We start from the raw sequence: 55,360 nt of genomic DNA on the forward strand, positions 1-55,360 counted from the left end.
GATTTTTGGCACGCTGTTGAGTTCTCAAGGAACGGACGCTTCCTTTGTACTCACCCTCTCGGGCTTTCCTCCGGGCTTTCGTTCTGTTCTTGCGTCTCCGACTCTATCAGACTCTTTCGTGTCCGACTTCCTCGGCGCTTTCCAGGTTTTCGCTTTCGCGCTTTCCTTTCCGGCAGCCCCGACCCTATCAGCGCTTTTCCCTCTCCCTGACCACTCGCCGTATTACCGAAAAGGCATACGAAAAGAAGCATGGGATCAAGATCGATGCTGAAGAGGAGGGTTCCCGTCCTTCGGCCGTTCGCGAGAAGTTCACACGAGGCGTCCTGGCGGGAGTCACGACAGTACAGCTCTGGGGGTGCCCAAGCAAATCGATTCAGGCGTATGGTCTAGTCCACCGGTCTAGTCCACTAGTCTCCGTGCCGGAGGGTCAGCCCGGACCAGCACCAACATCGGGCGAACCCGAACATCTTGTGCCATATCCTTCTGAAGAGTACGCCGTTCGCGACAGGTAGTGACGGCGACACGAAGAGCCCCACCCCTGGGAGGCCCCCATGACCAGCGTGACGTCCCCACTTGCCGGGCGCGCCATCGGACTCGCGGCAGTGCCCGATCCGGTGTTCTCCGGCGCGATGGTGGGACCGGGCACCGCGATTGATCCCGTGCGCGAGCCCTCGGAGGCGGTTTCCCCCGTCGACGGTGTGATCGTCTCCCTGCACCCGCACGCGTATGTAGTCGTCGACAGCGAGGGCCACGGTGTGCTCACGCACCTCGGGATCGACACGGTTCAGCTCAACGGCGAGGGCTTCGAGCTCCTCGTGAACAAGGGCGACACCGTGACCCGCGGCCAGGCCGTCATCCGCTGGAACCCCGCTGCGGTCGAGAAGGCCGGCAAGTCGCCGATCTGTCCCGTCGTGGCGCTCGAGGCGACGGCCGACTCCCTCTCCGACGTCGTCGAGTCCGGCGATGTGAAGGCTGACGAGGCTCTCTTCAGCTGGCAGTGACGCCTCCCCCTGTACGTAACGGGCGAGTCGGACATCCACCGCGGCGGCTCGGCCCGCCGCTCAATCGGAGACGGGTGAAATGGAGACAACGCTGCGAGGCGTCGGCGTGAGCCACGGGGTGGCGATCGGCGAGGTGCGGCACATGGGCACGGCGGTTCTGGAACCGCCGGCCAAGCGGATCACCGCGGATGAGGCGGCGCGCGAACAGGGGCGCGCCCGTCAGGCCGTGAGTGCCGTGGCGGCCGATCTCGTCGCACGTGGCCAGCTGGCCGGTGGCGAGGCCCAGCACGTGCTCGAGGCCCAGGCGATGATCGCCGAGGACCCCGAGCTGATGGCGGACGTCGACCGGCGGATCGCCGTCGGCAGCACCGCCGAGCGGGGTGTGTACGACGCGTTCGCCTCGTACCGCGACCTGCTCGCGGGGGCCGGCGAGTACATGGCCGGCCGCGTGGCCGACCTGGATGACGTACGCAACCGCATCGTCGCGCGGCTGCTGGGCGTGCCGATGCCGGGTGTGCCCGACAGCGACGAGCCGTACGTGCTGATCGCGCGGGACCTGGCTCCCGCCGACACCGCCCTGCTCGACCCCGCGCTCGTCCTCGGTTTCGTGACCGAGGAAGGCGGGCCGACCAGCCACAGCGCGATCCTCGCGCGGGCGCTGGGCGTGCCGGCGATCGTGGCGCTGCCGGGTGCCGGTGAGATCGCCGAGGGCACGATGATCGCGGTGGACGGCAGCACGGGCGACCTGTTCGTCGAGCCGTCGCCGCAGAAGCGGGCCGAGCTGGAGGCCGCGGCCGCCGAGCGCAGGGCGGCTCTGTCCGCCTCGTCCGGTCCGGGCGCGACGTCCGACGGTCACAAGGTGCCGCTGCTGGCCAACGTCGGCGGTCCCGCGGACGTGCCGGCGGCCGTCGAGGCCGGTGCGGAGGGTGTGGGCCTGTTCCGCACCGAGTTCCTCTTCCTGGACGACAGCAAGAAGGCACCGTCGGAGGAGAAGCAGGTCGACTCCTATCGCAAGGTGCTCGAAGCCTTCCCCGAGGGCCGCGTGGTCGTACGGGTGCTCGATGCGGGCGCCGACAAGCCTCTGGACTTCCTGACCCCGGGCGACGAGCCCAACCCGGCGCTGGGTGTGCGCGGGCTGCGCTCGCTGCTGGACCACCCGGACGTGCTGCGTACTCAGCTCACCGCGCTGGCCAAGGCCGCCGAGGGGCTGCCGGTCTACCTCGAGGTCATGGCCCCGATGGTCGCCGACCGCATCGACGCCAAGGCGTTCGCGGACGCGTGCCGCCAGGCGGGTCTGAAGGCGAAGTTCGGAGCGATGGTGGAGATCCCTTCCGCCGCGCTGCGGGCACGTTCGATCCTTCAGGAGGTCGAGTTCCTGTCGCTGGGCACGAATGACCTGGCCCAGTACGCCTTCGCCGCCGACCGCCAGGTCGGCGCCGTGTCGCGGCTCCAGGACCCGTGGCAGCCGGCGCTGCTCGACCTGATCGCCATGTCGGCGGATGCCGCCAAGGCGGAGGGCAAGAGCTGTGGTGTCTGTGGCGAGGCGGCCTCCGACCCGCTGCTGGCCTGTGTGCTGACCGGTCTGGGTGTCACCTCCCTCTCCATGGGTGCCGCTTCGATTCCTTTTGTGCGGGCGACGCTCGCCAAGTACACGCTGGCCCAGTGCGAGCGTGCTGCGGCGGCCGCGCGCGCGGCGGACACCGCCGAGGAGGCCCGTGTGGCCGCGCAGGCGGTGCTGTCCGGCGAGTAGCCGGTAGCCGGTAGCCGCTGGATGGTGCGGTGTTCGTTCCGAGGGGTCCTCGCCGGTGGCGGGGGCCCCTCGGTGCGTCCCGGTCCCGGTCAGTGGTGCGGTCCGGGTAGGTCGACCTCGTAGCCCGGGCAGTATTCGACGCCAGATTCGGGGGCGACGGGGTCTCCGGTGTCGGCGTCGGTGCAGTAGGCGTTGAAGACGGCCGCGGCCGTCAGGACGGTGAGCCGGCCACGGTCCAGGCGCCAGCCGTGCACCCGGTCCCCCCGGCCCTCGGCGGAGCTGCGCACCACCAGTCCCCCGGGCCCGCCGAGGGCGAGCCCCGCGGCGAGGACGGTCACGAAGTCGAGGCCCTCCCGGCTCTCGACGCGCGGCGGGGTGTCCGGGGCGCCGGTGGTGTCGGCGTGCAGCACGGCGACGAGCTGCTGTGCCTCGGTCGGGACGCTGCACACGAAGTGGTGGTGGCCGACTCCGGCGCCGGCCACGAGCCTTTTGAGCGCGTCGGTGGCGCGCTGGAAGGAGGCATGTCCGATGTCCTCGCCGCAGTCCGCGCAGCGGCCTACTTCCGCGAGGAGCCCGGTGGCGTACTCCCAGGTGGCCTGGCGCACGGCCTCGTCGACCAGGAGCGGGACGAGCTCGTCGATGGGCTGGCCGCTGTACGGGAGGACCGCGCCGCTGCCGGCCAGCTCGGCGGTGAAGCGGGCGCGGGTCTCGGCGCTGTCCGGGTCGAGGTCGTGTTCCCCGCAGTACTCGGCGTACTCCTCGGGATCGAAGAGGGCGACGGTGGTGTGGATGCCCTGGGCCGCGAGGGAGCGGAGCAGGCCGTCCATGTGGTGGAGGTAGTCCCGGTGGTCGTCGAAGGTGAAGCTGCGGTAGCCGCGCATGGCCGCGAAGTCCCCGGCGTCGGTCAGTAGGCCGACGGTGCCGGGGACCTCGCGGCGCAGCGTGCGGCGCCGGTCGGTGGTACGGGTCCGGTGCGTACCGGTGTGGTTCGTCCTGCGTGGCATGGCTCCCCCTGAGTGCCGCAATCACTTGCTCACCCAGAGTAATCAATGCCACTGACAGTGACCTCAGCCGCGGGCGCGGGCCAGCTCCTCGTAGAAGCGGAGGAGGTCGATGTTGTCGACGGAACCCGGGTTGACCGCCTTGGCCAGGGGGGCGCCCTGCAGCATGCGCTTGATCGGGACCTCGATGCGCTTGCCGGTGAGGGTGTGCGGGATGGCCGGGACCTCGATGACCTCGTCGGGGACGTGGCGCGGGGAGAGTTCCTCGCGAATCGTCGCCTTGATGCGGGCGCGCAGGTCGTCGTCGAGGACCGCGCCGGGGCTGAGGTGGACGAAGAGCGGCATCCAGTAGCCGCCGTTCGGTTCCTCCAGGCCGATGACCAGGGATTCCTTGATCTCGGGGAGCCGTTCGACGGCCTCGTAGATGTCGGCGGAGCCCATCCGGACGCCCTGCCGGTTGAGGGTGGAGTCGGAGCGGCCGTGGATGATCACCGAGCCGTGGTCGGTGATCGTGATCCAGTCCCCGTGGCGCCAGACGCCCGGGAACATCTCGAAGTAGCTGTCGCGGTAGCGGCTGCCGTCGGAGTCGTTCCAGAAGTGGATCGGCATGGACGGCATCGGATGGGTGACGACGAGCTCGCCGACCTCACCGATGACCGGCTTGCCGGAGGGGTCCCAGGCCTGGAGGTCCGTACCGAGGCAGGCGGCCTGGAGTTCACCGATGTGCACGGGGAGGGTGGGGACGGCGCCCGCAAAGCAGCTGCACACGTCGGTGCCGCCGCTGACGGAGGCGATCCAGAGGTCCTCGGCGACCTCGTCGTGCAGCCAGCGGAAGCCGTCGGGCGGGAGCGGGGAGCCGGTGGTGGCCACGCACTTCACGGCGGAGAGGTCGAAGTCGCGGGACGGGTGGACCTCGGCCTTGCGGCAGGCCATGACGTAGGCGGCGGACGTGCCGTAGAGAGTGGCGCGGGTGCGCTCGGCGATGCGCCACTGGGCGCCGGTGTCGGGGTAGCCGGGGCTGCCGTCGTAGAGGACGACGGTCGTGCCGGTGAGCAGGCCGGAGACGAGGAAGTTCCACATCATCCAGCCGGTGGAGGTGTACCAGAAGAACCGGTCCTCCGGGCCGAGGTCGCAGTGCAGGCCGAGCTGCTTGAGGTGTTCGAGGAGGATGCCGCCCTGGGACTGGACGATGGCCTTGGGGAGGCCGGTCGTACCGGAGGAGTACAGCACCCAGAGCGGGTGGTCGAAGGGGACCGCCTCGAAGACCGGCTCGGTGTCGCCCGCGGTCAGGGCGGACCAGTCGAGGGCGCCGGCGGGGGCGGGCGTGCCGAGGAGCGGGATGTGGACGACGGCGCGCAGGGAGGGCAGGTCGGCGCGGAGCTCGGCGACGGTGTCGCGGCGGTCGTGCTCCTTGCCGCCGTACCGGTAGCCGTCGACGGTGAAGAGGACGACGGGTTCGACCTGCTGGAAGCGGTCCAGGACGCTGCGGGCGCCGAAATCGGGGGCGCAGGAGGTCCAGACGCCGCCGACGGCGGCGGTGGCGAGGAGGGCGACGGCGGCCTCGGGGATATTGGGGAGGTAGCCGCTGATCCGGTCGCCTGGGCGTACGCCCAGGGCGCGCAGTTCGGCCGCGAGCGACCCGACCTGGCGGCGGAGCTCGGCCCATGCGACGGGGACGACCTCATGGGTCTCGTCCACGTACAGCAGGGCGGGGTCGCCGGCGCGCGCCGGGTCCTCGGCGGCGCGCAGCGCGTGCTCGGCGTAGTTGAGGGTGGCTCCCTCGAACCAGCGTGCGCCGGGCATCGAACGGTCGGCGAGGACGGACCGGTACGGGGTGGTGAAGCGGACGTCGAACCACTCGGCGACGGCCTGCCAGAAGGTGTCCAGCTCGTCGACGGACCAGCGGTGCAGCGCGGGGTAGCCACCGTCGGCGGGGGCTCCGTGGTGCTCGGCGGCCCAGGCCTGGAAGGCGGTGATCCGGGCCGCGGCGATCCGGTCGGGGCCCGGCGCCCAGAGGGGTTCCGGCTGCGTGGCTGAGGTCATGGGTCGGCTCCCGGTCAAGTCTGCGGCTCGCGCTTCGTGTGCGTACGGTGCCATCGCGCGAGGGTGTGGGCGCGGCGGCTCACAGGGACCATGCCATGTGATCGTCCCCTGCACCAGGGTCGCTCTGGCGGGTCGGGTGATCGCCGCGAGGGTGCCGCTGCCGGGTGAACGGCAGTTGAACGCCGTCCTCTCGCCCAGGGGCCGGTGGCAGGGTGAGCGGCATGAACGGTCGTGATCTGGTGCGTGCGGTGAAGGACTTGGGTACGGAGCGCGGCCGGCGCGCCTGGCGCTCGGCATGGCGCCACCGGCGCGCGGACGCGGTGGGGCTCCCGCGCCGGGGCGCGGAGCGGGCGCGCGTGCCGGGTCTGCTGACCGGTACGGAGGCCCGGCCGGGCGGGGGCGTACTGCGGTTCGCGCGCTCGGAGCTGCTGGTACGGGTCACGGTGGGCGGCGCGGTGTTCTGGGGCTGGGACGGCGCCGGGCCGACACCCTCGTACGCGGTGGTGGGCGACGGGCCCGAACCGGATCCGCGGGCCGAGCTGGAGCCGGACACCGGGGGCGGCTGGCGGGTCGTGTCGGAGCGGGTGACGGTGGCGGTGTCCCGGCACGGGGCGGTGGAGGTGCGCACGCCCGGCGGGACGGTGCTGCGGCGGGAGTCGCCGCCTCGGTGGTGGGAGCCCGTGGATCCGCGGATGGGCGCGGCGCGGTGGCTGCAGCGCAGCGAGGTGCCGGCGGACGCGCGGTTCTTCGGGCTGGGCGGGCGGGCCGCGGGGCCGCGGCTGCGGGACGGGGCGTACCGGCTGTGGAACACGGATCCGAAGGGGGGGTTCGGGCCGGGGACCGATCCGCTGTACCTGACGATGCCGGTGCAGATGGTGGTCGCGGACGCGGGGACGCATCTGGTGTTCCACGACAATCCGTGGGACGGCCGGGTGGTGCTGCGCGAGGGCGAGGAGGGCGCGGGCTCGGGGGCGGACCGGCCGGGGGCGAGTGAGCTGCGGATGCAGGGCGGGCCGCTGCGGTGCTGGGTGCTGGTGGGGACGCCGGCGCGGGTGCTTCAGGGGTGGTCGGGGCTGACGGGGGCGGCGGCGGTGCCGCCGGAGTGGGCGCTCGGGTACCAGCACGCGCGCTGGGGGTTCGGGAGCGCGGAAGAGGTGCGGCGGGTGGTCGCGGGGTACGCGTCGCGCGGGCTCGCGCTGTCGGCCGTACACCTGGACATCGATCACTACGACGGGCACCGGGTGTTCACCGTGGACGAGGATCGGTTCCCGGATCTGCCGGGACTGGCGCGGGAGTTGCGGGAGCTCGGGGTCCGGCTGGTGTCGATCGTGGACCCGGCGGTGAAGGTGGGCGACGCGGTGCACACGTCGGGCTCGGCGGTGGGGAAGGGGGGCGCTTTCGTGCGGGGCGCGCGGGGCGAGGAGGTGCACGGCGAGGTGTGGCCGGGCGAGTGCGCGTACCCGGACTTCACGGATCCGGCGGTGCGCGAGTGGTGGGGCGGGCTGTACGAGGAGCGGCTCGCGCAGGGCTTCGCCGGCTTCTGGCACGACATGAACGAGCCGGTGTCCTTCGCGCCGTTCGGGGACAACACGTTGCCGCGGTCGGCGCGGCACGCGCTGGACGGGGCGGGCGGGGACCACCGCGAGGGCCACAACGTGTACGCGCTGGGGATGGCGCGGGCGGGGTGGGAGGGGCTGGTGCGGCTGCGGCCGGCCGAGCGGCCGTTCCTGTTCTCGCGGTCGGGGTGGGCGGGGATGCAGCGGTACGGCGGCACGTGGTCGGGTGATGTGGAGTCCAGCTGGGAGGGGCTGCGGGCCTCGCTGGCACTGGTCCTGGGGCTCGGGCTGTGCGGGGTCCCGTACTCGGGTCCGGACGTCGGCGGGTTCGGGGGTTCCCCGTCACCGGAGTTGTACGTGCGGTGGCTGCAACTGGGGGCCTATCTCCCGCTGTTCCGGACGCACTCGGCGATCTGGGCGGGGCGGCGGGAGCCGTGGGAGTTCGGGCCGGAGGTGGCGGAGCAGGCCGGGGCGGTGATGGCGGAACGGGAGCGGCTGCGACCGTACTTCGTGACGCTGGCCCATCTGGCGCGGCGGACGGGCGCCCCGTATGTACGGCCGGTGTGGTGGGGGACACCGGAGGAGCGGCAGCTGCGGGACTGCGAGGACGCCTTCCTGCTGGGTGACGCGCTGCTGGTGGCGCCGGTGCTGGAGTGCGGGGCGGACCGGCGGGCGGTAAGGCTGCCGCGGGGCCGCTGGTACGACACCGCGACGGGGGCGGCGTACGAGGGCCCGGGCCAGATCCTGCTGGACGCGCCGCAGGGGCGGATCCCGGTGCTGGCGCGGGCGGGGTCGCTGATTCCGGTCCGCGGCACCTCGGGCGACAGCGGCGACGACGACGGGGTGGAGCTGGAGGCGTGGGCCCCGGCGCGGGGGCGTACGGGGGGTGGAGTGGTGATCCGGGACCCGGGGCCGGGTTTCGGGGCGGGCGAGGTGGAGCGGTACACGGTGCGGTGGGTGGGGGACGCGGTGGTGGTGGAGGACGAGGCGGGGACGCCGGTGGAGGGGGTCACCGTACGGGGGCTGTAGTCGCCGCCCATTCACGCAACCGATGGTTGCGCGTTGGCCGTGGGTGGGCTAGCTTTATATGCAACCGAAGGTTGCGAAAGGTGGAGACGGCCATGGAGTACGGGAGCATCGAGCGCGAGCTGCACATCGACGCCTCGCCGGAGGTGGTGTTCGAGGTGCTCAGCAGCCCCGAGCACATCCGGGACTGGTGGAGCGCCGAGACCGCCTTCGAGCCGGCCGCAGGCGCGACGGGCCGCCTCACCTGGACCGATGCGGAGACCGGCCGGCGCGATTCCAGCCCGTTCACGGTGGTGGAGGCCGACCCCCCACGACTGTTCTCCTTCCGCTGGACCTACGACGAGAAGGAGACGCAGGCGGAGGCGGTGGGCCCCGGCAACTCACTGCTGGTGACCTTCGAACTCGCCCCCGAGGGCGAGGGGACCACGGTCCGCTTCCGCGAGAGCGGCTACCGCGAGCGGGGCTGGGAGGCCGCCGTGCTCGAGGCCCACTACAACGACCACCGGCAGGGCTGGGACTTCTACCTGCCGCGCCTGGTCGCGACCGCGAAGCGGCTGGCGGCCGCGCGATGAGCACCGCCGTCGACGACGACCTCTGGTCCGCGATAGGCGACCCGACCCGGCGCCGCATGATCGACCTCCTGCTGGCCGAGGGCCAGGGGACGGCGACGACGCTCAGCGCACACCTGCCGGTGACCCGGCAGGCCGTGACCAAGCACCTGGCCGTGCTCGACCGGGTCGGGCTCGTCCGGTCCGCGCCCGCGGGGCGGGAGAAGCACTACCGGGTGGACGAGGCGCAGCTGGCCCGTGCCGTGGCGCAGCTGAACTCCGTCGGTGAGATGTGGGATGCCCGCCTCAGGCGCGTCAAGAGCCTCGCCGAGGCGATCCAACGGGACAGGAACGCGGAGAAGGAATCCGAGAAGGAATGGGCGAAGCAGCCCGAGAAGCAACCCGCGAAGCGACCTGAGCGACCCGAGCGACCCGAGAAGTAAGGAGACCGAGATGGCTGACATCCTGCACCGGGTGGGAATCACCGCGCCCCCCGAGAAGGTCTACGAGGCGCTCACCACGGTCGAGGGACTGGCCGAGTGGTGGACGACCGACACGAGCGGGAACGGTGACGACGTCCTCGCGTTCCGCTTCGGCGACCTGGGCGGCTTCGACATGAAGGTGCTCGACCTCCGAGCGAACGCGCGGGTGCTGTGGGAGGTCGTCGACGGTCCCGCCGAGTGGGTCGGGACCACGGTGGGCTTCGAGCTGGCCCAGGACGGCGAGTGGACGATCGTGCTGTTCACGCACGCGGGCTGGCGCGAACCGGTCGAGTTCATGAACCACTGCAGCACCAAGTGGGCGATCTTCCTGATGAGCCTGAAGTCCCTGGTGGAGACGGGCACCGGCGCTCCGCATCCGCGCGACGTACAGATCAGCAACTGGCACTGAAGCGCCCGCGGGAGCTGACACCGCGCGCCCGGGCCGGCAGCAGCCGGCCCGGGCGCGCGGCGACGGGCTCAGGCGTACGTGCCCGCGAACCAGGACGCCGCCGCCTGGGTGTGGAGGGGGAAGGCGAGGGCCGACGGGGTGCGCAGGATGTGCCAGCCCGTGGTCTCGTCCGTCGGCTTCGAGGCGGGGAGGTCGGCGACCGGGCGGGGCGGGAGGAGGCCGAAGAGCAGGAGGTGGCCCGCCGGGGAGCTGAGGGCGTCGGCCAGGGTGACCTCGGCGGCCGGGGCCTCGATGCCGGTCTCCTCGCGGAGCTCACGGACCACGGCTTCGCGCCAGTCCTCGCCGAAGTCGATGAACCCGCCGGGCAGGGCGATGCCGCCGAGGGCCGGCTCGATGGTGCGGGTGATGACCACGAGGCCGGTGCCGTCGGCGTCCTCGACGGGGAGGAGGGTGACCGCCACCGGCAGCGGATTGCGGTAGGCGGTCGCCCCGCAGGCCGCGCAGGTGCGGGGCCAGGCGGGGGTGGCGTAGGGCGCTCCGCAGGTGGAGCAGTGCGAGTCCTTCAGGTGTGCCGGCATCCGGCGATGGTATGCCAAGGGGTATGCGGATGAGGGCTGTTGCGGGTCTCCTCGGCCCCGGTGCCCTATCCGTGACCCACGGTGCAAAGTAGCTGCCGCTGACCTCCGACCTCCCATTGCTTCGGGCCCCGCCTGTTCGTTAGGCCGAACGAGCAGTCGGTGGAGGGTAGGGGTTCATGCGCCGGGAGTGGTCGCCCGAGGACGTGGTGGCGTGTTGGACACCGGTGGGGAGTGACTGGGACCTGGTCGCGAACAAGTCGGGCCCGACCCGGCTCGGCTTCGTGCTGATGCTGATGCTGATGCTGATGCTGATGCTGATGCTGAAGTATTTCGAGCTGGAGGGCCGGTTCCCCCAGTTCCTGGAGGAGTTCCCCCCGGCCGCGGTCGACTACGTCGCCGACGTGGTCAAGGTGCCGGGCGGGGACCTGGCGAACTACGACCTGTCGTCCCGGTCCGCGAAGGGGCACCGTACGCAGATCCGTGAAGCCCCCGGTTTCCGCCCGTCGACCCGCGCCGACGAGGAACGGCTGACCGGCTTGCTCGCCGATGAGGTCTGCCCCGTCGAGCTGGTCGAGGACCGGCTGCGCGAGGCCCTGCTCGTGCAGTGTCGCAGCGACCGCATCGAGCCCCCGGGCCGTATCGAGCGGATCGTGGCCGCCGGCCGGGCGCGGGCGGACCGGGTCTTCTGCGCGAGGACCGTCGCACGCCTGGGTGACGTGTGCGCCCGGCGCCTGCTGGAGCTGGTGGCGGTGGGCAATGACGACGGCACCGAGCTGCTGGCCGCGCTGAAGCGGGACCCCGGCGCGGTGGGGCTTGACTCGCTCCTGACGGAGATCACCAAGCTGACCGCCGTCCGGCATCTGGGTCTGCCGGAGGGACTGTTCGCGGACTGCTCGGAGAAGCTGGTGGCCGCCTGGCGGGCACGGGCGATCAAGATGTACCCCTCGGACTTCCGGGATGCAGGGGAGGACGGGGGAGGACGTACGGACGACGCTGCTGGCCGCGCTGTGCGCGTCCCGCCAGGGTGAGATCACCGATGCCCTGGTGGAACTGCTGATCGCCTTGGTCCACAAGATCAACGCCCGTGCCGAGCGGCGGGTGGAGAAGCAGCTCACCGCCGAGTTGAAGAAGGTCCGCGGCAAGGAGGGCATCCTCTTCAAGCTGGCGACGGCCGCGGTCGACAAGCCCGACGAGGTCGTACGCCGGGCACTGTTCCCGGTGGTCGGGGAGAGGACACTGCGCGAGCTGGTGGCCGAGGCGAAGGCGAACGAGAAGGTCTTCAAGGCCAAGGTCCGCACCACCCTGCGCTCCTCGTGCAGCTCGTACTACCGGCAGATGCTGCCGCCGCTGCTGAACACGCTGGGCTTCCAGTGCACATCAAGATCGGATACGCCCGGGTCTCCACCGGCGGACAGAAGCTCGAACGGCAGATCGACGCGCTCACCGCCGCCGGGTGCCGGAAGATCTTCGCGGACAAGAAGTCCGGCAAGAACGCGCTGCGCCCCGAGCTGAAGGCGTGCCACGCCTTCCTCGACCCCGGCGACACCCTCGTGGTCCCCTCGCTCGACCGCTATGGCCGCGGCCTCCAGGACCTCATCAACATGGTCGCCGAGCTGCGCGAGCGCGGGATCGGCTTCACCTCGCTGCACGAGAACCTGGACACCACCACCCCCGGCGGCCGGCTCGTCTTCCACGTCTTCGCCGCCCTCGCGGAGTTCATCCGCGAACTCATCGTCATCGGCACCAACGAGGGCCCGGCCGCAGCCCGCGCCCGGGGCCGCGTCGGCGGACGCCCCACAGTCGCCACCGAGGAAGTCATCCGGGCGCACGCGACCTGCTGCCCGACCCCGGTCGCTCCATCACCTCGATCGCCAAGCTGCTCGGCGTCTCCCGGGCACCCTGTACAACCACATTCCCGACCTACGCGAACTGCGCGCGGGCGCCGGCCCCCGCCAGCTCGAAGCCCCCGCGAAGTAGCCCAGCACGGGCAAGATCAATCTCAGCGGCACTTTCTGTACGGCAACTACTCATACCCGGAGAGCCCCGTGGGTTCAGGGAAACTGAAGCTTGTTCAGTGGGAACTCGCGGGTCGGTCCGTGTGCATCAGGTGGGGACGTCCGTGGGTTCGGCGGGAACGCGGGGGTGGACTGCGGCAAGGCGGCGGGCTTCGGCTATGACCTCAGCATCGATCTGAGCGACTGCTTCGTCGCCGCCGTATTCGAGGAAGGCGTACTCGTCATCGAGTTCGCCGAGCCGTGCTGTCAGGGGCAGCTCATGCCCGTAACGCTGGTTGATCCGGAAGGTGAGCTCCCAAGGTTTCAGCTCGCCGGCCAGCATGCGTCGTGCGAGCGCTCGCGCGGCGGCTTCTTGGCCGACCTCGCTGGCGGCCGGATAGAGAATGAGGCCGAGCTCATCGAGCGCTTCGGGGAGCAAGTCGTGCACGTCGTAGTCCGCCTCGGCGCGTGTGCAGGCTGCCAGCACCCGAAGTCCGGGGCTGTCTAGGCCGGCGACGAGCGCGTCACAGGCCGCGCTGACGACATCGCTCGCGGGGATCTCGCCCACGCTCCAGAGAGTGGCGCGGTCCTGTAGTTCGTTGGCTGCTGCTTCGGTCGACGGCATCCGCCCATGTTCGCTTCAATCTCGGGTCCCGGTCGAACAGGTTTCACTGGTGCTTCTGCTCGACAGCTTGCTCCAGCAGGGCCCGCGCGGAGTCTGCGTAACGCATTGCGGTCTTCTCATCCAGCCCGAACACCTGGGCGAGGTGGAGCGGATCGGGCCCGTGGGTGAGGGCCTCTTCGAGTTGCCGGTCGACGCGGAGACGCTCCAAGGGTCGCGTCCTGCCCGCGCACCGCAGTGCTGATCCAGTGGTTGCTGGCGCGGCCAGTCTTCGTGGCGGTCTGGTTGTTGATCAGTAAGTGGAGGTTCGCCGTGTTGGGCCACCGGCTGCGTCTGTGCTCCAGCCAGTCCAGCAGCAGTTTCAGGGTGAGGTCGTCGAGCGGGCGTGCTCGTCCGGCGATCGTCAGCCGGCGGTTGCCGATGTCGAGGTCGTCGAGCAAGAGGGTGCCGATCTGGGCGACCCGGGCGGCGTGAACCGCGGCGAGGGCGAGAATCAGTCGCGCGGCCGGGGTGGTGGCTGCCGCGACGGAGCGGTCGATCTGGGCGGGCGCGAGTGGTTGGAGCACGCCGTACTCGTTCTGGCCGACCTTGATGCGGCTCGTGGGGTTGCGGAAGATCAGGCCGGTCCGCTTGGCCCAGGTGAACAGGGAACGCAGGGCGCCGAGCTGGTCTCGGCGGTGGTGGCCGTGCAGGGTCTTGAGGTGGGTGAGGACGTCCTCGCGGGTCACCTCCCGCAGGTGGTCGTAGCGGTCCGACCAGCCCAGCAGTGCCGGACGGGCCCCGTTGAGGTAGAGCCAGACCGTGCTCTGCTGCCGGGGAAGGCTGCGGGGGCCGCCGTCATGCAGAACCCGGGTCCAGCGCTCAGCCTCCGCACCGATGCCGGGGGCGAGGCCCTCCAGGCGCTCGGCAAGCCAGCGTTCGAAGGAGGGCTCGCTGTCGTCCAGGAAGATCCCCATCTCCTCAAGGACCGTGGCGGTGTGTCCGAACCTGAGATCGAGGGCCCTGAGCGGGGTGAAGACCTCGCTGTGGCGGATGACGTCGCCCTCGACGTACTCGGTGAGCACGATGGCCAGGCCGCGGTTGACGGCGAAGCGGATGCCCCGTCCCCAGCCCCGTGCCTCGGCGAGCTGGTAGGCGAGGTACTTCGCCCAGGCCAGCCAGGGGCTGGCCAGATCGACGGCGGCCGGGTCGAGACGGCCGTAGTCACGCGGGACCTGCCCGAACAGCGGTAGCTGTCTCCAGCCGGCACTCGGCCGCCAGGCCGGCGCGGGTGGCGGCTTCCGGACGGCTCCCCGCCCTCCTCCGCGGCGCGCAACGACAGGTGCAGATCCTCTGCGGTAGTGCAAGCCCATGAAGAACAGTTGGTGGTGCCGGACGGCGTTGAGCCGGGCCCTCACCTCCGCCTCGGCGGGCGACTGGCCGACGGTGGTCTTGGCGTGGAGCCGGGCCTGGCACCAGCACAGACGGCAGTAATCCCACTTCAGCGGCTGGACGCGGCGGCAGCCGACGCAGGTGGCTGTCTTGTGACTGCGGCCGAACATGTAGCAGGCAGGGCAGAGGCGTCCGCTGAAGTCGCCCCAGGCCAGGCAGCTGTCGCAGGAGTCGGTGGGCTTGCGGTAGCCCTTCGGATACCGGCTCATGCCGGAGGCAGCGACCGGCCATCGCGGCGCTTGGGCACTACCGCCGGGGCAGTGGTGCCGGAGCCGACCGCGACTCGACCGGTCTCCTCCTGACCAGGGCGGTTGACCTTGCCCGGCTCCGGGATCAGCAGGTCTCCGATCTCGCAGCCGAGGACGACGCAGATGACGTCCAGGTCCTCCAGCTTGAGTGAGACCGGCTGCCCGGACCACAGCCCGGACATCTTCCCGGCCGAGATCACCAGGCCGTGCTCCGCGAGGTTTCGCTGAAGCTCGGACGCCTTCCAGATGCCCTTGTTCGCGGCGGTCAACCGCAGGTTCCACCTCATCGGATCAGTCCTTCCAGCCGCTTCGCGGCCCGTTCCATCCCGGTGACCCAGGCGTCCTCGACCCGGGTCTGCTGAACGTGGATATAGCGCATCGTCGTGGCGATCCAGGAGTGTCCCAAGACCTCCTGGATCGCGAGCAAGTCCAGCCCGTTCGCATAGAGTTGGGATGCGCAGAAGTGCCGAAGGACGTGCGGCGTCAGCTTCTCGCCCCACCCCGGCAGATGCGCTTTGGCCGCGTTCTTGAGGCCGTCACGCAAAGCGTCGTCGCCGGCCCGGCGCGAAGAGCCGTCGGTGTTCTTGCGCTCGGAGGGAAACAGCGGGGCGCCGGGACGGGTGTGGTCGTCGTCGAACTGGCCCCAGACGTCCTCGATGAACCACCGAAGTGTCCGGTCGGCGCCGTTGATCAGCGGCACCATCCGCTCGCGCGGACCCGAGCCGCGGGCGCCCTTGCCGTGGCGGACGTGGAGCTTGCCGAAGCGCCCCAAGTCCCACTTGATGTCGTCCAGGTCGAGCCCGCATGCCTCGCTCACCCGCAGGCCGACTTGGGACAACAGCTTCGAGGCGGTGTAGTTCCTGGCGGTAGGGGCGAACTTTCGACAGGTCGCCAGTTCACCGCCCCAGCCAGTGAACAGTATTCCGACCTCCGGCTCGCTCGGCGGAATCCGCAGCTGGGCGTCCTTGGCCCCACGCGGCTTGTTCATCTCGTCGATCGGGCACTCGACGACCCGGCCCGTCATCCGATGGAGCTCGACCTTGTGCCGCAACTCCAGGAACATGAAGTACGTGGTCAGCGCCTGCGACCGGCCCAGCCGAGTCCCGCTCGGCGAACCCCGCAGGACCTTCCCGAAGTACGCGTCAGCGTCGGCCGGCTCCATGTCCCACAGCGGTCGACCGAACCAGGTCCTGATCTGGTCCAGATGCCCGACGTCCCCGCGGATTGTGCCGTCTGCCAGCCCTGCCGAGGCCCGCGCGAGGACGAACCCGGACAGCACGTCGGCCTCGAACCGCTCCAGCTCCTCAACCGATGCGGGCGCCCAGTGCTCACACAGGTCCCGTACGACTGCCAGTGCCGCCAACCCGAGCCTCCTCGCCTTCAGCCCGACTGCTGATCGGTCGGACGAGGTGAGAACGCTTCAGGAATCCCGAAGTTACGTCACCGGACCACAGAGCGCTCGAAGGAGGAGAAACCCCCTGGCCACAAGGGAAGGGACTCAGCAGAGCTCAGGAGAACTCACGGGATGTCGCACATCAGCGGGGCAGGATGCGCAGTACTGCCTCGCGTTCGCCGCTGAGCCGCAGGCCTTGCTGTACTGCGGCGCTCAGATCGAGGTCGCCGAGCAGGGTCGCGGCCAGCAGGTGCGGCGGTCCGGTCAGTGACGCGGTGGGGTGGTCGACCCGGCCGGCGTGTGTGTGCACCGAGCCGTCCTTGACTTCGATGACCAGGTCCTCGCTGCCGTCGGCGTGCAGTTGCAGGGCGATTGCCGGCTGGTCGGGGCGGTGGTCGGTCAGTGCCCGGGCGGGCATGTCCAGCCAGTGGGTGCGGAAGGTGTCGCTGCCGCCCGGCTCACGCAACAGCGGCACGCCCCACCGGCTCAGCTCCTGCAGCACCGGCTCCAGCGTGCGGCCACGCTCGGTGAGGGAGAACAGGGTGGTGGCCACCGGCGGCGGGGCGGCCTCGCGGTGGATCAGGCCGGCTTCCTCGAGTTCGCGGAGCCGGTCGACCAGCAGGTTGCTGGCGATCCCGGGCAGCCCGTTGCGCAGGTCGGTGTGCCGGCACGGACCCAGGGCGAGCAGTTCACGGACGATCAGCAGAGTCCATCGGTCGCCGATGGTGTCCAGTGCTTTCGCGATGCCGCAGTACTGCCCGTAGGTGCGCATGCCACCACCCTACATCGCGGTGTTGAGATTCAAAACTCTCTTGTTGACTTTCTCAACAACGTCGGTCTAGCGTCGCTGCCCATGACCCCCACCCTTTCCGTACGTCGGCTGGCCTGGGCCGGCGTCGAGATCCGTCTCGGCGACACCCGCCTGCTGATAGACCCGCTCGAGAACGTCGCTCCGCTGGCGCCAGTGATGGGGCCGCCGCACCGGCCGGTCGACCCGGTCGATACCCCGCCCGGCACCCACGCCCTCATCACCCACCTGCACCCCGACCACTACGACCACGACCTGATCGCCCGGATCGCGGCCACCGGCACGATCGGCTGCCACACCCCGAGCGCGGCGGCGCTGCACGAGGTGGGCATCACCCCCGTTGCCCAGGACCTGGGCCAGTCACGCCGCATCGGAAAGCTGACCGTCACCCCGGTGACCTCGCTGGACTGGCGCGGCAACGACTGTGACCAGGTCGCCTGGGTCGTCGAAGGCGCCGGCCGGCGGGTCATCCACTGCGGCGACACCCAGTGGCACGGCAGCTGGTGGCAGATCGCCCGCGACCACGGCCCGTTCGACGTCGCGTTCGTCCCGGTCAACGGCGTCATCGCCCACTTCGAGGGATACGCGGCCAACGTCCCGGCGACCATGACCCCCGAGCAGGGCGTCGAGGCCGCCGTCGCACTCGGCGCCGGCACCGTCTGCGCCATGCACTACGGCCTGTTCCACAATCCGCCGTTCTACACCGAACAACCCGACATCGAGCAGCGCTTCCAGCACGCCGCCGACGAGCGCGGCATCACCGCGGCCATCATCGCCGACGGCCAGCCCGTCCTCTGACCATCAGAAACAAGGAGCAACACATGAAGATCGTCCTGTTCGGTGCCAGCGGCAACATCGGCCGGCCCACCACCGAGGAACTACTGCGTCGCGGCCACACCGTCACCGCGGTCACCCGAGCCGGCCACGTCGACGGACTCAAGCACAAGGCCCTGACCGTGACCACCGGTGACGTCACAGACGCCGCCGCGGTCGCCGGCCTCGCCGCCTCCCACGACGCCGTACTGTCGGCCGTCGGCCCCCGGATCGGCCAGGAGAACGACCGCGCCACGATCGTCGGCGCCGCCCGTGCGCTGATCGACGGACTCCGCCGAGCCGGCGTCACCCGCCTGGTCACCATCGGCGGTGCCGGTAGCCTGCGCACGCCGACCGGCGCCCGGGTCATGGACGACCCGGGCTTCCCCGCGCTGTGGAAGGCCAACGCCGAGGCCCAGTCCGAAGCGCTCGACCTCTACCGCGGCGTGCACGACCTCGACTGGACGTACGTGTCGCCCGCCGCGGTCATCGGAGCGGGCGAGCGGACCGGGGCCTACCGCAGCGCCGGGGACACCCTGCTCACCGACGACGACGGCAACAGCCGCATCTCGTACGCCGACTACGCGATCGCCTTGGCCGACACGATCGAGAGCGGCACCGCGATCCGCCGCCGCATCACCGTGGCGTACTGAGCCATGAGCAACGACGCCGCCGGCCGGCAAACCCGATTCATCGTCCTGCTCGCAGCGCTCGTGGCCCTGGGACCACTGTCCATCGACGGCTACCTGCCCGGACTGCCGGACCTCGCCGGCGACCTGCGCGCCAGCGCCGCGGCCACCCAGCTCACCATCACCGCCTGCCTGGCCGGGCTGGCCATCGGGCAGCTGATCGCCGGGCCGCTGAGCGACACCTACGGCCGGCGGCGTCCATTGCTGGCGGGCCTCGCCCTCTACACGATCGCCAGCGCGCTCTGCGCGGTGGCGCCCGACGTCCGGACCTTGGTCGGCCTACGCCTGGTCCAGGGCATCGGCGGGGCGTTCGGCATCGTCATCGCCAACGCCATGGTCCGCGACCGCACCTCCGGAACCCGCACCGCACGTCTCTTCTCCGCACTGACCTTGATCACCGGCCTGGCGCCGGTGTTCGCGCCGGTCCTCGGCGGCCAGCTACTGCGCGTCACGGCCTGGCCGGGGATCTTCGTGAGCCTGGCTGTACTCGGCGCCGTGATGCTGGCGGCCTCCGCCGCAGGACTGCCGGAGACCCGGTCCTCCGCGTCACGCCAGCCGCTGCCGGCTGTCGTCGGGCAGCTGCTCAGCGACCGGTTCTTCACCGGGTACGTCCTGGCCAACGGCCTGGTCTTCGCGGCGATGTTCGCCTACATCTCCGGCTCGCCGTTCGTCCTGCAGGAAATCCACGGCCTGTCACCGCAGCAGTACAGCGCCGTGTTCGCCGTCAACGCCGCCGGACTCATTGCGGCCGCCCAGATCAGCGGCCGGCTGGTGGCCCGGGCCGGCGCCCGCGTGCTGCTGCTCGCCGGTCTGCTGGGCGCGACAGCCGGTGGCACCACGGTCCTGGGCGCGGTGCTGACACGGGCACCCCTGCCCGTGCTCCTGATCGGCCTGTTCGTCCTGGTCTCCAGCGTGGGCCTGGTCATGCCGAACGCCGCGGCCCAGGCCCTGGCCGACCACGGCGGACACGCCGGGTCGGCAGCCGCTCTGCTCGGCTTCAGCCAGTTCATGTTCGGCGCGGCACTTGCTCCGCTGGCCGGCGCGGGTGGCGCCACCGACGCCTTGCCGATGGGAATCATCGTCGCCGTGCTGCCGGCGCTCGCTCTGCTCACACTCGGCGTCCTCACCCGGTCGATGCCCGGTGAGCGCACGCGCAGGCCGGCTCGCCAAGGACCTGCCGGGCACCGGCGACCGCGCCGGCACATCGATCGCAGGCGACCCGGCATCCAGTGAATCGGGCCGGCGTCCGGCGAACAGGGTGATTCCGCGATCAGCGTGACAGACGTACGACGACGGTCGGGTGCAGCGACGCGTGGAACGCGTTCCCGCCCGTCTGGGGCACCTGCTCGCATCCCTGCAGCTGCCCGCCTTCGTGGAGGGCCGCTATTTCGACGTGCTCGCGTTGCGGCCCGTACGGAACTGGCGCACGTCCACCAGCCTGTCGGGGCACGCGGATCTCTTCCAGGACGGGAATCACCTGCGGTGCGTCCCCCCACTGGCCGGGCGTGATGAGAACCCGAGCGGGCGGCGCCCACCTTCTCCGGCGAGGTGGATCTTGCTAGTGAGCCCGCCTCGCGAGCGTCCCAGGGCTTCATCGGAGCGGTGACGTGCCGGGCTCCTGCGGCGGCCCGGGATCTTTGGGGGACGGGTGGAGGCGCCGGCTGCGTGCTGGTGAGCGCGGCAGGTCGTGGAATCGGCGCTGACCATGCTCCAGTCGATCCGGCCCTCTGCATCGGCGTCGGCCTGGACGGCCCGCAGGATTCTCTCCCACGTGCCGTCCGCTGACCACCTTCTATGACGGTCGTGGACCGTCTTCCAGCTACCGAAGCAGGGAGGCAGGTCCCGCCAGGGGAGACCGGTCCGCTGCCGGAACAGAATCCCGTTGATCACACGACGGTGGCATTGCCGGCGTCCACCCCGCCCGTGATTCGTCGGCACGTGCGGCTCCAGCCGAGCCCACTCTTCATCCGAAAGATCTCCCCGCCCCATGTCCCACGGAACGAGCTCCCAGCAGGAGCGTCACACGACCCATCGGACAGCCCCTAGGCGGGCGACGTCGTCGGCCACCCCGGAGCCATGATCAGTCTCAGCCACTTTGCACCGTGGGTCAGGGATAGGACACCGGGGCCTCCTCGGGAGGCGGGCGGCGGTAGGACGCCGGGCGGGCAGGGGCGCGTATACGACGTCCGCGCGGCTGTCGCCTCCGCCCGGCCGTGAGTACCGTGCCCGCATGACTTTCAGCTCGTACGAGGAGTTCTGGCCGTACTACGTCGCGATGCACTCGCGCGCCGCCACCCGCTGGATCCATCTCACCGGCACGCTCACCGGTCTGGCCCTGACGGTCTACGGGGTGGCGCGCGGCCGCGGGCGCTACCTGGCCGCCCTTCCCCTGATCGGGTACGGGACGGCGTGGCCGGCGCACTTTCTGATCGAGGGGAACAACCCGGCCACCTTCGGGCATCCGGCGTGGTCGCTGCGCGGGGACGCGCAGATGATCGGGATGATGCTGGCCGGGCGGGACGGGGAGTTGGCGGAGATCGCCGGGAAGTGGCTTGCCGAGAACCCGTGCCAGGGCTGCCCGCCCGTGGCAGACTCCTGAGATTCCAGGTTCCTGACGATCCGTCAGGTCACTGATCAGGAAGGGGCATCGTGGCACGCACACGCACACCCGTCGTGAGCGGGTGGTTCACCGAGGAAGCGCCGGACGGCGGGGGCTTCCGGCTGCTCGGCACCCGATGCTCGGCCTGTACCGCGGTGTTCTTCCCCCGTGAGGACGCCTACTGCCGCAATCCGCACTGCCCCGACGGCGGCGAGCTCGCCGAGGTCCCCCTCTCCCCCCGCGGCCGGGTCTGGTCCTACACCGACGGACGCTACCGGCCGCCCGCGCCGTACGTCTGCGACCCGGCCGCGCCCTGGGATCCGTACACGCTGGTCGCCGTGGAGCTGGAGGCCGAGGGGATGGTGGTGCTGGGGCAGGCCGCACCCGGGGTGGGGGTGGCCGATCTCGCGGTCGGGATGGAGGTCGAGGTGGTGGGGGGCGTGCTGAACGAGGACGCCGACACCGCCTGGACCACCTGGCACTTCCGGCCGGTGGGAGGCGCCGAGTGAGCGCCGACATCGCGGTCCTCGGGGCGGGGATGCACCCCTGGGGGAAATGGGGCCGCAGTTTCGTGGAGTACGGGCGGACCGCGGCGCGCGCGGCGCTGGCCGACGCCGGGCTGGACTGGACGGACGTGCAGTCGATCGTCGGCGCCGACACCGTCCGCTCCGGCTACCCGGGATACGTCGCCGGGGCCACCTTCGCCCGGGCCCTGGGCTGGCAGGGCGCACGGGTGACCAGCGTGTACGCGGCCTGCGCGTCCGGCGCCCAGGCCATCGGTGCGGCCCGCGCGCAGATCCTGGCGGGCCTGGCCGACGTGGTCCTCGTGGTCGGCGCGGACGCGGCGCCCAAGGGGTTCTTCGCTCCGGCGGGCGGCGACCGGCCCGACGATCCGGACTGGCTGCGGTTCCGCGTGCTGGGCGCCACCAACCCGGCGTACTTCGCGCTCTACGCGCGGCGGCGGATGGCCCTGCACGGGGACACCCTGGAGGACTTCGCCCAGGTCAAGGTGAAGAACGCGGCGGCCGGGCTGCTCAATCCGCGGGCCCGCTACCGCAAGAAGGTCACCGCCGAGGAGGTCGCGGCCTCGGCGGTGGTCGCCGATCCGCTCCGGCTGCTCGACATCTGCGCCACCTCCGACGGGGGCGCGGCCCTGGTCCTCACCAGCATGGACTTCGCGCGGGCACGCGGGGTGGCCGACCCGGTGCGGATCCGGGCCGTCTCCACAGTGACGCCCACCTACCCGCGGACGGTGCTGGACCTGCCCGACATCGCCACCGACTCGTCGGTGGCGGTCGCGCCGGCCGCCGGGTCCTTCCGGTCCTCGATCGCGCGCGCCGCCTACGAGGAGGCGGGGCTCGGCCCGGACGACCTCTCGCTCGCCGAGGTGTACGACCTGTCCACCGCGCTCGAACTGGAGTGGTACGAGGACATCGGACTGTGCGGGGAGGGCGAGGGGGCGAAGCTCGTGCGGGAGGGAGCGACGGCTCTCGGCGGTCGTATCCCGGTCAACACCAGTGGCGGGCTGGCCTCCTTCGGGGAGGCGGTGCCGGCGCAGGCCATCGCGCAGGTCTGCGAGGTGACCTGGCAGTTGCGGGGTACGGCCGGGGACCGGCAGGTGCCCGGGGCGCGCGCCGGGATCACCGCGAACCAGGGGCTGTTCGGGCACGGGTCGGCCGTCGTCGCCGTGCGCTGAACAGCACGTGCTGTCCGAACGCTTGACGGCCCCCGGCGGCAGGTTCACACTCGCTCCACAGTCCCGCGCCGCGACCGGGACCCGGAGCCCCCGTGAGAGCAGCGGCCCGTACCCCAGTCGGCGGGGGTACGGGTCGCCTCCATGCCGGGCCGCCCGTGGGCACGTGCCCGGTGTCAGGTGCCGGGCCGCACGTACCCGGTCCGGTGCAACCGGTCTCGCGTACCCGGTGTCAGGCGCCCGCCGAGAGGCTGCGGCGCCGTTCGCGCGCCAGGGACATCGCGTGCTCCACGACCCCCACCAGCACGTCCTTCACCGACTCCCGGTCCCGTGCGTCGCACAGCAGCACCGGAACCCCGGGATCGAGGTCGAGCGCCGTCCGTACGGTCACCACGGGGTGCCGGTCGGCTCCGTCGAAGCAGTTGACCGCGACCACGAAGGGGATCGCGCGCCGTTCGAAGTAGTCGATGGCGGCGAAGCAGTCCGCGAGACGGCGGGTGTCTGCGAGGACGACCGCGCCGAGCGAACCCTGCGCCAACTCGTCCCACAGGAACCAGAACCGGTCCTGTCCGGGCGTGCCGAACAGGTACAGCACCAGGTCCTCGCGGAGCGTGATGCGTCCGAAGTCCATGGCCACGGTCGTGGTGCTCTTGCCCTCCACTCCCCCGGTGTCGTCGACACCGACGCCCGGCTCAGAGAGCCGTTCCTCGGTGCGCAGGGGTCTGATTTCGCTCACCGCACTCACCAGGGTGGTCTTGCCCACCCCGAAGCCGCCCGCGACCAGGATCTTCAAGGTCAGCGGTTCGACCGGCGACACCGCGTGCATGGCACCGGTGCGGCTAAAGCGCCCGAAGGCCATCGATCACCTCACGCAGAATGGATTCATCAGGTAGTTCTGCCGGGGGTACCGGCCTGGTCACATGGACCAGTTCCTCGTCGACCAGGTCGCCGATCAGGACGCGGACGACCCCGACCGCGAGGTCGAGATCGGCCGCGAGTTCGGCGACCGACTGCGGTCGGTCCCGGCACAGCCCGAGGATGTGGGCGTGTTCCGGGGAGAGGGTCATGTCCCAGACCGGATCGTCGGCCGCCGGTTCGGCGACGACGAGCGCGATCAGGTCGAGGCGGTGCTGGCCCGCGTGGCTGGTCCGGCCGCGGGTCATGGCGTAGGGACGGACGACGGGACCGGCGTCGTCGTCGAACCAGTGCGCGTGGTCGGGTTCCGGGTAGGGCGGGTCGTCGGGGAAGCCGACGGAAAGGTCGGCGGGGTGGTCCTGGCCTGAATCGCTCATGCCCTACGACTCACCCTCCGGCTGGCAGCCCGGTGCGCGGGGCGGTCGCCAGGTGGTCGCCGACGCGCTTGACCATCAGCGTCATCTCGTACGCCACCTGGCCGACGTCGGAATCGGCGTCGGCCAGGACGGCCAGGCAACTGCCGTCGCCCGCGGCCATGACGAAGAGGAACGCCTCGTCGAGCTCGACCACGGTCTGACGGACCCGGCCGGAGTCGAAGTGCCGTCCGACGCCCTTGGCCAGGCTGTGGAAACCGGAGGCGACCGCCGCCAGGTGCTCGCTGTCCTCGCGGGTCAGGTCCTTGGAGCTGCCGGTGGGCAGGCCGTCGCCGGAGAGGACCACCGCCTTGCGGATGGAGCCGACCCGGTCGACGAGCTCGTCGAGGAGCCAGTTGAGCGGGCCGGAGCCGCGGCCCCTGGTGTCGTTGCCGGTCTGCGGTGCGGTCATCGACCGTCCCCTTCGTTCTTGTTCGCGGGACCGCCGGCGGCGGATGTGCCTGCCTCGGTCTCGGACTTCTGCTTGGCGTGCTGGTTGCGGCCGGCCGTCCAGCCGCGCTGGAGTGCGGACATGCGCGTACGTACGTCTTCCGCGTCGCGGTCGGCCACCTGGTCGGGTGCGGCTTCGGCGGATGCGGCGGACGAGGCCTTCTTGAGCTGGGGTGCCAGGCTGGCCTGGCGAACCCGGCGGGGCAGCCCGCCGATGCCGGGGGCGGGTGCGGCGGCCCCGGCGTCGGAACCGGCCGCGGAGGCCGCGGAGGCCGCGGAGGCCGCGGAGGCCGCGGAGGCCGCGTCGGGCTGCGGGACCACGGACACCGGGCGGGGCTCCACCCTGCGGCCGTGTTCGGCGACCAGAGTCGGGGTGGGGCGGCGGCGCGGCAGCGGTACGGCGCCCTGGGTGCGGGAGCCGTCCTGGCGCGAGGCCTCGACGCGCTGGGTGTCGAGCCGGACCGGGCCGGTGGGGGTGAACGGCTCGCGGTCGCGGTCGCCGCCCTTGCGGGAGGCGCCCCGCTCCGCGTGCCGGTCGGTGTGCGGCCGGTCCGCCGGGCGCAGGCCGAGCAGGGCGCTGCGCGGGGTCCCGTTGGGCGGGGTCTCGTCGTCGAGGGTCGCCATGACCGGGCGGCCGGGGCCGCCGGTACGGTGCGTACGGGCCGTGGGGGCGTCGTCGAGCACCGAGGGGTCGTCCGGGCCGTCGAGGCGGTCCAGGCCGTTGAGACTGTTGAGGCCGCCGCCCGTGAGCGGGGCCTCCAGCTCGACCGGGCCGCGCAGTTCGCCGACGGGCAGCGTACGGCCCGAGGGCGCGCGCTCCATGACGGCGGGCGCGAGGCGCTCGGACGCGCCCCGGGCGAGGTGGCCGGCCTTCTCGGACCTGACGGGCTTGGCGGCGGCCCGGGCGCCGTCGAACCGCGCGCCCGCGCCATTGGTCTCGGGTGCCTCGGTCAGCAGGGCCACCGGGAGGAACAGCACCGCGGTGGTGCCCCCGTACGGGCTGGGCTGGAGGACCACCTTGACGTTGTGGCGCTGCGCGAGGCGGCTGACGACGAAGAGGCCGAGGCGGTCGGTGTCGGAGAGTTCGAACTCGGGGGTCTCGGCGAGCCGGAGGTTCGCGTCGAGCAGTGCCTCCGGTGTCATGCCGAGGCCGCGGTCGTGGATCTCCAGGGTGAAGCCGTTGGCGACGCGCTCGCCGTGCACCTGGACCGCGGTGTGCGGCGGCGAGAACACGGTGGCGTTCTCGAGGAGTTCGGCGATGAGGTGCGTGATGTCGGCGACGGCCGGGCCGACGATGCCCAGGCGGGTGAGCCGGCGGACCTCGATGCGCTCGTAGTCCTCGACCTCGGCGACGGCGGCCCGTACGACGTCCATCAGCTGGACGGGCTTTCGCCACTGGCGGGAGGGAGCGGCGCCGGACAGGATCACCAGGCCCTCGGCGTGGCGGCGCATGCGGGTGGTCATGTGGTCGAGGCGGAAGAGGTCGGCGAGCTCCTCGGTGTCCTCGGTCCGGCGTTCCATGGTGTCGAGGAGGGTCAGCTGGCGGTGCAGCAGCACCTGGTTGCGGCGGGCCAGGTTGACGAACACCTCGGAGACGCCGCGGCGCAGGTCGGCCTGCTTGACGGCGGCCTCGACGGCGGCGCGCTGGAGGGTGTTGAGGGCCTGGCCGACCTGGCCGACCTCGTCCTTCTCGTACTCGAGGTGCGGCGACTCGGTCTCCACGTCCACGTGCTCGCCCGCGGCGAGGCGGCGCATCACGCTGGGCAGCCGGACGCCGGAGGCCTCGTGGGCCTCCTTGCGGAGCCGGGAGAGGTCGCGGACCAGGTCGCGGCCGATCCGTACGGAGAGGATCAGGGAGACGATGAGGGCGAGGAAGCCGATGAGGCCGGCCGCGGCGGCCTGGACCATGACGCCCCTGGCGACGGGCTCGATGCGTTCCTGGTAGCGGTCACCGGCGGCCGTGTTCATGGCCGCGAGCTCGTCCAGGACCTTGGCCGCGGCCTCGTCCCACTGGGCGGCGGTGATGTTGCGCGGTTTGTTGACCGCGCCGCCGGCTATGAAGCGCTCCTCGGCGTCGCGCAGGGGCTTGGTCTCCGGGGCCTTCCAGTACTGCTCGAAGACCTCCCTGTCGCTGGCGGGGAGGGTCACGAGGTTGAACTCGTAGAGCAGGGTGCGGTTGGCTGCGAAGTCCGAGACGTGGCGGACGTCGGGAGCCGTGACGTTGCGCGCGGCGAGGGCGGAGGCGACGACGGCGTCCTCGCGGGAGAGCAGTTCGCGGGCGCGGCTGATGCCGATGAGGGCGCGGCCCTCCTTGTCCACCTCCACATTGTCCAGGCCGTGGAGGTTCATGAGGAAGTCGTAGCAGGGGTCGACCAGCCGGTTGTAGAGCTCCAGGGCCTGGGCCGGGTCCAGGGCGTTCTGGTCGACGGAGCGGCGCATGGTTCCGATGCCGTGGAAGGCGGCGACGATCGAGCGCAGGTGCTGGGCGCTCTGCGGGCTCAGCTCCTCCATGACCTTGGGGTCCCGGGCGCTGACGGTGATCGCCTCGACGGCCTCGTCGGTCTCGGCGCGGCGCTTGGTGAGTTCGGCCGTGGCGGAGGCCGCCCGGGGGTCGCCGAGGACGACGAGGGTCTGGCGCCGTTCCTTCTGGATGACGCGGGCGACGTCCTCGATCGGGTAACCGACCTTGTCGATGACGTAGGCGACGTCGAAGAGCTGGAGGGCTTCACGGCCGGTGATGACCGTGGTGAAGCCCCACAGTGCGGTCAGGGAGACGAGCGGCACAAGGAGCAACGCCACGATCTTCCGGCGGATGGACTTCCCGCGAAAGCGCATGGCCTCCCCAGCCTCCCCCAGGTCAACCCCGTTACCGGGGGTCAGTGTTCCGTCATTTAAACGGCGTGAGCCTACTACTGCTGCGGAGAAGCTTCGAAGGGGTGTCCGGACGTTTTCGGCCTGACCCCGGTACTAAGATCACCAGTTGTCCGACACTTCCGGTCAAGTGCGGCCCGATATGTGGCAGATGACACTTGGTGAGGCGTCGGTTCCCGCAACCCGATGGATGGCTGGAATTGTTCGTTCCGCGATCATCGCGGCTCGCGAAAGGATCCGCGATGCGGGAATCTCTCGGCACCGCCGAACGTCTCTCTGTTCGAGGGGGCACGTCGGATCCGATGTTGTGGGTAGACGTCATGGGTGGACGTGGTGAGCGGATGCGACGGCAAGGGCATGGCGGACCGCGCGGTGGGGAGTGAGCGGACCATGAGCAGGTACGAAGGCGGCGGCACTGGCACGGGTGCGGGTGCGGGAACAGGCACGACCGGGCGGGGACTGTGGGTGGAGGAGCCGGCCCGGCGGCGCCGGATGCCGGATCCGGTACGGACCTCGGCGGTGCGGGCGGTTTTGATCGTGGCCGTGACGCTGACCCAGGCGACGATCACGTTCTTTCTGACCCTGACCGAGTCGTGGCTGGCCCTCCCGATGGGGCTCGGCGCGATAGCGGCGACGATCGTGTCCACCTGGGGTGTGCTGGACGTGCTGATCACCCTGCAGATGTGGAACCAGCGGTACGGGGTCCTGTCGGAGCCGAGCAGCACGGCGCGCAGCCGCCGTGAGGCCCGGCGGGCCGCACGGGCGGCTCGGGCGGCCAGGAAGGCCGCGGCGGCCCGGGGGGCCGCCGCGGGTCGAATACCCCGCGAGGACGGCCCCCTGTCGGCCTTCGGCCGCTACTCCGCACGCTGACGCCCGCGGGCGGCTCGACCGCCGCGGGCGCCGGCTTCAGGAAACTCCGCTGCGGCGGAACATCCGGGTGGCCGTGATCTCGCCGTGGATGGTCTCCTCCTGCGGGGACTGCTGCGGCAGACCCGGGCGCAGGTGCTCCTCGACGCTGATGTACTTCAGCCCGGCCCGTAGGTCCGCGTCGTTGCGCAGGCGGATCACCAGCGGGAATTCGGCGAGCGCCGTGGTGTCGAACAGGCCGGTCGTGTACAGCAGTTGGACGCCGAGCGCGTCGGAGACGGCCCGCTGGAGCTCCAGCAGGTACGTGGCGTTCGCGCGGCCGATCGGGTTGTCGAGGAACAGCGTGCCCGCGTGCCGGTGCTTGTCGCGGCCGCGGTCGTTGCTGCGCAGCGCCGCCATCGTGCAGTAGAGCGCGATCGCGGCCGTCAGCAGCTGCCCGCCGGAGAACACGTCGCCCATCTGCCCCACCGGCACCCGCTCGGCGCGCAGCACCGCGTCCGGCTTGAGGATCTCCACCGAGATGCCCTTGGGCTCCAGCGCCGCCTGGACGCCCCTCAGCAGGAGGGACATGCCGTCGCGGCGGCCCTCACCGAAGGAGGCGCTGCTGTTCTTCTTCACGGCCGCGCGGGTCGCCTCGTCGATGACCTCGCCGAGCCGCTCGGTGAGTGTGGCCTGGTCGGGCTCCTCGAAGCGGATCCGCAGGAATTCCTGGCCCGACCATTCGCCGAGCCCCTCCGGGAGCTGGGAGAGCCGCTGCGCGGAGCGGAGCGTGGCCAGGGCCGTTTCGACGAGGCCGCGCAGCCGGTCGACGATGCTGTCGCGGTTGCGCTCCAGCTGCGCCAGTTCGTCGGTGAGGACGCGCAGCCGGGGCGCGAACGCGGCGGCCCAGGCCGCCGCGTGCTCCGGCAGGGCGGAGGCGGGCAGTTCACGGATCTGCTGGCGCGCGGGGGTGCGTACCTGCTCGTAGCGGGTCGCGTTGGCGTGCCGGACCAGGATGTCGCTCGCCTCGCGCACCGCGGACTCGGCGGCGGAGAGGTCGGCCGCGCAGCCGCGCAGGGATCGGCGGGCCTCGGTGGCCGACCGGCGGGCCTCCTCCAGGGTGCCGGGGTGGGGCACCGGCTCCTGCTCGTCGTCCTGGTGGGTGTGGTCGCGCAGCAGGTCCCGCAGGAGCGCGGCCGTCTCGTCGAAGCCGCCGGCGCCGTCCTCCGCGGTGCGGTGGGCGCGCAGCAGGTCCGCGTGGGCGGCCCGGGCGCTCTCCACGGCCGCGGTGTGGGCGGCGAGCCGGGCCGTGGCCGTGCGCAGCATGGTCTGGGCCGCTTCGACGTCCTCGGGGACGAGCTCCTCGGGGAGTTCGGTGTGCGCCTCCCCCTCGGCGGGGGCGTGCCGTTCGGCCTCGCCGCGCAGTCGGCCGAGCTGCTCGCTCGCGGTGGACGCGCGGGTCTCCAGCATCTGCACGAGGGCCTCGGCGCGGGCGGCCGCGGCCTGCCGGGAGGGACCGTCGGCACCGTCGGTGCCTTCGAGGAGCTGGGCGGCCCGGGTACGGACCTTGTTGGTGAGGCGGTCGAGTTCCGCCAGGGCGGCGCTCTCGTCACTCTCGGCACGGGCCTGTTCGGCGCGCAGGTCGGCGCCGACGCCGACCTTCTCGTAGAGCTGGGAGGCCGCACGGTAGGCCTCGCGCAGGTCGGGCAGCGGCGCGCGCGGGCCGTCGGCCTCGCCGTCGGCCAGCTGGTCGGGGGCGCCGGCGATCTCGGCGCGCTCGGCGCGCAGGGCGCGGGCGGTGCGGCGGGCGTCGTCGGCGGCGCGCTGGGCCGCGCGGCGGTCCTCGTCGGCGGCGCGGGCCCGGTCCAGGCACACCTCGGCGCGGGCCTCGGACTCGGCCGCGTCGTCGGCGAGCTCGCGGAGCCTGGCCTGCCAGCCCGCGCGCTCGCGCAGTCGGAAGGCGAGCCCCGCGAGGGCGTCGGCGACGCGGCGGGCGCGCTGGGCGGTGTCCTGGCGCTCCTCGCGGACGCGGGCCGCGTCGGCGGCGGCCTCGTCGGCCTCGGCGCGCACCGTACGGGCCTCCGCGAGCTCGGCGTCGGCCTCCTCGGCGAACATCCGGGCGGCGGCGGCCGCCTCCGCGAGCTCGGCGAGGCGGCCCGGCGGGCAGCCGGTGCGCCAGGAGACGAGGCAGGCGGCGAGCTCACGGTCGCCGCCGAGGCGGCCGGCGAGGTCGCGGATCTCGGTGTCGCGGGAGGCGGCGCGGGCACGCAGGGCCTGGCGCTCCTCGTCGGCGGCGTGCTCGTCGTGCATGGCCGGGTTCGGCGGTACGAGGAACACCCCGGAGTCGGCCTCGCCGCCGGTCGGCGGCAGCGGGGCCAGCAGGGCGGCGGCCGTACCGACGGCGACGGTGGAGCGGGGCAGCAGGGCGGCGCCGGAGAGGACCTCGCGGGCCCGGCCGTGCGTGTCGGGGTCGGTGATGACGACGCCGTCGACGAGCTCGGGGCGGGCGGCGAGGACGGCGGCGTGGTCGGCGGGGTCCACGGACTGGGCGAGGTAGCGCCAGCCGGGCAGCGCGGGAATGCCGTGCTCGCCGAGGTACTCGACGGTGGCGAGGACGTCCGGGCCGGGCGGCAGCAGGCCGCCGTCGCCGAGGGCTCCGAGGATGCGGGCGTCGTCGGCGGCGGCGGTGCGCAGCTCGAAGAGCTGGCGCTCCGCGGCCAAGACCCCGTCGGTGAGCAGGGTGCGCAGGTCGTCGGCGTTCCGGTCGAGGTCGTCGACGGTCAGGCCCTCGCCCCCGGCGGTTCCGGTGTGGCCGGGGGGCGCGGCGGCCGCTCCGGGGCGCCCGGCCGTGCCGGAGGCGGTGGCCGCGACCGCCGCGTCGGCCCGCGCACCCGCGCGCGGGTGCGGGAGGAAGGTGTCGGGGAGCGAAGGGAGGCCCAGCAGCTCCGCGAGGCGCGGGGCGGCGGCGAGCGAGGCCGCGGCCCGGTGCTCCGCGTCGTGGGCGGCCTCGGCCGCGTCGGCGGCGTCCGCCGCCCGGGCGGCGGTGAGTTCGGCGCGGGATTCCGCGGCGGCGGCCTCGCGGGCGGCCTCGGAGGCGGTGCGCGAGGCTTCCCGGGCCTCGTCCCAGGCGGCCACGGCGGTCTTCTCGGCGTCGGTGGCGGCGAGGGCCGCGCGGGCCGGGTCGGCGTCCGGGGCGGTGTCGTCGAGCCAGCCGGCGCGTACGGCCTCGGCGGTCTCCTGCTGGACCTCGGCCAGCCGTGCGCGCAGGTGCTCGGCCTCGCTGCGGGCCCGCTGGGCGGCCGTGGCCGCGGCGGTGGCGTCGCGGTGGGCGGCCTCGCCAGTGGCCTGGAGGGCGGCGGACCGCTCCTCCTCCTCGTTGGCGAGCCGCTCGCCGTGCTCGGCGGCGGTGTGCAGGGCGCGGACGAGTTCTCCGGCGGCCGTGGCGCGGGCGGCCAGTGCCGGGGCGGCGTCCCGCTCGGCATCCAGGATCGCGGCGGCGACGCGGGCGGAGCGGTCGGCGGCGGCGCGGTGGCGCAGCACGTTCTCGGCGGCCTGCCAGGCGGAGTGCAGCGTGCGGGCTTCGAGGAGTTCGCGGCGCTGGGCTGCGGCGGCCTTGTCGGCGACGGTCAGCGCCAGCGAGGCGTGCCGGTAGGCGAGTTCGGCGGAGACGGCGGCGCTGCGGGTGCGGGCGGACTCGGCGGCGGTGACCTGGTGGGCGGCGTCGGTGACCTGCTGGGCGAGGTCGGCGGCCCGGCCGCGTTCCTCGGCGGCGCGGGCGGACAGCCGCCGGGCGAGGGTGCGCGTACGGCGTTCCGCGCCCGCGTGGACGTCGCGCAGCCGGGAGCGGGCCCCGGCGGCCTCGACGATGCGGGTGAGCAGGTCCACCGAGCCGGCGGTGAAGTCCCGTTCGGCCATCAGCTCGGCGCGGCGGCCGAGCTTGTTGCCGAAGCCGTGGACGAGGTCGGCGAGTCCGTCCGTGTCGCGGGTGTCGGTGACGGCGCGCAGCAGGAGGTCGGTGAAGTCGGAGTCCTTCTTGACCGCGAAGAGGCCGGCGGCCTCGCCCTCGTCGGCGTTCATCTCGCGCTGGTAGCGGAAGAGTTCGGGGTCGAGGCCCAGGTCGGTGAGGTGTTCGTTCCAGCGGTCGTGGATCTCCTCGAAGTACACCTCCAGGTGCGGGTACAGCTTGCCGGCCTCGGTGAGGGCGTCGCGGAAGCCCTTCATCGTGCGGCGCCGGCCCTGGGCCCCGGAGGCGCCTTCGGCGGGCGGGCGTACGGAGGTGGCCTCGGCGACGGGCAGGCTGTCGAGGCTCAGGCCCGGGCCGGGCCGGAAGGAGTACCAGGCCTCGGCGAACTTGCGCGGGTCGTTGGAGACCTGGCGGCCGCGCCATTCGCTGACCTTGCCGACGACCAGGCACTCGCCGGTCTGGGTGTGCTGCCACTCCAGGGCGACGTGACCGCAGTCGTCGGCGAGCAGGAACTTGCGCAGGACGCCGGAGCTGGCGCCGCCGAGGGTGTTGCGGTGGCCCGGGAGCATCACCGAGAAGATCAGCTTGAGGAGGACGGACTTGCCGCCGCCGTTCTCCAGGAAGAGCACACCGGCGGGCGCGGGGCGGCGCGGCGGTCCGGTGGGCTCGTCCTCGAAGAACTCCGCCTGCGTCGGCGCCGGGTGGGGCACCGGTTCGCCGACTCCGCGCAGGTCGAGCACGGTGTCGGCGTAGCGCGCACCGGCGGGCCCGATGGAGTAGAGGCGGATCCGGGACAGCTCGTACATGGCGGCGGACTCTCGTGGTGTCTGGGTGAGGCAGGGCGTACGGAGATCGGGGCGCGGGCCGCGGGGCCCGGGGGCTCAGGCGTGGAACGGGAGCCCGGCGTCGGCGGCCAGGTCCAGGTCGTCGCCCTCGGGAGGCGGCAGCAGGGTGGCGGAGCCGTCGCTGACCTGGACCACGCCGAGCTCGAGGAGCTCGGCCATCGCCGCGGTGCCCGCCATGTCACGGACCTGGAGCTGGTAGCGGGGGGTGGTGCGGTAGGTGCCGCCGGCCTCGTCCCCGGTGCGCTGGAGGAAGCCGGACTCGGTGAGGAAGGCGGCCGCCTTGCCGACGATGCCGGTGGTGGAACCCGCGAGGCGGCGGGCGTCCTTGGTGGCGCCGGTCGCGCTGCGGCGGGCGTAGACGCGCCAGGCGGCCTCCAGGCCGGGGGCGTCGGAGGCCGGGTCGGTGTTCTCGCCGAGCTCCTCGGCACGCTCCTCCAGGCGGCGGCAGGTCTGCCGGACGAAGGAGTCGACGCCGTTGACGGTGACGCGGCCGATGTAGCCGTCGTCGGCGAGGTCCTCGGGGCGCGGGAACGCCAGGGCGGCGACGGCGAGGTGGGCGAGGCCGTGCAGGAAGCGGTCGGCGGAGTCGGCGGCGGTGCGGCGGGCGTAGTCGCCCATCCGGACGGCGAAGACGGAGTCCTCGCCGGCGGCAACGGCCATGCCGGCGCGCGGGGACACCTCCAGGACGACGAGGCCGAGGCCGGTGGCGACGGCGTCGGCGAGGCGGCCGAAGGGGGGCTCCTCGCGGTAGCGGCGGAGCAGCTCCGCGTACTCGGCGTCACGGGCGGGGAGCAGCTTGGGCTGCAGCCCGAAGGCGACGAGCCGGGCCGCGTCGGCCGCGTCGGCGGGGGTCACCGCCCCGGCGGGGGCGGGCGCGGCGGGAGCCGACGGCGTGTCGGGCTCGCTCCACGCGGGGTGCTCGGCGTGGTGGTCGCTCACGGGTACGTCTCCTCGGCGGTGCGGGTCGTTCGGGCGGTACGGGTGGTGCGGACGGCTGCGCCGCGCGGCCGATCCGGCCTCTTTGGCCTCGGCGGCGTCCTCGGCATCCGCGGCGCGGGGTCCGCGGCGCTGCCCGGGGAAACCGGGCTCCGCCGGGCACCGGGCTCTGCCCGCCCCCTCTCCCAGCTACCGCTGGGAGGTGCCCCCTGCTCAAACACCGGCGGGGCTGAACATCGGGCCAGGGCGCTCACGCCGCCTCCGCGCGGTCCGCGGCCATGCCGGCGGCGTCCAGCAGGGCGGTGCCGACGATGAGGTCGGCGCCGCCGAATTCCGGGTCGTCGAGCTGGGTGCCGTCGTCCACCGCGAAGAGCAGCCGTTCCTCCCCCTGCCGGTAGGCCGTGCCGACGGCCGGGCTCGCCGCGTGGACGGCCAGCAGGGCCACCAGGTACGGCAGGTCCGGATCGCTGCGGCGGGCCTGCGCGAGGAGCCCGGACAGTCGGCGCGGCGCGTCGTGCGGGAGGTCCAGGAGCTCCATCGCGGCGGCGAGCTGCTCCTCGCTGAAGCGGCTGTCGTCCGGGGTGGCGATCAGGTCCGGCTCGGGCATCTCCGCGCCGAGGTGCTCGCGCTCCACCGGCGGGGTCAGCAGGATCTCGACCAGGTCGGCCACGCGCACCGAGACGGGCGTGCGCAGCCCGGCGCCGGCGGCGAAGAACGCGGCGGTCACCCGGCCCGCCTGCTCCAGCGGGAGCGGCAGCAGCGGCGCGACGAGCTGGCCGTACAGGTCGATGCCGGAGCGCGGCGCCGGGTCCGCGAAGGCCTGGCGGTCCTGTTCGGCGCGGAACAGCGGGCCGGCGTCCAGCAGCCGGGACTGGAGCTGGGTGTGCCGGCGGATGCAGTCCTTGACGATGTCGACGAGCTCGGCCGCGCGGCGCTTGTTCTCCGGCTCCTCGGCCTCGTCGCGCGCCTTGCGGATGTTGGTCAGGATGGCGTTCTCGTGGCGGTAGCGGTCCGCGACGTGGTCCAGGGCCTCGGCGATCATGTCGGGCACGGCCTGGAGCCAGTCCACCGCCCGCACGTTGCGGCGCGTCGCGTCCAGCGTCCGGCGCAGGGTCTCGGCGTACTGGACGGTCCGGTAGCGGGCCTGCTCGGCGGCGAGCTGGGCGTCCGCCAGCCGCCCGCGGCTGATCAGTACCTCGAGCTTGACCTCGGCGGCGATCTGCGCGCTGGTGACGTCGGTGTCGAGCGCGCCGACCAGTACGTTGACGGCCTCGTCGGTGGTGCGCAGGTAGACCACGCCGCCGGGGCCGGGGACCTCTTCGATCAGCTTGAAGTCGTAGTCCCGGCGCACGTACACGCCGTCGGGGCCGAAGGTGCCGTAGATCGCACGGAATCCGCGGTCCACACTGCCGACGTTGATCAGGTTCTCCAGCACCCAGCGGGCCACCCGCTCGTGCTCGGCCGCCGGGCGGGAGGGGGCCTGGGCCGCGACGCGCGGCAGCAGCCTGGCCACTATCTGCTCGTGGTCGGCGCCCGTGTCGAAGTCCATGTTGAGGGTGACCAGGTCGATCGCGGCCAGCGCGACCTCCGCCATCGCGTAGACCCCGTACTCGCCGGCCAGATTGGCCTTGCGGACGTCGAGGTCGTGGAGCGGGGCGGTGCAGGCGAGGGCGCGCAGCCGCCGGGCCAGGCCCTCGTCGGCGGCCGGGCCCGGCGCCGGGGACGGAAGGGTCTTCGCCGGGGCAGGGAGAGTCACGGACAAAGACTAGGTCCTGTTACTGACAACATCCCAAACGGCATGGTTCGGCCGGATCGTCCCGGGCCCCCTGCTCTACGCTCGGCGCATGGCTTCCATGATCGCATCCGCTCCCGTGATCGACCTCAACGCCGACCTCGGCGAGGGCTTCGGACGCTGGACGCTCACCGACGACGAGGCCCTCCTCTGCGTGGTGACGAGCGCCAATGTCGCCTGCGGCTTCCACGCCGGGGATCCGTCCATCATGCGCCGCGTCTGCGAGCTCGCCGCCGAGCGGGGGGTGCGGATCGGCGCGCAGGTGTCCTACCGCGACCTGCCCGGCTTCGGACGGCGCTCCATGGACGTGCCGCCCGGCGAACTCGCCGACGAGGTGGCCTACCAGATCGGGGCGCTGGAGGTGTTCGCCCGGGCGGCCGGCTCCCGGGTGTCCTACGTGAAACCGCACGGCGCGCTCTACAACCGCACCGTGCACGACGCCGACCAGGCCGCCGCCGTGGTCGCGGGCGTCCGGCTGGCGGCCGGCTCCGGTGCCACCGGGGGCCTGCCCGTGCTCGGACTGCCCGGGTCGCTGCTGCTCGCCGCCGCCGAGCGGGCCGGGCTGGCCCCCGTACCGGAGGCCTTCGCCGACCGCTCCTACACGCCCGCCGGGACGCTGGTGCCGCGCGGCGAGCCGGGCGCCGTGCTGCACGACCCGGACGCCGTGGTCGCCCGGGCCGTCCGGATGGCCGCCGAGGGGGCGGTGACGGCCGCCGACGGGTCCCCGGTCCCCGTGGCCGCGCGCTCGCTGTGCCTGCACGGGGACACCCCGGGGGCGGCCGACCTGGCCCGCCGGGTCCGGGAGGCACTGGGCGCGGCCGGCGTGCGGGTGGAGGCCTTCGCGTGAGGACCCTGGTGGTGGGCGGCGAGGCGCTGCTGATCGAGCTGGGGTCGGCGGAGGAGGTCGCCGCCCTCCACGCCGAGCTGCTGCGCCGCCGGGACGCGGGCGAGTTGGGGCCCGTACGGGACCTGGTGCCGGCCGCGCGGACCGTACTGCTGGACGGCGTACGGGACCCGGCCGCGCTGGGTGCCCGGATCGCACGGTGGGAGGTGCCGCCGCTCGCGCGGACGCAGGGGCCGGTGGTCACCGTCCCGGTGCGGTACGACGGCCCGGACCTCGCGGAGGTGGCCCGGCTGTGGGGGGTCGCCCCGGCGGAGGTCGCGGGGATCGTCGGCGCGACGGTCTTCCGGGTGGCCTTCTGCGGTTTCGCCCCGGGCTTCGGCTACCTGACGGGCCTGCCGGAGCGTTTCCACCTGCCCCGCCGGGAGTCGCCCCGTACGGCCGTCCCGGCGGGCTCGCTGGCCCTGGCCGGGGAGTACGCGGGGGTGTACCCGCGCTCCTCCCCCGGTGGCTGGCAGCTGATCGGCTCCACGGACGCGGCGCTCTGGGACCCCCGGCGGGATCCGGCTGCGCTCTTCGCGCCCGGCGTCCGGGTCCGGTTCACGCGGGAGGACGGCCGTGACTGAGGGGCTGCCGGGACTCCCGGGGCCGTCCGGGCTGCCGGGGCCGTCCGGGCTGGTGGGGCCGTCCGGGCTGGTGGGGCCGTCCGGGCTGGTGGTAGTGCGGCCGGGTGCGCTGACCACGGTCCAGGACCGGGGCCGCCCTGGGTACGCGCACCTGGGGGTCCCGCGTTCGGGAGCGCTCGACACGGCGGCGTACGCGCTGGCCAACCGGCTGCTCGGCAACCGGCCGGACGCGGCGGCGCTGGAGACGACCCTGGACGGGGTCGGACTGCGGGCCCTTTCGGCGACCAGCGTGGCCGTGACGGGCGCGCCCTGTTCCGTACGGATCTCCGGGCGCCCGGTGGCCTGGGGAGCGCCGGTCCGGCTCCCGGCCGGGGCGGAGCTGGAGGTGGGGCGGGCGAAGTCGGGGGTGCGCAGCTACGTCGCGGTGCGGGGAGGCCTGGCCGGCCCGCCGGTCCTGGGCAGTCGCTCGACGGACCTGCTGTCCGGGCTCGGGCCGCCGCCCCTGTCCGCCGGAACGCTGCTGCCGGTGGGCCCGGCCGGCCCGGACCCGGTGGCGGGGGCGGGGGCGGATGCCTGCGCTCTGCCCGGGGCGCCCTCGGAACTGCTGCTCCCCCTGCGGCCGGGGCCGCGGGGGGACTGGTTCACCGCGGCTTCGCTGGCCGGGCTGTGGCGGGGGGTGTTCCGGGTGTCGGCGATGTCGAACCGGATCGGGCTGCGCACGGAGGCGGGCCCCGCGCTGGTCCGCGCCCGGGCGGGCGAGTTGCCGAGCGAGGGCATGGTGCTGGGCGCGGTCCAGGTGCCGCCGGACGGGCTGCCGGTGGTGTTCCTGGCCGACCACCCGGTGACGGGCGGCTACCCGGTGGTGGGCGTGGTCCCGCCGGGTCCGGCCCTGGACGCGGCGGCGCAGGCCCGGCCGGGAGTCGCGCTGCGGTTCCTGAGGGCCCGATGAAACGCATTCGGGGCGAGGTCGAGATCAGACGGTTTGCCCGAGTCGGCCGAGTACACCACGCTGAGCCCCGAGCACGAGGACGACCGGCGAGCCCGGATCGCGCACCGATGAGTTTCCCGCGCCGCGCTGGTCCATACGCCGGACACCCACGGACGGAAGGCTGGGCCATGCGGAAACTGATCTACGGCATGAATCTGACCCTGGACGGCTACATCGCCGCGGCCGGCGACGACATCGGCTGGAGCGGACCGCCGAGCGACGAGCTGTTCCAGTGGTGGCTCGACCACGAGCAGGAGAGTGGCCTGTCGCTGTACGGGCGCAAGCTGTGGGAGGCGATGAGTTCCTACTGGCCGACCCGCGACCAGCAGCCGGGCGCCACCCCGGCGGAGATCGAGTTCGCGCGGAACTGGCGGGACACGCCGAAGGTGGTGTTCTCCTCGACGATCGACAAGGTCGACTGGAACACCCGCCTGGTCACCGGCGACGCGATCGCCGAGATCACCCGGCTCAAGGCCGAGAACGGCGGCCCAATGAACATCGGCGGCGCGACGCTCGCCGAGGCGGCCTTGCGCGCCGGTCTGATCGACGAGTACGCGATCGCCACCCATCCGGTCCTGGTGGGCAGCGGCACGCCGTTCTTCACCGCGCTGGACAGCTGGGTGAACCTGAACCTGGTGGAGACGCGGACGTTTCCCGGCGGCGTGGTCCTGACCAGGTACGAGACGAGGCGCTGAGCAGCAGCACCCGCGCCCGGTGGCCGTCCCGGTAACCCGAGGCACCCCCGGTCCGGCCCCCGAAAGGGGCGGACCGGGGGTGCTTCCGGCTGCGGATCGCGGACCGTGCGGCGGCCCGGCGGGGGCGCTACACCGCGGACTCGGGGGCGATGCGGCTGCGGACGGCCGACTGGACGTCCTCCTCCTCGGCCGGATCGGTGGCCAGGCGGCGCAGCCTGGGTGCCACGCGGGCGTCGGCCGTTTCGGCGTGGTGGGCCGCCACCTCGCGGGTGGTCTCCTCGCAGTCCCAGAGGCATTCGACGGCGAAGCCCGCCGCGAAGGAGGGGTCGGTGCTGGCCAGGGCCCGGGCGGCCCGGCCGCGCAGGTGGGACGAGGCGGTCTCGCGGTAGACGTGGCGCAGTACGGGGGCCGCGCAGCCGATGGCGAGCCGGCCGGCCCCGTCCACCAGGGCGAACAGCCGCCGGGTGTCCGGGCCGGCGCCGCGGACGGTGGAGCGCAGCGCGCCCAGCACCAGGACCGCGTCCTCGGCGCCGCCGCGTGCGGCCAGGATGGCCGCGGCGGCCTCGCCGAGGGCGTCGGGGCGGTGGGCCCAGCGTCGGGCCCGTTCGACGGCCTCGGGGCCGCACATCCGCTCGTAGGCGGCCACGGCGGGCTCGTCTGCGGCGGCTTCGATCAGGTCCAGGACGGCCGGGTTCTCCGGTTCGGCGAGGACCAGGTGGTGCAGGGCGGTGGCCCGGGCGGCCTCGCCGTCGGCGCCGGCGGCTGCCGCGAGGATCGCGGAGCGGTCCTCGGGCTGGGCCACCGCGGCCAGGCAGCGGGCTGCGGGGACGTGCAGCGGGGTACCGCGGCGCAGGCCGTCGGCGGCCCAGTCGAATACGGCCTGGACGCCCCAGCCGGGCCGGGGCCCGCTCGGGTCCATCTGCCGCTGCCAGCGGTCGAAGGAGCCCTGCTGGCGGGCGGCGCGCAGGCGCTCCCCGTACTGGGGGGTCTCCTCCCACAGGCACCACGGGCGGGGCTCGTAGGCATCGCGGACGGCGGCGGCCAGCCGCGCCTCGCCCTCCGCGGTGGCGGGGAAGCGGGCGAGGACGGCCGCGGCCAGGGACCGCAGGCCTTCGTCGTCGTCGCGCAGGGCCAGCTCGTCGAGCGCCCAGGCCCAATTCGCCCCGGTGGCGGCGTAGCGGCGCAGCAGCATGAGCGCGTCGTCGCGGCCGTACGAGGCCAGGTGGCCCAGGACGGACAGGGCGAGGCCCGTGCGGTGGTCCTCTTCGTCGACGAGGTCGTCGGCACTGAAGAGGTGCGCCTCGATCTCGCCCAGCGGACCGGCGAGGTCCAGGTAGAGCCGGGCGTAGTACAGGGAGCGGTTCTCGACCTGCCAGTCCTGGCGCGGGTCGCGGAGCACGCACAGGTTGAGGGCCTCGAGGGCCTCCGCCCTGGGCGCCGCGAGTGCGTGCAGCGTGCCGTCGCCGCGGCCCCGCTGGAGGAGCCCGAGCAGGGTACCGCTCGGCGCTATGACTGGTTCGAACATGGGAATGGCCTCAAATCAAGCTGGGGACGCAACCGGGAATCGGGATTCACAGGGCCGCGTAACAGCATGTGAGGACGTCCGCCGTCATGTTCCGCTCGATGTAGACCATTGCCTTCTCACTCTCGTCGGTGCTTCGTGATCATGGAGGCCGGGCCGGCCTCGCACACCCCTCGTATCTCGCTCGCCCGCATCTGCCCGTCCCCCGTGCTCGCGAATCGAATCCGACGCCATGATGACCCAGCCGGTTTGTGCACCGCGACCACATTTATGGCCGCCGTGACCAATCTGTGAGCTCGGGATGTGTCCGGGCCCGGCCAGATCCCCGGCAAAACCGGACTACTTGGCTCCGAAAAGTTCCAGCAGGTCGGCCTTGGCGAACATGCGCGCCGTGTCCACGGCGGAGGGGGTTCCGGCGTTCGGGTCGGCCCCTCCGGCGAGCAGGGCGCGGATGACGGCCTCCTCGCCCTTGAAGACCGCACCGGCGAGCGGGGTCTGGCCGCGGTCGTTGGCGCGGTCCGCCTCGGCGCCGCGGGCCAGCAGGGCCGACACGGCCTCGGCGTGGCCGTGGTAGGCGGCCAGCATGACCAGAGTGTCGCCGCGGTCGTTGGTGAGGTTCGCCGGGACACCGGCGTCCAGGTAGGCGGCCAGCGTCTCGGTCTCACCCTGACGGGCGAGGTCGAAGATCTTGGTGGCCAGCTCGATGACGTCCTCGTCGGGGACGCCCTGGGAGCCGGAGCCCTCTGCGGCGTGCTCGCTCATGATCCGTACCGCCTTTCACTCGTTGCTGACATGGTCCGCCCGCCCGTCGCGGCAGCCAGGACCCGGTCGGAGGCCGGGCGGGCAGGGGGGTGCACGGCACTGCGTCCGTACGGGTGAATCGCCAGAGTAGCGCCCTGGCCTGCACATGTCCGGGCCAGGCCGAGGCAATGATCGCCTTCGACCCGCCCCGCGCCGGTCACGCCAGCCGGGCTGAGCCGGTCAAGTGAAAAACCCCAGGATTCACCCATATGCACCTTTTGTCGCATTGATACTTCCTGTGAGCCTGGAAGAACTGATGGTGACTGTCCCCACCCACCAGGAGAAAACCTCATGGTTCTGTCCATCTCAGGCGTGGTCCTGCTCGGCATCATCTGCTTCCTCTTCTTCAAGAAGGACGGGATGAAGCTGACGCACGCGTTCGTCTGCTCGCTCTTCGGCTTCTTCCTCGCCGGCTCCGCCATCGCCCCGAGCATCACGGCGAGCACAGCGAGCCTCGCGAGCCTCCTCGGCGGGATCAAGCTCTAGCCCGGCCCACAGGCAGAGACACCAGCAGCACCCGAATCACCGTCACACCCACAACTCCAGGAGACGCCCGTGGCCCGGCGCCCACTTCCCCGCATCCTCAGCAGCGGCACCATGTCGCTGGCCCGGGGCCGCGACCTCGCTCGCACGGCCGCCGACAGTGCCACGGACGTCCTCCAACCGCTCCTCGTCATCGGACGCGGCCTGCGCATCCTGGCCGCGTCCGGGCGGCGGAGGTGGTCCGAGACCCCCAAGGACAAGCGTGGTCCCGCGCTGTTCCTGGGGGCCGCGTGCGTCCTCGTGGTCGCGCTCGTCCCCTACGGCCCGCTGCTCGCCCTGATCACCCTCATGGCGGCGGCGGCCTGGCACGGACGCGACCGCACCCCGGCGAAGACCGGACCCAGCGATGCCGAGACCGAACGGCTCGGCTCCCTCTACGAAGCCCTCGTGCCGTACTTCTCCGTCCCGGAGGACCCGAACCCGCTCTTCGCCCACGGCGGGGACTGGGACAAGGCCTTCAGCGGCTACGAGTTCGACGAGGCGGGCCGCATCACCCGGCTCCACATCCGCTACCCGGCCTACTTCACCGACGGCGAGGCCACCTCACGGGCCCGGATCGAGGCACTGCTGCACGCCAAGTCCGGGCGCGGACGGGAGTATCTCTTCGACTGGGACGAGGAGGGCAACCAGCTCGACCTGAAGGTGCTGGCGGCGCTGCCGACGGGCATCGCCGCCCAGCCGTTCGTCACCTCGCCCGGCGAGACCGTGCTCGGCTTCACCGACGCCTCCGGCGTGCAGCGCACCCTGCCCGTCCTGGAGGGCGACGAACCCCGGGACGTGCCGCCGGTGATCTGGCGCACCGGGCCCCGCTCCACCGAGCCCCACCTGCTGGCCGTCGGCCAGCCCGGCAGCGGCACCTCCACCCTGCTGCGCTCCGTCGCCCTGCAGGCCCTGCGGCACGGGGGCGACGTACTGATCATCGACGGCGGCGGCAGCGGCGAGTACGCGTGCCTGGCCGGCCGGGGCGGCGTCCTCGCCGTGGAGTGCGGGCCGACCGGGGCACAGGCCACGCTGGAATGGGCCGCCCAGGAGACCGAGCGGCGGCTCATCGCCACCCACCGGGCCCGCGAAGTCGGACGACCGGCGCCCGAGGACACCCGGCGGCCGCTGTGGATCCTGCTGGACCAGCCGAGCGTGCTGGCCCATCTGGCCATCGCCGAGGGCGGCCCCGATCCGCTGGCCCAGTTGCAGGTGCCGCTGCGGCACGGGCGGCCCGCGCACGTCACGGTGGTGGTGGTCGAGCAGTTCGGGCACCTGGAACTGCTGAACGACGCCGTCTGGCAGCACACCCGTGCCCGCGTCGTGCTCGGGCCCGCCGCCGTCCAGCAGATCGCCGACGTACTGGGACTGCCGCCGCACACCACCCCCACGGCCCAGGTCCCGCCGGGGCGCGGCTACGCCCGGCTCGGCACCGGGCCCGTGCACCGCGTACAGGTGCCCGCCACCCCCGACCCGTACGACGAGGCCACGCACCCGGCGTACCGCCAGGCCGTACTGGAAATGCTGCCGGAACGGCAGCAGGGCCCCGGAGGCGCCGGCCGCGGCGACCTCACGCTGGGCAAGCCGCTCCAGGCACAGGCCGCGGGCCAGGGCGCCCCGGAGGTCGCGGCCGAGGCACCCTGACGCCCGGCGCCCCGATGCCCGGCGGCGGAGCGACCCGCCCGCGGCGGAGCCGGCGCTTTCGCTACGCCACGAACGTGCGGGGCGGCTCCGCCCCGCTGCCGCCCGCACCCGTGCCGACCAGCCGGGCCGCCGCCGCCAGCCGCGCGGCGGCCTCCTCGGCCACCGGACCGCCCACGGTGAAGGGCAGCCGGACATAGCCCTCGAAGGCGCCGTCCACGCCGAACCGCGGCCCCGAGGGGACCCGTACGCCGACCCGCTCCCCCACCTCGGCCAGCCGGGAGCCGGAGAGCCCGCCCGCGCGGGCCCAGAGCGTCAGCCCGCCCCGCGGGACCTCGAACTCCCAGTCCGGCAGTTCCCGGCGCACCGCCGCGACCAGCGCGTCGCGGTTCTCCCGGGCCTGATGCCGGCGGATCCCGACGGCCTCCTGCCAGCCCCCGGTCCGCATCAGCCAGTTCACCGCGAGCTGTTCCAGCACCGGGGTGCCCAGGTCGGCGTAGGCGCGGGCCGCGACCAGGCTGCGGATCACGTCGGGGGCGGCGCGGACCCAGCCGATCCGCATGCCCGCCCAGAAGGCCTTGCTGGCGGAGCCGACGGTGACGACCGTGCTTCCGGACGGGTCGAAGGAGCACACCGGGCGGGGCATCTCCAGGTCAGGGTCCAGCTGGAGCTCCAGCATGGTCTCGTCGGCCACCAGGACGGTGCCGGCCGACCGGGCGGCCTCCACCATGGCGCGGCGCTGGTCCTCGGAGGCCAGGGCGCCGGTCGGGTTGTGGAAGTCGGCGACCACGTAGGCGAGGCGCGGGGCCGAATCGCGCAGCACCTGCCGCCAGACGTCCATGTCCCACCCGCTGAGGCCGTCGGCCATGGCGACGGGGACCAGGCGCACCCCGGCGGCGCGCATGAGCTGAAGGATGTTGGCGTAGGAGGGGGACTCGACGGCGATCCGCTCCCCGCGCCCGGCGAAGAGGCTGCAGATGGCGTCGATGGCGCCCATCGCGCCCGTGGTGACCATGATCTGCTCGGGCATGGTCGCAATGCCCTGCTCGGTGTAGCGGTCGGCGAGCATGCGGCGCAGCGCGGGCAGACCCGCCGGGTAGTCCCCGTGGGTGTGCGCGTACGGCGGCAGTTCCTCCAGGGCGCCCTGCACGGCCTTGGTGAGCCAGGGCTCGGGGGCCGGGAGGGCGGCGCAGCCGAGGTCGATCATCGAGCCGAGGGACTCCGGCGGCAGCGGCTCCAGGCCGCGGGCGGGCAGCGGGTTCCCGGCCGGGACGGAGGTCCAGCTGCCGGAGCCGCGGCGGGACTCCAGGAACCCCTCGCCCCGCAGCGCCTCGTACGCGGCGGCGACGGTGGTGCGGCTGAGCGAGAGGGCGACGGCCAGCTCGCGCTCGGCGGGCAGCCGGGCGGCGACCGGGATCCGGCCCTCGAGGACGAGGACGCGGATGCCGTCGGCGAGGGTCCGGTAGGCGGGCGGTTTCCGGGCCCCGGGCACACTGGGCCGCTCCTGCTGGGAGGTGATGAGGCGGGCGAGCTGTGCGGCACCGACCGCCGAGGTCCATTCGGCCATGCTGTCCGGTCCACCTTCATAGAATTGGCCTCGCCCGACCGGGGGCTCCGCCGGTATTGGATTGCTTCCGCGCCCACAGCCTGTCACGCCGGGGGCCACCCGGGCCAGGGGCGGGGCACCGCCGGACGCCCGGCGGTGCGGGCCGGAGCGCCTCCGTGGCGCCCCGTTCACCCCGCGGCCGTACGGCCGCACCCTCCCCACCGGTAACAAGGGGCATACTGCCGCCGTGACGCACGTACGCCTTCGCCATCCGTATCTGGACCACCCGGCTCCGATCCCCTTCGCCCACCGGGGAGGTGCCGCGGACGGTCTGGAGAACACCGCCGCCGCCTTCCGCCGGGCCGCCGGGGCCGGCTACCGGTACTTCGAGACCGATGTGCACGCCACGGTCGACGGGAAGCTGGTCGCCTTCCACGACTCCACACTGGACCGGGTCACCGACGGCCGGGGCCGGATCGCCGAGCTGCCCTGGAAGCAGGTCCGTGAGGCCAGGGTCGCGGGCACCGAGCCGCTGCCGCTCTTCGAGGAGCTGTTGGAGGAGTTCCCGGACTCCCGCTGGAACATCGACGTCAAGGCCGAGTCGGCGCTCCACCCGCTGGTCAACCTGATCGCGCGGGCCGGGGTCTGGGACCGGGTCTGCGTCGGTTCGTTCTCGGAGAGCCGGGTGGCCCGCGCCCAGAAGATCGCCGGCCCCCGGCTGGCGACCTCCTACGGCGTGCGCGGGGTGGTCGGGCTGCGGCTGCGCTCCTACGCCATTCCCGCGGCGCTGCGCGTCGGCGCCGTGGCGGCGCAGGTTCCGGAGACCCAGGCCGGCATCCGCGTGGTCGACCGCCGGTTCGTACGCACCGCGCACGAGCGGGGACTCCAGGTGCACGTCTGGACCGTGAACGAACCGGAACGTATGGAGGCTCTCCTCGATCTGGGTGTCGATGGCATCATGACCGACCGGATCGACATCTTGCGCACGGTGCTGGACCGACGCGGGGCCTGGGCCTGACTCGCCTTTCGCTCTCCGTGCGGGCACGGCGGCCGCTGTCGTACGGGACCAGCGAGGGGGACACCGCATGAGTGCGGAAGAAAGCAGCAGGACCGAGGAAGCGGAACCCGGGGCGGAGGACGGCAGAGGGGCGGCCGCCGAGCGCAAGCGTGAGCAGCGGGGCTGGTACTTCTACGACTTCGCCGTGTCCGTCTACTCCGCGAGCGTGCTGACGGTCTTCCTCGGTCCCTACCTGACCGAGCTGGCGAAGGCCGCCGCCGACCCCGAGGGCTTCGTCCACCCGCTGGGGATCCCGGTGCGGGCCGGCTCCTTCTTCGCCTACTCGGTCTCGGCCTCGGTGATCCTGGCCGTCCTGCTGATGCCGATGGTGGGAGCCGTCGCCGACCGGACGGGGCGCAAGAAGCCGCTGCTGGCGGCCGCCGCGTACGTCGGCGCTGCGGCGACGACCGGGATGTTCTTCCTGGGCGGCGACCGCTATCTGCTGGGCGGTCTGCTGCTCGTCGTGGCGAACGCCTCGCTGTCCGTCTCGATGGTGCTCTACAACGCCTACCTGCCGCAGATCTCCACACCCGACGAGCGCGACGCCGTCTCCTCGCGGGGCTGGGCCTTCGGGTACACCGCGGGCTCCCTGATGCTGGTGGTCAACCTGGTCCTCTACCTGGGCCACGACTCCTTCGGCCTCACGAAGAGCGATGCGGTGCGGATCTGCCTGGCCTCGGCGGGCCTGTGGTGGGGCGCCTTCGCGCTGATCCCGCTGCGCCGGCTGCGGGACCGGGCCGTGGTCCGGGATCCGGGGGCCGCTCCCGCCGTCAGCGGGTGGAAGCAGCTCGTCGCCACCCTGAAGGACATGCGGCGCTACCCGCTGACCCTGTCGTTCCTGCTCGCCTATCTGATCTACAACGACGGCGTGCAGACCGTCATCTCCCAGGCCTCCATCTACGGCAAGGAGGAGCTCCAGCTGGAGCAGGGCACCCTGATTGGTGCGGTGCTACTGGTCCAGATCCTGGCCGTGGCCGGCGCGCTGGGCATGGGCCGCCTCGCCCGGATCTACGGAGCCAAGCGGACGATCCTGGGCTCCCTGGCGGCGTGGGCGGTGACGCTGGCGGCCGGATACTTCCTGCCGGCCCGGACCCCGGTGTGGTTCTTCGCTCTCGCCGCGATGATCGGACTGGTGCTGGGAGGCAGCCAGGCATTGTCGCGTTCGCTGTTCTCGCACCTGGTGCCGGCGGGAAAGGAGGCCGAGTACTTCTCGGCGTACGAGATGAGCGACCGCGGCCTGAGCTGGGTGGGGCCCCTGGTGTTCGGCCTGACGTACCAGCTCACGGGGAGCTACCGGGACGCGATCATCTCGCTGGTGGTCTTCTTCGCACTGGGATTCGTGCTCCTGGCGCGAGTGCCGGTGCGGCGCGCGGTGGAGGCGGCAGGCAATCCTGTACCGGAGCGGATCTGAAGAGGGGTCCTCGAGTGCGCACCGCCCGGATCTACGAACGAATTCCGAACGAATTTAGACGTTGAAGCAAAGGGCCGGTAGTGTACGCCTTTGACCTGCCAGGCGGACCGTTACTGCGCGCTCAAGAAGCGTGGACGTTGGGTGACATCTGCTGCCAGATGTGACAAAACGGGCACTGGTGGGTACAACAAGGGGCGGTACGACGGGCGACGCACGACCCGGAGCGGGAATCTATACCGCCGACCGGACGTTGACCGGATGACGACGACAGCGACACCTGTCCTGTGGGCGACAAGCCCGGGAGGCACGATTCATGAGTGAGCGAGCTCTCCGCGGTACGCGCCTCGTGGTTACCAGCTACGAGACGGACCGCGGCATCGATCTGGCCCCGCGCCAGGCGGTGGAGTACGCATGCCAGAACGGACATCGATTTGAGATGCCGTTCTCGGTTGAGGCAGAAATTCCGCCGGAGTGGGAGTGCAAGGCGTGCGGCGCCATGGCACTCCTGGTGGACGGGGATGGGCCCGAAGAGAAGAAGGGCAAGCCTGCGCGAACGCACTGGGACATGCTCATGGAGCGACGCACCCGCGAGGAACTGGAGGAAGTGCTTGCCGAAAGGCTCGCGGTCCTGCGTTCCGGCGCCATGAACATTGCCGTGCATCCGCGGGACAGCCGCAAGTCCGCCTGACAGCCGGACGGATACACAAGCCGAGGGGCCCCGCCACACAGTGTGTGGCGGGGCCCCTCGGCTTTTCCGCGTTCCTCCGGGTGCCCGAGGGGGCGCCCGGAGCTTGTTAGGGGGCCAGCGGCGGGCGGTACGCCGTGTCCGGGCCGTCCTGCTGCCCCGGCCGGTCCTCGCGGATGACCTCACCCTGGACGACCTTGCCGTCGGGGTAGTGGATCCGGGCCTGCTGGAAGGCGTCACCGAAGGTACCGGCGGGGGCCGAGGCCATCTTCCGCTCCAGCGAGCGGGCGGCCCTACGGCCGATCCAGGCCCGGACGGGCGGCAGCAGCAGGACCAGGCCCACCGCATCCGAGATCAGGCCCGGCATCATCAGCAGCAGGCCCGCGAGCATGGTGAGGCCATTGCCCTGGCCGGGCTGCTGCGGAGTGGGCTGCTGCCCCTGCTGGGCCTGCTGGAAGGTGGCCGTCAGGTTTTTGAAGGCACGCCGCCCTGCCCGCTTGATGACCACCGCGCCCAGGACGATGCCGCCCGCCAGCAGCGCGGCCACGGCGAGCCCGCCGGCCGCGTCCGCGACCAGGGTGAGCAGCCAGATCTCGAGGATCAGCCAGGCGGCGATGGCCAGGGGGAGGAAGGTTCGGGCGGGCGAGCGCCGCCGGGGGGCCGTGGACATGCCGGTCGTCATACCACCCAGTGTGCCTGGGGTCGCATAAAAGCGGCCTCAGCCGGAGGTACCGGACAGCCCCTAGGGGGCGCGCCCCGCCGGAAGGGCCGGATCAGGCCCTGTCCTCCGGGCGGCCGGTCTCCTTGCCGGTGGCCTTACCCGTGGCCTTACCCGTGGCCTTACCCGTGGCCTTGCCGGTGACCTTGCCGGTCGCCTTGCCCAGCAGCTTGGACGCCTGGGCCTTGACGCCCCACTGCGTGACCCGCCACAGGGCCTCCACCACGATGTCCTTGCTCATCTTGCTGTCGCCGAACTCGCGCTCGACGAAGGTGATGGGCACCTCCACCACACGGAAACCCTTCCGCACGGCCCTGCGGGCCAGGTCGACCTGGAAGCAGTAGCCCGCGGAGGCCACCTCCTCCAGGCCCAGACCCTCCAGGGTCTCGCGACGGAAGGCGCGGTAGCCGCCGGTCACGTCCCGGATCGGGACGTCCAGCATCAGCCGCGAGTAGGTCGAACCGCCGCGCGAGAGGAATTCCCGGCTCTTGGGCCAGTTGACGACGCGGCCGCCCGGCACCCACCGGGAGCCGAGGACCAGGTCGGCGCCCGCCAGCGCGGTGAGCAGCCGAGGGAGCTCCTCGGGCTGGTGGGACCCGTCGGCGTCCATCTCGACGATCACCCCGTAGCTCGCCTCCAGGCCCCAGACGAAGCCGGCCAGGTAGGCGGCGCCGAGCCCTTCCTTGCCCTTGCGGTGCAGGACGTGGACGTGGTCGTCGCCGACCGATAGCTCGTCGGCGAGCTTGCCGGTGCCGTCGGGGCTGTTGTCGTCCGCGACCAGGATGTGGGCCTCGGGCACCGCCGCGCGGACGCGCCCGACGATCAGCCCGATGTTCTCCGCCTCGTTGTAGGTCGGAATGATCACCAAGGCTGTACCGAGCGGCCCGTAGGTCCGCTGTCCGCCGTCGCTCACTGAGTCCCCTTTTGTGCGCTTGCACGTCCTGTACGTCTGGTCGCAGAGGATGACTTTAGAACAGGGATCGGGGCCCGCGGTCCTTCGGGCCGGTCGGACGCCCGCTGGCTGCGGGCCGCCGTGACCGTTGTCTACTGGACCGCCGGCACCCGATCCGGGGCCACCGCCGCCCGGCGAAACCTTCCCTCGCCCCCGAGGCGCGGGCGCGCTGCGCAGACGGATTCATCCGGCACGGACTTCCTGTGGTGGACCGGGCCGAACTTATCCGGGTCCGACCGCCCGTACCGAACCGAGGCCCGCCGGATCACCCCTGTGGCCGTACGAATACCTCCCGCCCGCCGACGACGGTCGCGAGGCACACCGGCAGTTCGGAACCGGGGGTCAGGTCGGGCAGTCCGGGCGTGCCCGAGCGGGGGTCGGTGGACCAGCGGGCGACCCGGTCGTCGGGAGCCTGGACGATCAGATCGCCCGTCCGCCACACCGCGTAGTCGGCGGGTGCGCCGGGGACGAGGACGCCCGCGTCGTCGCGGCCCAGCGCCCGCCAGCCGCCCCGTGTGTGGGCGGTGAAGGCGGCCCGTACGGAGATCCGGTGCTCGGGCGTCCGGTGGAAGGCGGCCGCGCGGACAGTGCCCCACGGGTCGAGCGGGGTCACCGGCGCGTCCGAGCCGAAGGCCAGCGGGACACCGGCCTTGAGCATGGCCGCGTACGGGTTGAGGGTGCGGGCGCGCTCGGCGCCGAGCCGATCGGCGTACATGCCGTCCTCGCCGCCCCAGGCCGCGTCGAAGGAGGGCTGCACGGAGGCGGTGAGCCCGAGCTCCGCGAAAGCGGCGATGGTGGCGGGGGTCATCATCTCCGCGTGCTCCACCCGGTGCCGGGCGGCGCGGACGCGAGCCGGGCCGACCTTCTCGGCGGCCGCCCGGACCCCCTCGACGACGGCGGTGACCGCGGCGTCGCCGATGGCGTGGAAACCGGCCTGGAGCCCCGCCTCGGTGCAGGCGGCCACGTGCTCGGTGACGGCGTGCGCGTCGAGGTATTCGGTGCCGGTGTGCGCGGCGTCGGCGTACGGGGCGTGCAGGCAGGCGGTGTGCGAGCCGAGGGCGCCGTCGATGAACAGGTCGCCGGCCGCTCCGACGGCCCCGAGGTCCCGGGCCAGGTCGAGGTCCCGGTCGGCCCAGTACCCGAAGACGCGCGGACCGGGCCGCTCTGCGGCCAGGGCGAGCAGCCCCGTGAAGTCCTCGGCGGAGGAGATCTCGGGCCCGCCGCACTCGTGCACGGAGCCGATCCCGAGGGAGGCGGCGCGGTCGAGGGCGGCCCGCTGGGCCTCCGCGCGCTGGGCGGGGGTGACGGCGGCCAGCGCGGCCCGCCGTACGGCGTGGTGGCCGTCGCCGGTCAGCGGCCGGTCCCCGTCGGGTCGTACGCCCGGGACGAGGGCGAGCAGGGCCGTGGTGACCACCGCCGAGTGCACGTCGACGCGGCTGAGGTAGAGCGGGCGGCCACCGGTGGCCTCGTCGAGCTCGGCGCGGTACGGGGCCCGCCGCTCGGGCCAGCGGGCGGCGTCCCAGCCGTGCCCGAGGAGCACCCGGTCGGCCGGACGGCTCGCGGCGTACGCGCGTACGAGGTCCAGCGCGGCGGCCAGGGAGCGCGCTCCGGTGAGATCCAGGCCGGTCAGGGCCAGGCCCGCGGAGGTGGTGTGGACGTGGGCGTCGGTGAAGGCGGGCGTGACGAGCGCGCCGCCCAGGTCGACGACCTCGTCCACGCCCTGCGCGAAGGCGTCGGCGGCGCCCTCGGAACCGACCCAGGCGATCCGGCCGCGCTCGACGACCATCGCGGTGGCGAAGGGGTCGGCGGGGCTGTGTACCTCGCCCCCGCGGAGGAGGACGGTCCTGGTCGGTGCTCCGGCGGCGTCGGCGGAGTGGGCGGTGCGGTCAGTCATGCCGACCAGTGTCCCGCGTCGCCCACCCCGGACCGACCACCGGGTCCCGCTCGGAAGCGGGGGCGGGAGCGGGGCGGGCGCGGGGTGTTGCGCGCCGGCATGCCGCTCGGGGCGGGCACGGGGGCGGGCACGGGTCAGACGCGGGGCGGGCGGGCCTCGTAGGGGGTGGAGAGGACGACCGTCGTACGCGTCGAGACGTGGGCGAGGGCGCGCAGCCGGCCCAGGAGGTCTTCCAGCTCCAGCGGGGTGGCGACGCGCACCTTCAGGATGTAGTTCTCGTCGCCCGCGACGCTGTGGCAGGCCTCGATCTCGGGGACCCCGGCCAGCCGGTCGGCGATGTCGTCCGGGGCGCTCGGGTCGAAGGGCTTGACCGAGATGAACGCGGTCAGCGGCAGGCCGACGGCCTCCGGATCGACCACGGCCGCATAGCCGCGGATCACTCCGCGCTGCTCGAGACGTCGTACTCGCTGATGGACTGCCGACGTGGACAGTCCCGTGGCCTTGCCCAGATCCGTGTAGCTCATCCGCCCGTCCCGCACGAGCAGATCAACGATCTGGCGGTCCAGCTCCTCCATTGCGCTCATAGCCGCTCAACTTACGGCCCAAGGGCGCTCCAGGCCCAGTGCTGTCCGCCCACTGGAGGCATCTGCGGCAGGCATGTGACGAAGGCCACAGGGGTATGCAGGTGGAGGCCTGTCTGTTGTGGTTACTCGTGACGCTCGACGGGAATTGGTTGCTGTGGCCGAGGCCGAAGAACCTGCCCGCCCGGCCCACCCAAGGGGGAGTACATCCATGCTGAATACCAAGCGCGCCGGTCGCACCGAACCGGAGCCCCTGGAACTGCTCGATTCCGCGGACGGCACCTATCCGGACGACGCCGGGGACAGCGACTACCTCGACGAGTTCGAGGGCTTCGAGATCCACCACGCGATCTGCCCCGACTGCGGCCAGTCGATCGCCCTCGTCGCGGACGAGGAGTTCCTGCCCCAGCACGCCCTCTGCCTGACCCCGTGGAACCCCTTCGGCCTCACCGTGTGCGCGGGCACCGGGCGGCCCGCGAGCGACGCGCTGCCCACCCTGGGCATGATCCAGCCCGTGGAGGCGCAGGAGCTCGAAACCTTCGTCCTGTCGGCCCTTCCCCAGGGGCTGGACTGGCGGACGCAGCCCTTCTCGCACGTCGGCGGTCCCGGCTCGCGTCCGGTCCGCGGGGTGAGCCCCGTGCTGCCGCGGCCGCAGACGCAGACGCGGCAGCAGCACGCCCAGGCCGCCTGACGGCCTGCCGGCCACCGGGCCGCCCTTTCCGGTACCCCTGACTCCCCCACTCGCCCGGCGCCCCGCTCGGTCGCGGTCGGCTACCGGCTACCGGCTACCGGCTACCGGCTACCGGCTACCGGCTACCGGCTACCGGCTACCGGCTACCGGCTACCAGTACGTTCCCTGCACCATGGCGGCCAGGCTGGCGTGGTGCAGGATCAGGCTGTCCGGATCGGCCGGGACCTCGACCTCGCCGAAGTGGGCCTGCCGGTAGGCGATGCGGAGCATCACGATCCCGTGCCGCAGGGCCGCGTAGAGGGTGTGGAACTCCATGTCCCGGGGGGTGCGCCCCGTGAGTTCGGCGTACCGGCCCTCCAGGTCCTCGCGGCGCAGGAAGTCCGGCAGGCCGGGCTGGCCGAAGCCGACCGTGAGGTCCTGGAAGAACCGGTGCAGGTAGACCGTCCAGCCGAGGTCCACCTCGCGCGGGGCGTACGCGGCCATCTCCCAGTCCAGCACGGCCACCGGCGAGAACCCGTCGTAGATGACGTTGCCGATACGGGCGTCTCCCCAGTTGAGGACGGCGGGCCCCTCGTCCTGCGGCCACAGCTCCTCCAGGCGGGCGAACGCCCGCTCGATGAGCGGTGACGGGACGAGTCCGCCCACCACCCAGGAGTAGTAGGCGCGTTGGGCGTCCACGTGCCGGCGCAAGGGCGTGCCCTCGCCGTCGGGGAGGAGGAACTCGGCCTCCTTGGCCGGGAACTGGTCGTGCAGGCGGGCCAGCAGCGAGATGCTCGCCTCCTGGAGGGCGGCGCGCTCGGCATCGGTGGCGGCGTGCAGCCAGTTGCCCTCGTAGGTGTAGGGCATCACATCGGGCGGGACCCGCCCCTCCGCACGGGCCATCACGAAGAACGGCGCCCCCAGCGGCCCCGGATCCTCCTCCAGCCACTGCACGCGCGGGACGGGCAGGTCCGTGTGCTCGGCGACCAGGCTCATCACGCGGTGCTGGCGCGGCATGTCGTAGGCCGGGAAGACGGTGTAGGCCGCCGGGTCGGCGGCGAGGCGCAGCGCGCAGGCGTGCAGTGGGGTGTCGGCGTGCTCGATGTCGAAGAGCAGGGTCTCGCTCGACATCCCGTTGGACCCTGGGACGGAGACGTTGGTGACCTTCGCGCCGGGAAGCCTGGTGTCCAGCCAGGCGGCGAGGCGGCGGCCGAGCTCCTCGGGCTCCCGGGTGGAGGTACGCGGACGTGGTGCGGTGGCCATGGATGAGCCCCTTTCCGGCTGGTTCTACTGGTCCTACTGGTCCTACGGCGCGACGGAGGAGTAGTCGGCGAAGCCGCTCGGGTCGTGGCGCCCGAAGCTGCCGTGCTCGAAGATGCCGTGGCCGATCCGCCCGTCGAGGGTGAAGCGGGCGGAGTGGTCGGTCACCCCGAAGGCGGCCATCGGGTGGGCCGCGGGGTCGGAGAGGTCGTAGACGCGGCGGTCGCTCCAGTCGCGGCCCTGCCAGGTGCCGTGCTGCCAGTCACCGGCGGGCGGGTAACCGGCACCGACCGCGAGCGGGGAGGAGTTGAGGATCTCCACGCCCAACTCGATGGGCTTGCGGTCGGCGGGATCGGTGAGGTGGACGACGGCCTGCTCGGGGTGTCGGCTGCCGGGGCGGTAGCGGATGTCGGTGTGGGGCCAGCCGAGTTGGACGTCGTGCCGTCCGCTGCCCTCGGGGAAGACCTGCACGGCCTCGTTCAGGGTGCGGTGGCCGTCGGCGTCCTCCTGCGCGATGACCATGACGAAACGGTCCTCGAAGCGGACGGGGATCCACAACCAGTGGAAGCCCTCCGGGCGGTACTCGTCGGCCGCGCGACCCCCCTCCTCCCCGGGAATCGGCCGCACGCCCCAACTCCGGTCGCGGGTACCGCTCCACTCCCCCGGCGTGAGGACGAACTCCTCGCCCTTGGCCCGGATCGTGCCGGTGACCTGGCCGGCCTGGACGAAGCGGCGGCCTTCCAGCATGAGGCGGTCACCGCGCCGCTGGACGTGGTGCGGCTCCCAGACGGCAGGGAACTCGGCGGTCCAGGTGATGTCGTACGAGAGCCCGTGCGGGTCCGCCGGATCGGGAGCGCAGCGCAGCGTGAGCCGCTTGAGCGGCACGTCCACCGTGATGGACAGGGGTCCCACCGAGAGGCTCATCCGGTCGTCGCCGAGGGCGTCGGAGGCCCGGACGGCGAGGAGCTCGTCGCCGATACGGAGGGTGGCGTAGGCGTCGATGACCCCGGCGTTGGGGTAGACGCCGAGGCCGAATATCAGGACGGCGCGACCGGCGTGGTCGAAGACGTGGAAGATGCAGCGGTCGTAAGCGTTTCGGTCGCCGCTGACGACGTGCTTCATCGACAAGGGAGCCTGGTGGATGGGGTATTCGTCGAGCGCGACGGGCCGGTCGGCGGGCATGGCGAACCTCCTGGTGGGCCGGCTTCGAGGGGCGGCTCAAGCGAATATGACG

At 72.6% G+C, this 55,360-nt stretch carries 51 protein-coding genes and 2 pseudogenes; 28 read left to right on the forward strand and 25 right to left on the reverse strand.

All coding sequences use genetic code 11. The annotated features are described in order from the left end of the window. From ACIQZO_RS14095 to ptsP, 3 genes are all read left to right on the forward strand, one after another. Nucleotides 1-271, forward strand: a 271-nt coding sequence (locus tag ACIQZO_RS14095; protein WP_403625059.1) for a hypothetical protein, incomplete at its 5' end; no start/stop codon positions are given. A gap of 280 nt (nt 272-551) precedes the next feature. Then, nucleotides 552-1,001 carry a PTS glucose transporter subunit IIA gene (locus ACIQZO_RS14100; protein WP_403625062.1) on the forward strand — a complete coding sequence of 150 codons (450 nt, stop codon included), beginning with the start codon at nt 552-554 and terminating at the stop codon, nt 999-1,001. A gap of 79 nt (nt 1,002-1,080) precedes the next feature. Beyond that, nucleotides 1,081-2,751, forward strand: coding sequence for a phosphoenolpyruvate--protein phosphotransferase (ptsP, locus tag ACIQZO_RS14105; RefSeq protein WP_403625065.1), 1,671 nt, complete (start codon nt 1,081-1,083; stop codon nt 2,749-2,751). A gap of 89 nt (nt 2,752-2,840) precedes the next feature. Here ptsP and ACIQZO_RS14110 read toward each other — a convergent pair whose 3' ends face one another. Next, nucleotides 2,841-3,755 (reverse strand): hypothetical protein, encoded by a 915-nt coding sequence (locus ACIQZO_RS14110; RefSeq protein ID WP_403625068.1) that lies wholly within the window; start codon nt 3,753-3,755, stop codon nt 2,841-2,843. A 63-nt stretch (nt 3,756-3,818) separates the two neighbouring features. Further along, the gene (locus tag ACIQZO_RS14115) at nt 3,819-5,795 is read right to left on the reverse strand and encodes an acetoacetate--CoA ligase (protein ID WP_403625071.1); all 1,977 of its coding nucleotides are present in this window, start codon (nt 5,793-5,795) and stop codon (nt 3,819-3,821) included. A gap of 221 nt (nt 5,796-6,016) precedes the next feature. On the opposite strand from ACIQZO_RS14115, the gene ACIQZO_RS14120 reads away from it, so the two are divergent. The 4 genes from ACIQZO_RS14120 (at nt 6,017) to ACIQZO_RS14135 (ending at nt 9,816) form a co-directional block, all read left to right on the forward strand. Further along, a complete protein-coding gene (locus tag ACIQZO_RS14120; RefSeq protein ID WP_403625074.1) occupies nt 6,017-8,380 on the forward strand; it encodes a TIM-barrel domain-containing protein in 2,364 nt (787 codons plus the stop codon). Nucleotides 8,381-8,460: 80 nt separating this feature from the next. Continuing rightward, nucleotides 8,461-8,949 carry an SRPBCC domain-containing protein gene (locus ACIQZO_RS14125; protein ID WP_403625077.1) on the forward strand — a complete coding sequence of 163 codons (489 nt, stop codon included), beginning with the start codon at nt 8,461-8,463 and terminating at the stop codon, nt 8,947-8,949. Then, the gene (locus ACIQZO_RS14130; protein WP_403625080.1) at nt 8,946-9,368 is read left to right on the forward strand and encodes an ArsR/SmtB family transcription factor; all 423 of its coding nucleotides are present in this window, start codon (nt 8,946-8,948) and stop codon (nt 9,366-9,368) included. Before ACIQZO_RS14125 ends, ACIQZO_RS14130 begins: the two co-directional genes overlap by 4 nt. A 10-nt stretch (nt 9,369-9,378) precedes the next feature. Further along, complete coding sequence (locus ACIQZO_RS14135; protein WP_403625083.1) at nt 9,379-9,816, forward strand: SRPBCC domain-containing protein; 438 nt, start codon at nt 9,379-9,381, stop codon at nt 9,814-9,816. 68 nt (nt 9,817-9,884) lie between these two features. Here the strand turns inward: ACIQZO_RS14135 and ACIQZO_RS14140 are convergent, their stop codons facing one another. Continuing rightward, nucleotides 9,885-10,394 (reverse strand): NUDIX domain-containing protein, encoded by a 510-nt coding sequence (locus tag ACIQZO_RS14140; protein WP_403625086.1) that lies wholly within the window; start codon nt 10,392-10,394, stop codon nt 9,885-9,887. 176 nt (nt 10,395-10,570) lie between these two features. Between ACIQZO_RS14140 and ACIQZO_RS14145 the strand changes: the two genes are divergently transcribed. Genes ACIQZO_RS14145 through ACIQZO_RS14155 form a run of 3 tightly spaced genes read left to right on the forward strand, consistent with a single transcriptional unit; the run spans nt 10,571 to nt 12,571 of the window. After that, nucleotides 10,571-11,422 (forward strand): DUF4158 domain-containing protein, encoded by an 852-nt coding sequence (locus ACIQZO_RS14145; protein ID WP_403625089.1) that lies wholly within the window; start codon nt 10,571-10,573, stop codon nt 11,420-11,422. Further along, entirely contained in the window at nt 11,352-11,906 is a 555-nt protein-coding gene (locus ACIQZO_RS14150; RefSeq protein ID WP_403625092.1) for a hypothetical protein, read from the forward strand. Before ACIQZO_RS14145 ends, ACIQZO_RS14150 begins: the two co-directional genes overlap by 71 nt. Next, a complete protein-coding gene (locus ACIQZO_RS14155; protein WP_403625739.1) occupies nt 11,825-12,571 on the forward strand; it encodes a recombinase family protein in 747 nt (248 codons plus the stop codon). Before ACIQZO_RS14150 ends, ACIQZO_RS14155 begins: the two co-directional genes overlap by 82 nt. Here the strand turns inward: ACIQZO_RS14155 and ACIQZO_RS14160 are convergent. The 5 genes from ACIQZO_RS14160 to ACIQZO_RS14180 form a co-directional block, all read right to left on the reverse strand. After that, on the reverse strand, nt 12,498-13,013 hold the full coding sequence (locus tag ACIQZO_RS14160; protein ID WP_403625095.1) for a hypothetical protein: 516 nt from the start codon (nt 13,011-13,013) through the stop codon (nt 12,498-12,500). The genes ACIQZO_RS14155 and ACIQZO_RS14160 overlap by 74 nt on opposite strands. A gap of 116 nt (nt 13,014-13,129) precedes the next feature. After that, on the reverse strand, nt 13,130-14,650 hold the full coding sequence (locus ACIQZO_RS14165; RefSeq protein ID WP_403625098.1) for a hypothetical protein: 1,521 nt from the start codon (nt 14,648-14,650) through the stop codon (nt 13,130-13,132). Next, on the reverse strand, nt 14,647-14,976 hold the full coding sequence (locus ACIQZO_RS14170; RefSeq protein WP_030774108.1) for a helix-turn-helix transcriptional regulator: 330 nt from the start codon (nt 14,974-14,976) through the stop codon (nt 14,647-14,649). The genes ACIQZO_RS14165 and ACIQZO_RS14170 overlap by 4 nt, the downstream gene beginning before the upstream one ends. After that, complete coding sequence (locus ACIQZO_RS14175) at nt 14,973-16,052, reverse strand: tyrosine-type recombinase/integrase (RefSeq protein WP_403625101.1); 1,080 nt, start codon at nt 16,050-16,052, stop codon at nt 14,973-14,975. The genes ACIQZO_RS14170 and ACIQZO_RS14175 overlap by 4 nt, the downstream gene beginning before the upstream one ends. Before the next feature lie 172 nt (nt 16,053-16,224). After that, nucleotides 16,225-16,854 (reverse strand): winged helix-turn-helix transcriptional regulator, encoded by a 630-nt coding sequence (locus tag ACIQZO_RS14180; protein WP_403625104.1) that lies wholly within the window; start codon nt 16,852-16,854, stop codon nt 16,225-16,227. 81 nt (nt 16,855-16,935) lie between these two features. Here ACIQZO_RS14180 and ACIQZO_RS14185 point away from each other — a divergent pair, with 81 nt between their 5' ends. The 4 genes and pseudogenes from ACIQZO_RS14185 to ACIQZO_RS14200 all read left to right on the forward strand — a co-directional run. Continuing rightward, nucleotides 16,936-17,688: an MBL fold metallo-hydrolase gene (locus tag ACIQZO_RS14185; protein WP_351513174.1), complete on the forward strand. Its 753-nt coding sequence runs from the start codon at nt 16,936-16,938 to the stop codon at nt 17,686-17,688. Nucleotides 17,689-17,711: 23 nt separating this feature from the next. Beyond that, nucleotides 17,712-18,356 carry an NAD(P)-dependent oxidoreductase gene (locus ACIQZO_RS14190; RefSeq protein WP_403625107.1) on the forward strand — a complete coding sequence of 215 codons (645 nt, stop codon included), beginning with the start codon at nt 17,712-17,714 and terminating at the stop codon, nt 18,354-18,356. A gap of 3 nt (nt 18,357-18,359) precedes the next feature. Next, nucleotides 18,360-19,625: a multidrug effflux MFS transporter gene (locus tag ACIQZO_RS14195; RefSeq protein WP_403625110.1), complete on the forward strand. Its 1,266-nt coding sequence runs from the start codon at nt 18,360-18,362 to the stop codon at nt 19,623-19,625. Between the two features lie 70 nt (nt 19,626-19,695). Continuing rightward, nucleotides 19,696-19,806 (forward strand): annotated as a pseudogene (locus tag ACIQZO_RS14200) (transcriptional regulator); the annotation flags it as partial. A gap of 12 nt (nt 19,807-19,818) precedes the next feature. On the opposite strand, the pseudogene ACIQZO_RS14205 reads toward ACIQZO_RS14200, so the two are convergent. Further along, a pseudogene (locus tag ACIQZO_RS14205) lies at nt 19,819-20,381 on the reverse strand (IS5 family transposase); the annotation flags it as partial. Between the two features lie 241 nt (nt 20,382-20,622). On the opposite strand from ACIQZO_RS14205, the gene ACIQZO_RS14210 reads away from it, so the two are divergent. From ACIQZO_RS14210 to ACIQZO_RS14220, 3 genes are read left to right on the forward strand one after another with little or no spacing between them, the layout of a single operon-like run. Next, nucleotides 20,623-20,991 (forward strand): Mpo1-like protein, encoded by a 369-nt coding sequence (locus ACIQZO_RS14210; RefSeq protein WP_403625113.1) that lies wholly within the window; start codon nt 20,623-20,625, stop codon nt 20,989-20,991. A gap of 50 nt (nt 20,992-21,041) precedes the next feature. Beyond that, nucleotides 21,042-21,500 carry a Zn-ribbon domain-containing OB-fold protein gene (locus ACIQZO_RS14215; RefSeq protein ID WP_403625116.1) on the forward strand — a complete coding sequence of 153 codons (459 nt, stop codon included), beginning with the start codon at nt 21,042-21,044 and terminating at the stop codon, nt 21,498-21,500. Next, nucleotides 21,497-22,687: a lipid-transfer protein gene (locus ACIQZO_RS14220; protein ID WP_403625118.1), complete on the forward strand. Its 1,191-nt coding sequence runs from the start codon at nt 21,497-21,499 to the stop codon at nt 22,685-22,687. The genes ACIQZO_RS14215 and ACIQZO_RS14220 overlap by 4 nt, the downstream gene beginning before the upstream one ends. A 229-nt stretch (nt 22,688-22,916) precedes the next feature. On the opposite strand, the gene ACIQZO_RS14225 is transcribed toward ACIQZO_RS14220, so the two are convergent. The 4 genes from ACIQZO_RS14225 to ACIQZO_RS14240 are packed head-to-tail and all read right to left on the reverse strand — an operon-like array spanning nt 22,917 to nt 27,297. Further along, the gene (locus ACIQZO_RS14225; RefSeq protein WP_030016310.1) at nt 22,917-23,543 is read right to left on the reverse strand and encodes an ATP/GTP-binding protein; all 627 of its coding nucleotides are present in this window, start codon (nt 23,541-23,543) and stop codon (nt 22,917-22,919) included. Then, nucleotides 23,524-23,976, reverse strand: coding sequence for a DUF742 domain-containing protein (locus tag ACIQZO_RS14230; protein WP_403625121.1), 453 nt, complete (start codon nt 23,974-23,976; stop codon nt 23,524-23,526). The genes ACIQZO_RS14225 and ACIQZO_RS14230 overlap by 20 nt, the downstream gene beginning before the upstream one ends. Nucleotides 23,977-23,986: 10 nt before the next feature. Further along, entirely contained in the window at nt 23,987-24,424 is a 438-nt protein-coding gene (locus tag ACIQZO_RS14235; protein ID WP_030016314.1) for a roadblock/LC7 domain-containing protein, read from the reverse strand. Next, complete coding sequence (locus ACIQZO_RS14240) at nt 24,421-27,297, reverse strand: nitrate- and nitrite sensing domain-containing protein (protein WP_403625124.1); 2,877 nt, start codon at nt 27,295-27,297, stop codon at nt 24,421-24,423. Before ACIQZO_RS14240 ends, ACIQZO_RS14235 begins: the two co-directional genes overlap by 4 nt. Nucleotides 27,298-27,723: 426 nt before the next feature. Here ACIQZO_RS14240 and ACIQZO_RS14245 point away from each other — a divergent pair, with 426 nt between their 5' ends. Further along, a complete protein-coding gene (locus ACIQZO_RS14245; RefSeq protein ID WP_403625127.1) occupies nt 27,724-28,203 on the forward strand; it encodes a hypothetical protein in 480 nt (159 codons plus the stop codon). A gap of 36 nt (nt 28,204-28,239) precedes the next feature. Here the strand turns inward: ACIQZO_RS14245 and ACIQZO_RS14250 are convergent, their stop codons facing one another. The 3 genes from ACIQZO_RS14250 to ACIQZO_RS14260 all read right to left on the reverse strand — a co-directional run bounded on the left by ACIQZO_RS14250 (nt 28,240) and on the right by ACIQZO_RS14260 (nt 35,680). Beyond that, on the reverse strand, nt 28,240-32,949 hold the full coding sequence (locus ACIQZO_RS14250; protein ID WP_403625130.1) for a hypothetical protein: 4,710 nt from the start codon (nt 32,947-32,949) through the stop codon (nt 28,240-28,242). Nucleotides 32,950-33,024: 75 nt separating this feature from the next. After that, a complete protein-coding gene (locus ACIQZO_RS14255) occupies nt 33,025-33,927 on the reverse strand; it encodes a hypothetical protein (protein WP_403625133.1) in 903 nt (300 codons plus the stop codon). 247 nt (nt 33,928-34,174) lie between these two features. Further along, on the reverse strand, nt 34,175-35,680 hold the full coding sequence (locus tag ACIQZO_RS14260) for a hypothetical protein (RefSeq protein ID WP_403625136.1): 1,506 nt from the start codon (nt 35,678-35,680) through the stop codon (nt 34,175-34,177). 88 nt (nt 35,681-35,768) lie between these two features. Between ACIQZO_RS14260 and ACIQZO_RS14265 the strand changes: the two genes are divergently transcribed. From ACIQZO_RS14265 to ACIQZO_RS14280, 4 genes are all read left to right on the forward strand, one after another. Further along, nucleotides 35,769-36,563 carry a LamB/YcsF family protein gene (locus ACIQZO_RS14265; protein WP_403625139.1) on the forward strand — a complete coding sequence of 265 codons (795 nt, stop codon included), beginning with the start codon at nt 35,769-35,771 and terminating at the stop codon, nt 36,561-36,563. After that, nucleotides 36,560-37,183, forward strand: a complete 624-nt coding sequence (locus ACIQZO_RS14270) for an allophanate hydrolase subunit 1 (protein WP_403625142.1) — start codon at nt 36,560-36,562, stop codon at nt 37,181-37,183. The genes ACIQZO_RS14265 and ACIQZO_RS14270 overlap by 4 nt, the downstream gene beginning before the upstream one ends. Nucleotides 37,184-37,253: 70 nt before the next feature. After that, the gene (locus ACIQZO_RS14275) at nt 37,254-38,132 is read left to right on the forward strand and encodes a biotin-dependent carboxyltransferase family protein (protein ID WP_403625742.1); all 879 of its coding nucleotides are present in this window, start codon (nt 37,254-37,256) and stop codon (nt 38,130-38,132) included. A gap of 167 nt (nt 38,133-38,299) precedes the next feature. Further along, the gene (locus ACIQZO_RS14280; protein WP_403625144.1) at nt 38,300-38,866 is read left to right on the forward strand and encodes a dihydrofolate reductase family protein; all 567 of its coding nucleotides are present in this window, start codon (nt 38,300-38,302) and stop codon (nt 38,864-38,866) included. A gap of 127 nt (nt 38,867-38,993) precedes the next feature. On the opposite strand, the gene ACIQZO_RS14285 is transcribed toward ACIQZO_RS14280, so the two are convergent. Beyond that, entirely contained in the window at nt 38,994-40,391 is a 1,398-nt protein-coding gene (locus ACIQZO_RS14285) for a HEAT repeat domain-containing protein (protein ID WP_403625147.1), read from the reverse strand. A gap of 336 nt (nt 40,392-40,727) precedes the next feature. Then, nucleotides 40,728-41,150 carry an ankyrin repeat domain-containing protein gene (locus ACIQZO_RS14290; protein ID WP_403625150.1) on the reverse strand — a complete coding sequence of 141 codons (423 nt, stop codon included), beginning with the start codon at nt 41,148-41,150 and terminating at the stop codon, nt 40,728-40,730. 330 nt (nt 41,151-41,480) lie between these two features. Here ACIQZO_RS14290 and ACIQZO_RS14295 point away from each other — a divergent pair, with 330 nt between their 5' ends. Then, nucleotides 41,481-41,675 (forward strand): hypothetical protein, encoded by a 195-nt coding sequence (locus ACIQZO_RS14295; RefSeq protein WP_030031218.1) that lies wholly within the window; start codon nt 41,481-41,483, stop codon nt 41,673-41,675. 69 nt (nt 41,676-41,744) lie between these two features. After that, the gene (locus ACIQZO_RS14300; protein ID WP_403625153.1) at nt 41,745-43,355 is read left to right on the forward strand and encodes a hypothetical protein; all 1,611 of its coding nucleotides are present in this window, start codon (nt 41,745-41,747) and stop codon (nt 43,353-43,355) included. Between the two features lie 61 nt (nt 43,356-43,416). Here the strand turns inward: ACIQZO_RS14300 and ACIQZO_RS14305 are convergent, their stop codons facing one another. Next, the gene (locus tag ACIQZO_RS14305; protein WP_403625156.1) at nt 43,417-44,919 is read right to left on the reverse strand and encodes a PLP-dependent aminotransferase family protein; all 1,503 of its coding nucleotides are present in this window, start codon (nt 44,917-44,919) and stop codon (nt 43,417-43,419) included. Between the two features lie 226 nt (nt 44,920-45,145). Here ACIQZO_RS14305 and ACIQZO_RS14310 point away from each other — a divergent pair, with 226 nt between their 5' ends. From ACIQZO_RS14310 to ACIQZO_RS14320, 3 genes are all read left to right on the forward strand, one after another. Then, a complete protein-coding gene (locus ACIQZO_RS14310; RefSeq protein ID WP_403625159.1) occupies nt 45,146-45,916 on the forward strand; it encodes a glycerophosphodiester phosphodiesterase family protein in 771 nt (256 codons plus the stop codon). A gap of 67 nt (nt 45,917-45,983) precedes the next feature. Next, a complete protein-coding gene (locus tag ACIQZO_RS14315) occupies nt 45,984-47,366 on the forward strand; it encodes an MFS transporter (RefSeq protein WP_403625162.1) in 1,383 nt (460 codons plus the stop codon). Between the two features lie 313 nt (nt 47,367-47,679). After that, on the forward strand, nt 47,680-48,054 hold the full coding sequence (locus tag ACIQZO_RS14320) for an RNA polymerase-binding protein RbpA (RefSeq protein ID WP_007262928.1): 375 nt from the start codon (nt 47,680-47,682) through the stop codon (nt 48,052-48,054). 106 nt (nt 48,055-48,160) lie between these two features. On the opposite strand, the gene fxsA is transcribed toward ACIQZO_RS14320, so the two are convergent. From fxsA to ACIQZO_RS14340, 4 genes are all read right to left on the reverse strand, one after another. Beyond that, on the reverse strand, nt 48,161-48,733 hold the full coding sequence (gene fxsA / locus ACIQZO_RS14325) for an FxsA family membrane protein (RefSeq protein ID WP_403625167.1): 573 nt from the start codon (nt 48,731-48,733) through the stop codon (nt 48,161-48,163). Nucleotides 48,734-48,824: 91 nt separating this feature from the next. After that, a complete protein-coding gene (locus tag ACIQZO_RS14330; protein ID WP_403625170.1) occupies nt 48,825-49,682 on the reverse strand; it encodes a polyprenol monophosphomannose synthase in 858 nt (285 codons plus the stop codon). A gap of 304 nt (nt 49,683-49,986) precedes the next feature. After that, nucleotides 49,987-51,615 carry an amidohydrolase gene (locus ACIQZO_RS14335; RefSeq protein WP_403625173.1) on the reverse strand — a complete coding sequence of 543 codons (1,629 nt, stop codon included), beginning with the start codon at nt 51,613-51,615 and terminating at the stop codon, nt 49,987-49,989. A 134-nt stretch (nt 51,616-51,749) separates the two neighbouring features. Then, complete coding sequence (locus ACIQZO_RS14340) at nt 51,750-52,190, reverse strand: Lrp/AsnC family transcriptional regulator (protein WP_030011705.1); 441 nt, start codon at nt 52,188-52,190, stop codon at nt 51,750-51,752. Between the two features lie 217 nt (nt 52,191-52,407). Here ACIQZO_RS14340 and ACIQZO_RS14345 point away from each other — a divergent pair, with 217 nt between their 5' ends. Continuing rightward, nucleotides 52,408-52,887 carry a hypothetical protein gene (locus ACIQZO_RS14345; RefSeq protein ID WP_403625176.1) on the forward strand — a complete coding sequence of 160 codons (480 nt, stop codon included), beginning with the start codon at nt 52,408-52,410 and terminating at the stop codon, nt 52,885-52,887. A gap of 150 nt (nt 52,888-53,037) precedes the next feature. Here ACIQZO_RS14345 and ACIQZO_RS14350 read toward each other — a convergent pair whose 3' ends face one another. Together ACIQZO_RS14350 and ACIQZO_RS14355 are read right to left on the reverse strand one after the other, a co-directional pair. Beyond that, a complete protein-coding gene (locus ACIQZO_RS14350; RefSeq protein ID WP_403625179.1) occupies nt 53,038-54,129 on the reverse strand; it encodes a phosphotransferase family protein in 1,092 nt (363 codons plus the stop codon). Between the two features lie 42 nt (nt 54,130-54,171). Then, nucleotides 54,172-55,308, reverse strand: coding sequence for a hypothetical protein (locus ACIQZO_RS14355; protein ID WP_403625182.1), 1,137 nt, complete (start codon nt 55,306-55,308; stop codon nt 54,172-54,174). Nucleotides 55,309-55,360 lie beyond the last annotated feature (52 nt).

The organism is Streptomyces sp. NPDC097617, assembly GCF_044761485.1.
Classification (GTDB): domain Bacteria; phylum Actinomycetota; class Actinomycetes; order Streptomycetales; family Streptomycetaceae; genus Streptomyces.

Coding starts and splice junctions, on each gene's coding strand:
- ACIQZO_RS14100 (WP_403625062.1), top strand. CDS start 552: ATGACCAGCGTGACGTCCCCACTTGCCGGGCGCGCCATCGGACTCGCG.
- ptsP (WP_403625065.1), top strand. CDS start 1,081: ATGGAGACAACGCTGCGAGGCGTCGGCGTGAGCCACGGGGTGGCGATC.
- ACIQZO_RS14110 (WP_403625068.1), bottom strand. CDS start 3,755: ATGCCACGCAGGACGAACCACACCGGTACGCACCGGACCCGTACCACC.
- ACIQZO_RS14115 (WP_403625071.1), bottom strand. CDS start 5,795: ATGACCTCAGCCACGCAGCCGGAACCCCTCTGGGCGCCGGGCCCCGAC.
- ACIQZO_RS14120 (WP_403625074.1), top strand. CDS start 6,017: ATGAACGGTCGTGATCTGGTGCGTGCGGTGAAGGACTTGGGTACGGAG.
- ACIQZO_RS14130 (WP_403625080.1), top strand. CDS start 8,946: ATGAGCACCGCCGTCGACGACGACCTCTGGTCCGCGATAGGCGACCCG.
- ACIQZO_RS14135 (WP_403625083.1), top strand. CDS start 9,379: ATGGCTGACATCCTGCACCGGGTGGGAATCACCGCGCCCCCCGAGAAG.
- ACIQZO_RS14140 (WP_403625086.1), bottom strand. CDS start 10,394: ATGCCGGCACACCTGAAGGACTCGCACTGCTCCACCTGCGGAGCGCCC.
- ACIQZO_RS14145 (WP_403625089.1), top strand. CDS start 10,571: ATGCGCCGGGAGTGGTCGCCCGAGGACGTGGTGGCGTGTTGGACACCG.
- ACIQZO_RS14150 (WP_403625092.1), top strand. CDS start 11,352: ATGCAGGGGAGGACGGGGGAGGACGTACGGACGACGCTGCTGGCCGCG.
- ACIQZO_RS14160 (WP_403625095.1), bottom strand. CDS start 13,013: ATGCCGTCGACCGAAGCAGCAGCCAACGAACTACAGGACCGCGCCACT.
- ACIQZO_RS14165 (WP_403625098.1), bottom strand. CDS start 14,650: ATGAGCCGGTATCCGAAGGGCTACCGCAAGCCCACCGACTCCTGCGAC.
- ACIQZO_RS14170 (WP_030774108.1), bottom strand. CDS start 14,976: ATGAGGTGGAACCTGCGGTTGACCGCCGCGAACAAGGGCATCTGGAAG.
- ACIQZO_RS14180 (WP_403625104.1), bottom strand. CDS start 16,854: ATGCGCACCTACGGGCAGTACTGCGGCATCGCGAAAGCACTGGACACC.
- ACIQZO_RS14185 (WP_351513174.1), top strand. CDS start 16,936: ATGACCCCCACCCTTTCCGTACGTCGGCTGGCCTGGGCCGGCGTCGAG.
- ACIQZO_RS14190 (WP_403625107.1), top strand. CDS start 17,712: ATGAAGATCGTCCTGTTCGGTGCCAGCGGCAACATCGGCCGGCCCACC.
- ACIQZO_RS14195 (WP_403625110.1), top strand. CDS start 18,360: ATGAGCAACGACGCCGCCGGCCGGCAAACCCGATTCATCGTCCTGCTC.
- ACIQZO_RS14210 (WP_403625113.1), top strand. CDS start 20,623: ATGACTTTCAGCTCGTACGAGGAGTTCTGGCCGTACTACGTCGCGATG.
- ACIQZO_RS14225 (WP_030016310.1), bottom strand. CDS start 23,543: ATGGCCTTCGGGCGCTTTAGCCGCACCGGTGCCATGCACGCGGTGTCG.
- ACIQZO_RS14230 (WP_403625121.1), bottom strand. CDS start 23,976: ATGAGCGATTCAGGCCAGGACCACCCCGCCGACCTTTCCGTCGGCTTC.
- ACIQZO_RS14235 (WP_030016314.1), bottom strand. CDS start 24,424: ATGACCGCACCGCAGACCGGCAACGACACCAGGGGCCGCGGCTCCGGC.
- ACIQZO_RS14240 (WP_403625124.1), bottom strand. CDS start 27,297: ATGCGCTTTCGCGGGAAGTCCATCCGCCGGAAGATCGTGGCGTTGCTC.
- ACIQZO_RS14245 (WP_403625127.1), top strand. CDS start 27,724: ATGAGCAGGTACGAAGGCGGCGGCACTGGCACGGGTGCGGGTGCGGGA.
- ACIQZO_RS14250 (WP_403625130.1), bottom strand. CDS start 32,949: ATGTACGAGCTGTCCCGGATCCGCCTCTACTCCATCGGGCCCGCCGGT.
- ACIQZO_RS14265 (WP_403625139.1), top strand. CDS start 35,769: ATGGCTTCCATGATCGCATCCGCTCCCGTGATCGACCTCAACGCCGAC.
- ACIQZO_RS14280 (WP_403625144.1), top strand. CDS start 38,300: ATGCGGAAACTGATCTACGGCATGAATCTGACCCTGGACGGCTACATC.
- ACIQZO_RS14285 (WP_403625147.1), bottom strand. CDS start 40,391: ATGTTCGAACCAGTCATAGCGCCGAGCGGTACCCTGCTCGGGCTCCTC.
- ACIQZO_RS14290 (WP_403625150.1), bottom strand. CDS start 41,150: ATGAGCGAGCACGCCGCAGAGGGCTCCGGCTCCCAGGGCGTCCCCGAC.
- ACIQZO_RS14295 (WP_030031218.1), top strand. CDS start 41,481: ATGGTTCTGTCCATCTCAGGCGTGGTCCTGCTCGGCATCATCTGCTTC.
- ACIQZO_RS14305 (WP_403625156.1), bottom strand. CDS start 44,919: ATGGCCGAATGGACCTCGGCGGTCGGTGCCGCACAGCTCGCCCGCCTC.
- ACIQZO_RS14315 (WP_403625162.1), top strand. CDS start 45,984: ATGAGTGCGGAAGAAAGCAGCAGGACCGAGGAAGCGGAACCCGGGGCG.
- ACIQZO_RS14320 (WP_007262928.1), top strand. CDS start 47,680: ATGAGTGAGCGAGCTCTCCGCGGTACGCGCCTCGTGGTTACCAGCTAC.
- fxsA (WP_403625167.1), bottom strand. CDS start 48,733: ATGACGACCGGCATGTCCACGGCCCCCCGGCGGCGCTCGCCCGCCCGA.
- ACIQZO_RS14335 (WP_403625173.1), bottom strand. CDS start 51,615: ATGACTGACCGCACCGCCCACTCCGCCGACGCCGCCGGAGCACCGACC.
- ACIQZO_RS14340 (WP_030011705.1), bottom strand. CDS start 52,190: ATGGAGGAGCTGGACCGCCAGATCGTTGATCTGCTCGTGCGGGACGGG.
- ACIQZO_RS14345 (WP_403625176.1), top strand. CDS start 52,408: ATGCTGAATACCAAGCGCGCCGGTCGCACCGAACCGGAGCCCCTGGAA.
- ACIQZO_RS14350 (WP_403625179.1), bottom strand. CDS start 54,129: ATGGCCACCGCACCACGTCCGCGTACCTCCACCCGGGAGCCCGAGGAG.
- ACIQZO_RS14355 (WP_403625182.1), bottom strand. CDS start 55,308: ATGCCCGCCGACCGGCCCGTCGCGCTCGACGAATACCCCATCCACCAG.